Here is a 57671-nt window from a genome sequence, read left to right on the forward strand (position 1 = left end):
GGCATGCTCGGTCCATGTATCATATAAAAGACTTTACCCTGGTCCCCTAAGCCGAAAGATATCGTTCTGAATGCTTTGTCGTCGAAGGAGGAGAGTGAGGAGCAAGTTATACGTACGGGGGGCTATCTCGCATGTGTGAGTGTATTTCTGGCTCTAGGAGCCTTGACTTAGCTCCATGGAGTGCAGCCTAGGACCGCAAGCAATTCCAAAGATGGGAGAGCGGTACTCGTTGCAGAAAACCTTGTCGCTCTGGCTGAGTGATCCGGCTCGTGCCGGCGGATCTATCGGTCAACAAACGCAGGATGGGACGCGACTCCATGAGGTCCATGCATCAATCTAAATATCTAGGTCATCCATTCAATGAAACAGAATCAAATCCATACTTGACCAAAAGCTTCTGTATGCGGGGACTCATTAAGAAATCGGAAAATTGGATTGCGACCGGAAGGGATTCCGCTCGACAAGTCCAGACCACCGCGTGCCCGAACTGGACGGGCATATACGTCCCTGACGGAGCTTCGTCTATGATGCGCACTTGGCCGCCATTGATGGCGTCCACACGAAAGACGAGGCCCACGTCGACCTTGCCTGAATGAATGAGGTTCATGATATCTACGCTATGTGACGCAAGGTAAATGAGGGAACGGCTTTGATATCTTGGATTGAGTTCGGTGAGCATCTGGGCCGTCGTATCTCCCAAGGAGGATGTCCGAGGATCTCCGAGGGCAATGCGTGTGGTTCGATCCGGTAGCGCGTCGCGAAAAGAGATCGGTATTGCGTCGAAGAAGGTTGACATCACGAGCACGAGAGAGGTCTGTGCGTAGATCCGCGGTCCGCCGTTCAGCGTTAGGCCTTTCTTGTGGAGATTTTGGACCTCCTCAGTCCCTGCGGCGAGGAAAACATCGATCGGGGCGCCTTTTTCAATTTGCCGACGAAGCGTTTTCGAGGGGCTGTAGACGACGCGAACTGTCGTTCCATACTCTTTCTCGAACATCGGTACAATTTCCTCGAGGGTGGCCTTCAAGCTGGGTGGGGCTCCAAGCGTCAGCGGCTCAGCCTGCACAGATTCCCAGATTCCAGGGATGACTAGCCCAACTCCCAACAAGACCACGACCTTGAGCGTTCGAATATCCATATGAACCTCCTATTACATGCCCCACCAGCGATTCATGGCTACCAAGAAATTCAATATGCGTCCGGAGATGTGTGTGCGATCGGACATCTAAGATCATCGCAAGATCAATACCAACTGACGCATTCATTCAATGGCCGGGAGCCAGGCACTGTAACTAGCCAATTTATTATGAATTGTCGTCGTGTGTTTTCAGCACTCTGTAAGCCGCATGTCTGGCGAATAGTGAGATTCCGCACATTGCGCGCATTGTTATATTGCACACCTACATTCATGCTGCGTGGCTACCGGACTTGGTCCGATAGATCAGTCAACGGTTATTATCCTAATAAATTATGCACCTTCGTCCAGTTCACGCTCGCGTGTCGGATGAATATGATGAGTGGTAAGGACCTTGCACTATGAGGCCTTGTCTTGATCAGAACCGGTTTTATTCAAGCGGGGCGCATATGACCGTACATCAACCGACTTTTAAGGGGCCTTTCGCATGAATCAGCTTGTCCTCATCGCCCTGAAACGGCCCTATACCTTCGTCGTTATGTCCATCCTGATCGTGCTGATGGGCACCCTGACGGTGCGTCACATGCCGACTGACGTCTTCCCGAATATCACGATTCCCGTCACCTCTGTGGTCTGGATTTATAACGGTATGCTGCCGCAGCAAGTGGAAGGGCGCATCACATATCTATTCGAACGCTTCCTGACCTCGACGGTCGAAGGCATCAAGTACATCCACAGTCATTCCTACTTTGGTAGCAGCATCACCAATATTTATCTTCAGGATGGAGTCGACGTGGGCAGGGCCGAAGCGGATATTGTGGGCATTGCGCAGAATGTCGTCAAGGCGCTGCCGCCGGATATTTCCCCGCCCATGGTTATGCGCCTCGCGCCATCCTCGATACCGGTGGCCATGCTCCAAATTAGCTCCGACAACATGACGCCAGCAGAGCTCTATAATCTCGCCTACATGCGTATCCGCCCCCTGCTGGTGACGGTGCCTGGGATCGTCCTGCCGCACCCATACGGAGGCCAGGACATGCAGGTTATGGTGAACCTTGATCAACAGAAATTGCTTGCTCGTAACCTGACGCCAGCGGATATTCACGATGTGCTCACGCGGCAATATCTCGTGCTGCCGTCCGGGGACGTCAAGATCAAGGAGACCGACTGGATCGTCATGACGAATGCCTCACCTCTGAAAATTGACCATTTCAACGATATTCCGATCAAGCGGGAAGGCAACGCGTTCGTGTACTTGCGCGATGTCGCGACCGTACGTCTCATGGGCCGAGTGCAACAGAACGCGGTGCTGGTGAAGGGCAAACAGACTGTCATCATCGTCGCCATGAAGAGCACAGAGGCCTCGACTCTGGACGTTGTGGCTGGGATCAAGAAGATGATCCCGCGTGCCGAGCAAGTCTCTCCGGAGGGCGTGCAGGTTAAGCTCCTCGACGACGCCTCGACCTTCGTGAAGGATTCGATTTCTGACGTCCTGCATGAAATGCTGATGGCCGGTGCGTTGGTCGGCCTTATCGTGCTGTTGCTGCTCGGCTCATGGCGAGCCACGGTCATCGTCTGGACCTCGATCCCTCTGTCCATTTTGGTCGCCATCATCGGTCTGCATCTGCTCGAAGAGACGATCAACGTCATGACCTTGGGGGGGTTGGCGCTGGCCGTCGGCATCTTGGTCGACGACGCGACCGTGATGATCGAAAATATCGATCGCCATATCGAGATGGGGAAGCCGCTTGAGCAGGCCATCGTCGATGCCGCCAATCAGATCGTCGTCCCGACGCTCGTCGCCACCCTCTGTATCGCGATCGTCTGGCTCCCGCTCTTCCAGCTTGGCGGTGTCGCAGGCTACCTGTTCAAACCCATGGCGGAGGCGGTCATCATCGCGATGCTGGCTTCTTTTATCTTGTCGCGCACCTTGGTGCCGACGATGGCGAAATATATGCTAAAGGGGCACCATGTCGAAGTTGCATGAGCCTCAGAGGCAGCTCGGCGCGGGGCCCTCGCCGAACGTCTTTGTCCTATTTCAGAAGGGGTTCGAACGCGGCTTTAATCGGTTCCGCGAGCGCTACGGTCTGCTGCTCGAAGAGGCGATCGTGCACCGCAACACCTTCGTCATGATCGCTCTGGCCATCGCGGTGGCCTCGCTGTCCCTCTTTTTCTTCCTCGGGCGCGATTACTTTCCCGAGATCAGATCGGGGATCATGACGATGCATATGCGGGCGCCCCTCGGGACACGCATCGAGGTGTCAGGACGCATTGCCACTCTTGTCTCCAACAGCATCGAGGAGTTGCTGGCCGGTCAGGTCGAACATATCGTCAGTAATTGCGGCCTCCCGGTCGGACCGCACAACCTCGCCTTCATTCCGACACCGACAATCGGCTCTCAGGACTGTGACCTGACGATCCTTCTGAAAGACGAAAAGTCTCCGGTGTGGGATTATCGTCGCATTCTCCGCAAGGGCCTGAAGGAGCGCTATCCGGGAACCGTCTTCACATTCCAGCCGTCCGATCTGACGGCGAAAATTCTCAACTTCGGCGCGCCTGCGCCGATCGACGTGCAGATCAGCGGGCCGGACATGTACCCCAATTTCGAGTTCGCCCGCACATTGGTAGGCAAGTTTCGCGAGATCCCCGGCGCTACGGATGTGGTGATCCAGCAGACGATGCGCACGCCGACTCTCATGGTCGAAGGCAACCGCTCGTTCGGACTGGGTGTCAACAGGACGCTGAAGGACATCGCCGACAATCTGATTATGACGACCGCCGGGAGCCAACAGGTTGACCAGGTCTATTGGCTCGATCCCAGTACCGGCATGTCGTACCTGATCAATGTCTATACGCCACAGTCGCAGGTCAACAGCCTGAACAGTCTCAAGACCATCCCGGTCGAGTCCTCGGGCAATTCTTCGAAGGAGGGGGTGCAGCTTCTCGGAAATTTAGCCGATATTTCTGCGGAGGGAACGCCGGGCGTGATCACGCATGGAAACATTATGCCGCTGTTCAATATCTATATCTCCGCCGAAGGGCGCGACCTCGGCGGTGTGCTGGCGGATGTCGAAAAGGTTGCCGAGAGCATGGAAGGCGCGTTGCCCCGCAGCGCCAAGCTCAGCATCCATGGGCAGGCCTCATTGATGCACGATGCCTATTCCCAGCTGATCTTCGGACTGCTTGCCGCAATCGTGCTGGTCTATCTGCTGATTGTCGTCAACTTCCAATCCTGGCTGGATCCCTTCATCATTATTACAGCCCTGCCAGGTGCGTTGGCAGGCATTGCATGGGCGTTGTTTTTGACCCATACGCGTCTGTCGGAGCCCGCACTGACGGGCGCCATTCTGACCATGGGCACAGCGACCGCCAATTCGATCCTCGTCGTCTCCTACGCCAGAGAGCGGCTTGAAGAGCATGGCGATGCGGTGCGGGCCGCGATCGAAGCGGGAACGACCCGCTTCCGTCCGGTGCTCATGACGGCTTCGGCCATGATCTTCGGGATGTTTCCCATGGCGACAGGGTATTCTACGAACGCGCCGCTGGGGCGCGCCGTCATCGGCGGCTTATTCGTTGCCACATTGTTCACTCTGTTCTTTGTGCCCTGTGTCTACGCTATTTTCTATACCAGGCGGTCTTTGCGTCAAAAAGGCATTGAATAAATGGGTACGATCTTGCGTGGAAGACTCTTTATCATCTCAGCAATCCTCATGTGTGTGCTCTACCTTGGCTATCGGGTGTATGAGAGCCAAAGTGACGCCGCGCTGTTGCGCGAGACAACGCTCGAAGACGCCATCCCTACGGTGGCGACCATCCATGCCACGCCGGTGGCGCCGACCGAAACCATTACGCTTCCCGGCAACGTTCAGGCTTGGTTCCAGGCGCCGATCTACGCGCAGGTCTCCGGCTATGTGAAGATGTGGTACAAGGACTACGGTGCGTTGGTGAAGAAGGGCGATATCCTCGCCGAAATCAACGCGCCGGCCCTCGACGCCCAGTATGCGCAGGCCAGAGCGGATCTGGAGTCGGTGCGGGCCATCTATGCCCTCGCCGACCTCACTGCGAAGCGTTGGCTGGCGCTCCGCAAAAACCATGCGGTCTCCGAGCAGTCGATTTCGGTGAAGGTGGCAGAGGCGAAAGCCGAATTGGCGAAGGTCCGGGCAGCAGAGCAGAATGTCAAGAACTTCGAGGCATTAATCCGGTTCAAAACTATTGTCGCGCCCTATGACGGGGTCGTGATCGTACGAAACATCAACGTCGGTGACTACGTCAATAAGGAAGGCACGATCAGTAGCCCCAGTTCGGTGGCCAATCTCTTTACTGTGGCCGACGTTAGCATGTTGCGTCTCTTTGTCTCCGTGCCGGAATCGTTCGGACCCTTTCTCCAACCTGGCCTGACGGCCGAGGTGACGGTGCCGCAGTTGCCCAATCGTCGGTTTACCGCCAAATTCCTGACCGTCGCCCGTGGATTCGACGTGAACACGCGCACCGCGATCACCGTCTTTACGATTGAAAACGAGGACCGGGCTCTCTGGCCAGGCTCCTACGCTCAGGTCTCGCTCACGGCGCCGGTTGACAGGAAGGTGGTCATGATCCCGTCCACCGCGCTGGTGTTTCAGGAGCATGGCACTGAAGTGGCGGTGGTATCGGAGGACGACGGCCGCGTCCACTTTAAACCGATCACCGTGAGCAAACTCCTCGACAGCGCCGTCGAAGTGGAAGAGGGGATTTCCGCGGGCGACCGCATCGTGAATAATCCGAATGCCGCGTTGCTCGAAGGGGACAAGGTACGCATCGTCACACCGGCACCCGGTTATGACCTCCATAAGACAGACATGCCTGCGCTGAAGGGCGCTCCCATGCCGAAGGACGCTCCCGCGCCACACGATGCGGCCGCATCAAAGGAATTACCTTCGCAATGACCGTCTCGATACGCCTAAATGGCAAGCGCTTAGGAACGAGTCCGGGCGGATCCCGCATCGTTCGCGCATGCACATGCATATGGCGCAACGGTCTCTTACTGCTACTGTGCAATTTGTCGGCGTGCAGTGACTGGTTGCCACATGTCGATCTGGCGCCGGACTATTCACCGCCTCAATACGTCGTTCCCGTCTCATGGCGTGGGTCGAGTCCGTTCGTCGAGGCTAAGCCGTCTGATGCCGAATTGCGGCTGGATTGGTGGACGGCGTACAACGATCCGGTCTTGAACCGGCTTGAAGAGCAGGCCATGGCGGCCAATCCGGATTTGCAGGCCGCCGCCGAGCGGTTTGTCCAGGCACGCGATATGATGATGAAGGCCCGCTCGCGCCGTATTCCTCAGGTCGGCCTGGGGTTCGGCCCATCGGACAACCGGCAATCAGACAATGCTCTGTTTCGTCCCCCTGGCATCCCGAACCAAGAATCGAGCGTGTCCGCCGGAGGGCTCGCGTCCTGGGAGCCGGATTTCTGGTCGGCGATTCGTAACGCGACGCGCGTGGAGACCTACCGTGCCGAAGAACGCGCCGCCGACTACGGACTTGCGCGTCTCAGCCTGCAGGCGGAAATCGGGGCGAATTATTTCACGCTCCGCGGCTACGACGCGCAGGCTGAAATTTATGCTCAATCGATCGATCTCTATACGCGGTCGCTCAACCTCGTCAAGGCCCAGTTCGCCGGCGCAATCGCATCGGCCCTCGACGTAGCCCGCGTGGAATCGCTGCTATTCACCACTGAGACGAAACTCGCCCAGATTGAAGGCCAACGCCAAGTGACGGAACAGGCGATTGCTATCCTCGTGAACATGGCGCCGGCCGGTTTTACCATTAAACCGATAGGTGAGCTTCGTGTGGCTAAATTTACGATTCCAGAGATGATTCCGTCAACCTTACTGGAGCGTCGGCCTGATATCGCCGGGATGGAGCGGCGGATGGCCCAGGCAAACCGCGCCATTGGGATTGCACGCGCCGCCTTTTACCCCGATGTGAAGTTCCGGATCGGCGGAGGGTTCGAAGATGCCGGCTTCAACCTGCTCTCGCTCGCCAATAGTTTCTGGTCCTACGGGTCCACTGTTTCGCTGCCGGTCTTCCAGGGCGGCTATCGTCGCGCCCAATTGCAGCAGGCCTGGTCGTCCTATCGCGAGACTGAAGATCAATACCGCTCGACGGTACTCAACGCCTTTCGCGAAGTCGAGAATAACCTGAGCCTCACGAATCGTCTCACCGTCGCGGCTGACCGGCAGGACGCCGCCGTCGGGGCCACGCTCAAGGCACAGAATCTCACGATGGAACTCTATCGGGGCGGACTGGCTTCCAGCCTTGAGCTCATTTATGCGCAGGTCGCCACGCTCACGGCGCGCATCGACTCAGTCCAGATCAAGGCAGAACTGCTGAGAAATTCAGTGGAGCTCATCCGCGCGCTTGGCGGAGGGTGGACTCGTGACCAATTGCCCGCTGACGAGCAGATCCAACCCTTCGATACGTTCCAATACACCGGCCTTGACAAACCACTGCCTGCGGGAGGAATCGATGTCAACGCGGACAATAATGCAAGGCATCATGATTTGACCAAGCCCTCGGTTCCTTGACTGTGGCCACAAAATTCAGTGTGAGTCTGTCGGTATCAGGAAATGATTGGTGTCGCTTCGACGCATCGTGAACGATAACGTTGCAAGGCATCGACAAGGAGACACGGATGACCAATGAGGAAAAAGCCGAGAAGATTCGCCAATGGAACGATCCGGAAGAGCGAGTCACGGTCAACTTCCATGATGAACAGGGCTTGAATGCGGAAGTAACAGGGTGTAGTGCCGAACTTGTGGATCTCTCCATCGAGACGCGCGTGACCCATATGAAGCAAAGAATTTCAGTCCCCCTAAGCCGAACAGAATTGTCAGAAGATTTGTCGCACTATACGCGGGATCCAGAGCGACCGCTGAAACATCGCCGACTGATGTTGGTTATAGATGATACGGGTCTTCCGATCATCTAGTAGCGGAGGAGGGGAGGCTGATGATCATGACGGTGTCGTTGGCACAGCAGTCTCTGGTTTCTCGATTTGATGCTAATAATCTTGTCGTGAGGTTGTTCTGCGTCAGGCAGGACAGATTGCCTTGTACTTGGTTAGCCGGATTGCCGTGAGCAGTCACGGGTGGTTTGAGACGTCTCTTGCGTAGCCCCAAGAGGATCTGCGCACATTCGATCTCGAGCGCAACCACACGATCATTCTCCAGTCGGCTGATGCGGCGCTGATGATCCTCAATCTTCCCTTCGTCCTCATCGGGGGCAGGGTAGCCCTTCGCGCAAGGAATTGTGTCGGGGGCGCAGCGTTCTCTGGCAGTCGTGGTGCTCGGTGGCCTCGTCGGTTCGACATTCCTGCCCCTTGTCGTCCTGCCAGTCTTATACCGGTGGATAGAAACCAGACGGTCAGAATCGTTCGAGTCGATCAGGCTGCTGCCGAAGGGGCGGAACGTCTATCAGGTCATTCGTTCCTGGCAGGAGTTTTTTCTGAATATTATGGTGGCATAAGTCTTTCAAGTGTGGTTCGATCATAAGAAGACAGGGTTTTCTCGAAATCGGTCTCCTCTGCGGGCTGGCGCAAAGGGTATTTTGTCCGGACGATTGGTTCTATTTACAGAGGAGGCAACAATGACAACAGTGATGCAGAGGTGCCTAGTCGTTATCTCTGCGGGGGTCATGAGTCTGGTTCTCGCGCAAGCGGCAAGAGCCTATGAAGAGATGCCTGTTGCCGAGGGCGGCACGCTGACAGGGACAGTCCGCCTCGACGGCAAGGTGCCTGGGCCGAAGGGGTACAACCTCACGACATTGCCGGATGCAATCTACTGCGGACGGATTTCCGATGGGCGAGGCTGGCGCTTGCTTCAGCCGTTTAATGTCGGACCGAACGGCGAGTTTCGACAAGTTGTGGTCCTGTTGGAGGATATTGAGAAAGGCAAGCCGTTCGGCACGTATCAGATGCCGCGAATCGAAGCGGTCGATTGCCGGTTTCAGCCGTTCGTCAATGTGGTGCGCAATCTTCACGATGTCGTCGTCGTCAATATGGACCCGGCCTTTCACGACATTCAAGCGTATGAAACTTCCCGCCTGGGGCCGCGGGTTCTCTTTAATGTTCCGCTGCCGATCAGTAAGCGCTATCCGAACGAGGTTGGCTTGAGCAACCATTTTCATAAGCACTACGAAGGCGTTCCTATGGTTCAGACGATCCGGATGACGAAGGACCGCCGAATTTTCACCATGCAGTGCGGGTTTCACGCCTATATGGAAAGTTGGGCGCTCGTGCTCGATCATCCGTACTATGCCGTGACGGATCAGGAGGGAAGATTTGAGATCGGGGATATCCCTCCCGGAACGTACAAGGCGACGATCTGGCATCCGTATCTGCATGATCCGTATGTGCAGACCGTCACGGTGAAGCCGAAGGAATCGGCGACCGCTGAGTTTACAGTCGCGGCTCCAACGGGACGTCTCTATGCCAATCAAATGGTGGAGGACGCTTTCGTTCGCTACACCATTACCGAAGACGTGCAGTCGCAAATCGTCCCTACGTTAGAGAAGCAATATCTCTCCGAAGACCGGTGATACGTCGAGCTTTTTCCTCATCAACCGATTTCGCACGGTCGCGGCAGCCTCCCCAGCAAATGTGCAGATGGAAACCGGAAGAGCGTCTCCAGATCTTGGAGGCGCTCTTCCGGCATCGTCTGCCCGGAGCATTGGTCCTGGTTGAGCCCGATAGACGACGCTGGCTTGTATCTCGAAATCCGAGGACCAGGCTCCTGTTCCTGGAAAACGACAACCGCCATTCGGAGTCCGCATGTGCCTGGCGCCTTCACGGAGAAAACAGTAGACTCTACGGCACTATGGAAGATGAGCAGCGGTCATGACCAGTGACCTATTGACGTGGATCGGCATCGCGGTGTGCCTGAGTCAATCGGCGCTCTTTTCCGGTTTGAATCTCGCGGTCTTCAGCCTGGGCCGGCTACGATTGGAAGCAGAGGCGGCGAGCGGCAGCTATCAGGCGCGGACCGTCCTGGCCTTGCGCAATCAGCCCAACGACATTCTGGCCACGATTCTCTGGGGCAACGTCGGCATCAACGTGCTGCTGACCCTGCTCTCGAACTCGGTGATGGCCGGGGTCAGCGCCTTCCTCTTTTCGACCATGATCATTACGATCCTCGGAGAAATCGTCCCGCAGGCCTACTGTTCACGCCACGCGGTACGGGTGGCGGCCTTTTTTTCCCCCATTCTCTGGGTCTACCGAATCCTGCTTTTCCCCGTCGTCAAACCCTCCGCAATGGTGTTGGATGCCTGGCTCGGCAAGGAAGCGATTGCCTATTATCGCGAGGCGGAGATCAAGGAACTTTTGCGCCTGCATATGTTGGACGCGAAGACGGAGGTCAGCCGTGTGGAGGCGATCGGCGCCTTGAATTTTTTGACGATCGACGACATTCCGATCGAGGAGGAAGGCGTGCCCGTAGCGCCCAGCAGCATTCTACGGGTGCCCCATCGAAATGGCCTGCCTGACTTTCCGGCGTTTCAAAAAAATCAGGATGATCCGTTTCTCCGTCGGGTGAATGCCGCGGGCAAACCCTGGGTCGTCATTGTGGACGAACAGGACGATCCAAAATTCATCCTGGATGCCGATGGGTTTCTGCGCCATGCGCTCTTGTCCAGTCAGGAGACGGACCCTGCCGTCTATTGCCATCGGCCCGTGATCGTCAGAGATCCCAAAGAGCCGCTGGGGAAAGTCGTGGGTCAACTCAGCTTCGATCGGCTGTCACCGGGAGATCACTTGATTGCCGATGACGCGATTCTGCTCTGGACGAAGGCCCCGCGTCTCGTGACCGGCGCAGACCTATTGGGACGTCTACTCAGAGGTATTGTGAAACGCACACGTACGGAATCAGAATTCTAAATGGCACAGAAGGATGATGCCCTAGGTTGCGTGAACCTGCCGACGATAGGCCATGCCCTTGGCTGGTCTATCCCAGGAGGTGAGAGAAGACCGTGGCCAGGCCGAGGAAGCTGAAGAACCCGACGATATCCGTCACGGTGGTGAGGATAATGGAGGACGATTGCGCAGGGTCCTGGTTGAGGGACTGCAGCACGATAGGAATGACGGCTCCGGAGAGCCCCGCGATACACATGGAGGCGACCATGGAGATCCCGATGACCATCGTGAGTCCAACGGAATGGCTCCACAAAAACACAGCGGCCGAGGTCGTTGTGGCAACGGCGATCCCGTTGAGGAGCGCAACGCCCCCCTCCTTGACGGTCACCCGCAACCACTGAGTCGGTCTGATGTCCCGCAGGGCCAGGCCCCGCATTACGACCGCCAGGGATTGCGCCCCGGTGTTACCGGATTGTCCGGCTACGACCGGCAGCAGGATGGCCAGGGCGGTAAATCTGGCAATCGTGTCTTCGAAAATGCCGACCACTAGTGCCGCCAAGAACGCCGTAACCAGATTGACTTGTAACCAGCCCAGCCGTTTGCGCACCGAAAATAACACCGGCGACAGTGCCCGTTCGTCTCGGCTCGCGCCGACCATGGTCTGGAGATCCGCGGTCGCGTCTTCTTGATTCGCTTTGATGATATCTTCGTTCTTGATCACGCCGAGCAGCCGTTCGTCGAGGTCGATGACTGGAATCGTCATGAACCGATGGGCAGCGAAGAGCTCGACGATTTGTTCGCGATCCTCCATCGGATGAATGCTGGGGATATCTCGCCGCATGACCGATTGCAGCCGTTCGTCGGGGTCGAGCAATAGCAGGTCTCGCACGGAGAGCATGCCGACGAGATGTCGGTGGCGATCGATGACATAAATGTCGTGCAGGTCTTTGGGCGCGCGCGTGCGCACATGGCGCACCGCCTCTTCCACCGTCAGGTCTTCGGGCAATGCGAATGCCCTGACGTCCATGAGGTTTCCGACCGAGTTGGCCGGATAGTCCATGAATACGCGAACCTCTTCAGCCAGCGGACTCGGGAGGCGTTGCAGGAGCGCCTTTCTCCGCCTTTTGTCCAGCCGCAATAGTAAATTGGCGATGTCGCCTGGGGAGAACGCCTGCAAGACCTCCATGCCGATCGCATCAGGCAGTCCCCTCAGGGCATCGGCGGTTACCGCGGGATTCATGGTGGATAACAGCTCTGCGATGGTTGCGGGTTTGGTATGGGCAAGCAAACGGACGATCTCTTCGGTGTCGAACGACTCTAGAAGTTGGCCGGCCTCTTGAGGATGATCGATGAAAAAGGCGTCATGGAGTTTGTGATGGAGTGCCATCGGTGGTCTCGCTTTCCTGTGGCAACAAGGGGGCTGCGTCTATCACGGTCGTTTCGACCGCCTGAGCCAAATCCGTCATGACACGAAGACCGGTCAAGGCATAGGCCTCCCACATCTGTAATAACGCATCGGGGAGCGACCCTGCCGTCTGCTGGACGGTGGATCGTCCCTCAATTTGGCGGAGGGTCCGGTACCGGAGCGCTCCGAGGAAGTGCTGTTCGCGGTCAACGACCGGGAGGGTGTGATAGAGCCGCCACTGAGGGTTTTGGAGCAATTCATCCTCTGTGGCCTCGGCCGAGACGGTTTCCAGTTGATCTTTCATAATGGTCGCGACGAGTTCGGTTGGATCAGCGACGACCAGTTCCTTTGTGGTGACCAGGCCGACGAGCACCCCATCCCGCTCGACCACGTACTGGTAGTAGGTGGCGCGTCGGGGATCGTGCTTGACTCGTTCCAGTGCGGCCGACACAGGAATATCCGGTGGCAACGTCACGACTCGGGGGTCAGCCAGGCTGGCAGCCGTGCTTTCAGGATAGGCGGCGCTCAATCTGAGACTTGGACCGACAGTCTGGTCCACAAGGGCGAGCAGGTCCCCCTGCACGGCCGGTTCAAATTGACGGAGGATGCCGATGGCGGCATGGGTCGGCAGCGCAGCAAGAATTGCAACGGCCTGATCCTGCGGCAGCAGGAGCAGCACGGAGGCAGCCTGGTCCGACGAAAATTGCTCTAGCACGGGTGCCGCGTCTTCCGCGGTGAAGCCACCCATCACGTCGGCGATGTCTTCAGTGGGCCACGTTTCCAACTGTTTGGCGGCGTCGAGGGGGTAGGCGTTGAAATAGGCCAGTGTCACACAAAGTTCTGCATCCATAGATCAACCGGATTTCTCGATAATGGCACTGGATTCCTGAAAGCGGCCGGCGGGGACGATGACACGGCCTCCCGGTGTATCGACGACGATGGCGACTGGCGTTAAGGCGACGATCTGTCCATGTACCTCATCGATGCGAATCGTCTGTCCAACACGGAAAACCGGTTGGAGATAATGTGCCGCGATCAGATTGGATACGGCGCCGCGCGCCCCCAGTCCGAACGACAGGGCAGCCCCCGCGATCAATCCGCCGAAGGCGATCATGATTGTGCTGTTCAGGAGCGTCGTATCGATTCCCAGTTCGTTGATGGCGGTCACGAAGACGACCAAGATCGCGGCAACGTAAAATGTTTGAGACACGACCGCGCCCTGGGAGACGCCAGCCGATGTGCAGGCCAGGCTGATCACGTCTTTGATGTAGCTGGCCGCCAGCATGCCCAATACGATAATCAGGATCGAGATGCCGATTTTCGGCAGATAGAAGGCGAACGCGGTCAGGGCCCCCGAGACCGCCGAGAGGCCGATCGCTTCCGTTGCCGAGATACCGAAGAGCAGGAAGATCAGCCAGAACATGAGAAATCCCAGGATGTCGGCGCTGGTTTTGTTGGATGCGGCTTTGTCCAAGAGACTCTGGATCGGCGTTCTGGCGAGCAACCGATTGAAGCCGAGCACTTTCAAGAGCGCCGCGGTGGCCGCTCCGACCATGCGTGCCAGCAGATATCCAGCCACCAGCAACAGCAGGGCCCCGAGCAGCTTGGGAAAGAAGGCCACGATGATGGCTACGCTGTGTTCTGCGGACTCTCGGAACGTGTCAAACCAGTCGGACGGATTCACAGGTGTTCCCTTTCACGCGTCGAAGGATTTTCCCCACACGTATTGTCGATACAGTGGGCATTATGCCTGAGTGATGCGTCTTACGCAGTAGCTTATTCTAACAAGATGATGGATTCCTCAAGACGCAGATGGGCACTGGTCGCTCAGCGTCGCTGAGAAACCCTCATTAGATTCCATACCGTAAGGCCTGGCGTCAATGCACGGATGAGACGTGCAGCATGATGCCCGATGTGCACGAACTATCTGTCAATTGCTCCTGGCCCTGGACTGAAGATGTAAGAGGTGTTCGAGCGTCAAGATTTTCACTGGGATAAGCCTGTGGAAGCTGTCATGCTTGCGATGAGGATTACGCGGTCCATAAGAAAGAATATGATGCATGTGATCGTCATTCTTATCGTCTGTGCGGTGCTGGGGTTCGGCTGCACACCGGCGGAGGATCGACTTGATCATGCGAGAGTCGTGCTCGTGTTCAAGCACGGAAAACTCTCCAGCGACGGGGCGACTCTCTCCGCACTCCTCCGCGAGTTTGAGCGGCGCCATCCCGGTGTGGCCGTGCGGGAGGAACTGCTCCCGTCCTCGTCCGACCGACAACATCAATACTATGCCATGAATCTCGACGGAGGCCAGGCCCCGTTCGACCTGCTCGGCGTCGACACGATCTGGGTGCAGGAATTTGCACGGGCCGGGTGGATTGCTTCTCTCGACAGGCTCCTCCCTCCAGCGGAGCGAGAGCAGTTCTTCCCAGGGCCGATCCAGGCGGCCACGTTCGGAGGACAGCTCTACGCCGTGCCCTGGTATATCGATGCAGGGGTGCTCTATTACCGGCGTGATCTACTGGAACGTCATGGACTGGCTCCGCCGACAACTTGGCCGGACCTTGTCCGATCCGCCGAGCTGGTTCTTGATGCCGAACAGGAGGCCGGGCTCGTGGGGTTCCTTTGGCAAGGGAAACAATATGAGGGACTGATCTGCCTCGCGCTGGAAGTGCTTCGTAGCAACGGTTCAGATCTGTGGGACGGGGATCGAGCGCGGGCGGAAGCAGGCCTGCAGTTTTTGCGCGACACAGTCGCAGGACATCGGATCACGCCACTCTCCGTCAGCATGGCCGATGAAGAATCGACGCGTCTGGTATTCGGGTCCGGGCGCGCGCTGTTCATGCGCAACTGGCCCTATGCCTGGCCCCTATTCCAACGTGAAGGCTCGCCGGTTCGAGGGAAGGTGGGGATCGTGCCGCTTCCGTCCTTTCCGGGCTATGCCAGCGCACCAGTGCTGGGCGGGTGGTTACTCGCCATGCCGCAAGGATCCGCCCATCCACAGGAAGCAGGTGAGCTGATTCGCTTCTTGACCTCGCCCGACGCGCAGCGCATGGCCGCTTTGGAATGGGGATATAACCCTACACGCCTGGCCCTCTATCGCGACGCAACGTTGGTCGGGGCTCGGCCTCTGCTGAAAGATTTGTATCCTATCTTTCTGGAGGCACGGCCTCGCCCGGTCTCGCCCTACTATCTGATGTTGTCCCAAGCGGTGCAACCGGAAGTCAGTGCCGTCGTGGTCGGACGGAAAACCCCGCGCGAGGCGCTCGAAGCCGCGCGTCGTCAGGTGAGAAGGATCGTGGGGAGTCGCGACCTGTCGGTCGCAACGGAAGGCCTATGACCGGACAGCCTGTTACTGGAACGAGTCACGCGAAGGGCCGAGTTCGGTTATCCGAACGGGCATGGGGATATCTGCTGGCGAGCCCCGCATTCCTCTTGGTCGGTCTGATCGCCGTCGCTCCCATCGCGGCGGCGCTCTGGCTGAGCCTGCACCGTCGCTTGCCGACCTTCGGGGTGGATGAGTTTGTGGGGGCCTGGAACTATCTCCAACTCTGGAGCGACGACCGTTTCTGGGCCGCCTGCCGGACGACGCTGTATTTCACCGCTCTGTCGGTATCGGCTGAACTGCTGCTAGGTTTCGGGCTGGCGCTGCTGTTGGATAGCCTGACTAGCGGCTCAGGCAGGTCGCCGCGTTGGGCCCAGGTAATGATCGTCGTGCCCTGGGCGATTCCGACCGTCGTGTCGGCCCAGATCTGGGCCTGGATGTATCAGCCGGATTACGGGCTGCTGAATTATCTGCTCCATCAAGTGCACCTGATTACCCAGCCCATCGACTGGCTGGCGGACCCTGACTGGGCGATTCATGCGGCGGTCGTGATGGACGTCTGGAAAACTGCGCCGTTTGCCGCGCTGTTACTCTTGGCCGGATTGAAAACGGTTCCACGGGATCTCTACGCGGCCGCACGGGTCGATGGGGCGGGGGCCTGGCAACAGTTTCGCCACATCACGTTGCCGCTCCTGATGCCAGTCGTCGTGATCGTGCTCGTATTCCGCACGATGGATGCGGTTCGGGTGTTCGACGCGGTCTATGTGTTGACCGGCGGCGGCCCCGGCAACAGTACCGAAACCCTATCGATCTACGCGTACAAGACTCTGTTTCAAACGCTACAGTTCGGGTACGGGTCGACGCTGGCCACGGCGATGTTTCTGATCGTCGCGGCCCTTTCGTCCCTCTACCTCCTGTTGTTGCGTCGGCATTTGCAGGAGGCGACCTAATGGGTCTTGCCTGGGAGAAGGGGCGGCACGGCCTGTTTCACTGGTTTCGCACCCGTGGACTGGCGCTCTGCGTCGTCGCGTTGGCCGCCTTGTTCTGTCTGGGGCCGGTGCTCTGGCAGGCAGTGACGTCCATTAAGCCGGATCAGGATATCGTGCGACTCCCGCCGCTGTTTCCTGAGCGGGCAACCGCGGACCATTATGAACGAGTCCTGCTCCAGTCGTCGCTGGCGCAGTCTCTGGTCAATAGCGCGGTGGTGGCGAGCAGCGCGACGGCGGTGGCCCTTGTGGTCGGAGGATTGTGCGCCTTCACGTTAGCGCGTTTGCCGATTGCCGGTAAGCCGTTGATTCTCGGCCTCGTCCTTGCGACGTCGATGTTCCCTCCCATCGCCGTCATCAGTCCGTTGTATCTCTTGATGCGCGGTCTCGGCTTGAGGGACACGTTGATTGCGGTGGGGTTGACCCATGCGGTCTATGCGCTGCCTCTGGCCATTTGGATCCTGACAAGTTTTTTCCGACAACTGCCGGGGGAACTCTATTACGCCGCGCGCGTCGACGGGTGTACGCCTTTGCGGGCCCTCTGGTCGGTGTTCTTACCGCTGGCGCGTCCGGGGCTGGCTGTGGCAGGGCTGTTGGTGTTCATCTTCTCGTGGAACGAGTTCATGTTCGCCTTGACCCTCACGGCGAGCGATGCCACGCGCACGGCGCCGGTAGCGGTGGCGTTGTTTCCCGGTCTGTACGAAATTCCATGGGGCGATATCGCCGCCGCGTCTCTCATTGTGACTCTGCCGGTAGCAGGACTGGCGGCTCTGTTTCAACGTCACATTGTAGCGGGGTTGACGGCCGGCAGCGTGAAGGGATAGGAGCTAATGGCGGAAGTACGAGTCGAGCATCTATGCAAACAGTTTGGGACGACGACCGTCCTGCCTGATGTGACCCTGACCATTCGGGACGGCGAGTTTTTTACGATCGTCGGACCATCTGGCTGCGGGAAATCCACACTCCTTCAGCTCCTCGCTGGACTGGACCGCCCGACATCAGGACGCATCCTGTTCGATGGCGTGGACGTGACGAGCTTGGAACCGCGTGAACGGGACGTGGCCCTGGTGTTTCAAAGCTATGCCCTCTATCCGCACATGACCGTGCGTGGCAATCTCGCATTTCCGCTTCGCGTGACGAGACGCAAGACCGGTCTCGATCGGCCGCGCATCGAAGCCGAAGTGCAACGGGTGGCCGGATTGCTGGGCCTGGAGTCGTTGCTCGATCGATGGCCGCGGGAACTCTCCGGCGGCCAACGTCAACGGGTGGCGTTGGGCCGTGCGTTGATCAGACAGCCACGGTTGTTTTTGTTGGATGAGCCGCTCTCCAACCTCGATGCGCAATTGCGGGCTGTCATGCGCGCGGAACTGCGCCGTCTCCATGACCGACTCGGAACGACGATGATCTATGTGACGCATGATCAGACCGAGGCCATGACGCTGGCAGATCGAGTCGCGGTGCTGGATCGGGGCGTCGTGCAACAGATCGGGCCGCCGCAAGCGCTCTACGATCATCCCAGCAATCTGTTCGTTGCTCGATTCCTCGGCCATCCGGCGATCAATATTCTTGAGGGTAAGGCTTGTGCCGGTCGACTGCACGTGGGGACGACAGAATTGCCATTGTCTGCTGTGGAGGGTGGAGACAGGCTTCGCGATGGCATGCGGATGACCGTGGGTATTCGTCCCGAGCATGTACGGGTCATGTCAGGAAACCGTTCTGATACGGTGCCACATGAAGTAGGGCCACAGATCGCTGGCGTGGTGCGGCTTCTCGAATATACCGGAAGCCAGACCTGGGGGATCGTCGAGGTCGATCAACCCGGCAAAGCCACGATCATGATCGGCGCCGTTCCGGCCGGAGAATTATTGCGGCCCGGTCAACCGGTTTCAGTCCATCTCACAGGAGGCCCGCATCATCTCTTCGACCGCGACACCGGTATGCGTCTGGGAGACGCATAATTCGCGAAGACTGTCACTGCGTGTCGTCGAGCTTCAGGACGGCGATCGATCGGGATTCAAGCTCATACTGCTCGCCTCCCTTGAGCATAATGACCGTTTTTTCATTATCGGCGGTGATGCTGGTATCCAGGAGGGGTTGCCACCGGATCCCGCGTTTGTGGGCCGGTAGGGTAAAGGTGATCGAGGTATGGTCGGCATTGAGTAAGATGAGCAAGGTGTCGTCGATGATGGCCCGCCCTTTCTCGTCCGTTTCGCCGATCGCGTCGCCTGCCAGCCGGAACGCTAATGATTTTGCGTAGCCGGCGTTCCAATCGTCGTCGGTCATTTCTTTTCCATCTGGCTTGAGCCACGAAAGGTCCTTCACTTCCGATCCGCGGATGTGGCGGCCCTGGAAAAAACGGCGTCGGCGAAGGACCGGATGTTTATTGCGAAAGGCAATGAGGCTTCGCGTGAACTCCAGCAGTTGGCGACGCTCGTGATCCAGATTCCAGTCAAACCAACTGATATTGCTGTCCTGGCAATAGGCGTTATTGTTGCCCCTCTGGGTGCGGCCGATTTCGTCGCCGCCGCAGAGCATGGGGACGCCCTGCGACAGGAAGAGTAGGGTCAGGAAGTTCCGCTGCTGGCGCCCACGTAATTGGTTGATGGCAACATCCTGCGTCGGCCCTTCGATCCCGCAATTCCAGCTGGCATTATCGTCGGTTCCGTCCCGGTTCTGTTCTCCGTTTGCGTCGTTGTGTTTCTGGTCGTAGGAGACGAGATCGCGGAGGGTAAATCCGTCGTGCGCGGTAATGAAATTGACGCTGGCAAAAGGGCGGCGACCGCTCATGCTATAGAGGTCGCTGCTGCCTGTCAGTCGATAGGCCCATTCGGCGACTTGGCCGCCGTCGCCTTTGACGTACCGGCGGATCGTGTCCCGATACTTGCCGTTCCATTCAGCCCAGCCCACCGGAAAGTTTCCGACTTGATAGCCCCCTTCCCCGACGTCCCACGGTTCCGCGATCAGCTTGACCTGCGACAGAATGGGATCTTGATGGAGAATATCGAAGAAGGCGCTCAGGCGATCCACGGCATGGAGCTCACGCGCGAGGGCAGAGGCCAGGTCGAAGCGAAAGCCATCCACATGCATCTCCGTGACCCAGTAGCGCAGGCTGTCCATAATCAGTTGAAGGGTGCGTGGATGTGTGGCGTTGAGTGTGTTGCCGCAGCCGGTGTAGTCCATGTAATGCCGCTTGTCCTGTTGGACCAGCCGGTAGTACGACGCGTTGTCGATGCCCCTGAAGCAGAGGGTGGGCCCCAGTTGATTGCCTTCCGCCGTATGGTTGTACACCACGTCGAGGATGACCTCGATGCCTGCGCTATGCAGTGTCTTGACCATCGTTTTGAATTCCCGCACATGCCGGCCGCGGACGGGAGAGATGGCATAACGAATGTCGGGGGCAAAGAATCCGATCGTGTTGTACCCCCAATAATTGATGAGTCCGCTATCGGCCAGGTGCTTGTCGCGCACGAAGTGATGGATCGGGAGCAACTCGACCGCGGTGACCCCCAGCCCGACCAAATGGTCGATGACGGCGGGAGTCGTGAGGCCCGCGTAGGTCCCTCGCATTTGTTCGGGGACGTCGGGATGGCTCGCGGTGAAGCTCTTGACGTGCATTTCGTAAATGACGGTTTTATCCCATGGGGTCTTGAGCAGGCGGTCGCCGCCCCACGTGAAGGCTTGATCTACGACGACACACTTGGGAATATTGCCGGCGTTGTTTCTAGTGTCGAAGGAGAGGTCGGCCGTGGGATCGCCGATACGATAGCCGAACATGGCGTCGGACCATTCGATAGTTCCTGCAATGGATTTCGCGTAGGGGTCGATCAGCAGTTTATGCGGATTGAACCGATGTCCCTCATGTGGCGCATAGGGGCCGTGGACCCGGTATCCGTAATGTTGCCCAGGCCAGAGGCCAGGGATATACACGTGCCAGACCTGATCGGTGCGTTCTTCGACGCGGACACGATGTGATTCTTTGACGTGTTCAGGCCCGTCGAAGAGGCAGAGCTCCACGCCTGTGGCATTTTCGGAAAAGAGGGCGAAGTTGACGCCTTCACCGTCCCACGTCGCGCCGAGCGGGTAGGGGGTGCCTGGCCAGACTCTCATGCTCATGACTCTTCCTTCCATGTTCGCGCTGCCGGATAGCGCACCAGGGTCAGCGCCGGGGACGCGATCTCGATTCCGGCTGCTGCCAAGGCCTTGAGCGCCTTGACCTGTAATTGGTGTTTCACCGTGCGTCTCGACCGGGCATGGACCACGTAGCGTAATGTGCACGCGACCCAATGTTCTGTGAGGGAGATATAGGCTTGCGCCTGCGTCTCCGGCGATCCGATGAGTGACATGCCGGGCAATTGCTGGAGTGCGGCCTTCGCGGGAGCCGCGACCTCGTTCATATAGTCGGCCACTGATGCAAGGATTGTGGGCTGTGCCTCTTCCCAGCGGGGCCCGTACGAGATCGGTACGGTGAACTCATCCCAGATGTACGGAGCCCCTTGGGTGTAATTGAAGACAGGATCTTTGAAGACGGCGGCGTTCGATACTGCGACCACCCGGCCCGTGAGTTGATCGGCCTGGACCCAGTTTCCGATTTCCAAGAGCGAGGTGCGAAGGATTCCCACATCCGTGACGTCACCGATGACTCCACCAAGTTGTACGCGATCACCTACCTTGTAGAGATTCGACGACACGATTAATGCCCAGCCCGCCATGCTGACGATGACCGGAGACAGCGCAATGGCCAATCCCGCCCCCGTCGCTCCAAGGACGAGCAGCAACCCTTGAAGGCGTTGGGCCCAGATGCCCAGTACGGTTAGCAGGAAGATACTGATCGCCGTGTACCGGATGACTTTCCGAATCGTATAGCGCCAATGTTCGTCCGTGACGGCGCGCTCTGCCGCCCATTCCCCCAAGCGGATGGCCGTGACAATGGCAATGATCAGGACTGCGGTGTAGATGAGCCGCTCATCCACCTCTTTCACCCAATCAAGCCAAGGCAGCGTGCGCGTGACATCCATGACATATCAATCCCTTCTGCTGAACTCATACGGCTCTTTCCTGCCTTATGCAAGGGGGAATTTCCCATTCACCTCCGTCTTGTGTAAGGAGTACGCCTCCCCTAATGTGGGAGGAAGAACAATAAGGAGAGGTGGCGATGGATGAACATTGGCAATTAGAGCTCGGTGCCAGAATGATCGGGGCCGATCGGGTGCATTTTAAGGTCTGGGCGCCATTCGCCAAAATCGTGGCGGTGGAGTTGGTAGATCAGGATCGGATGGCCATCCCGATGCACCCCTCAGCGCAGGGGTATTTCGAAGTCACGGCTGAGGGCGTCGGGCCTCGTGCGCGATACCGCTATCTCCTGGACGGGAAGAATGCCAGGCCGGACCCGGCCTCCCGCTTTCAGCCTGATGGTGTCCATGGTCCCTCGGTCGTCGTCGATCCCGGCTCCTTCTGCTGGACCGATACGGCATGGCAGGGGATGCCGCTGAAAGACTTCATCATCTATGAGTTGCATGTGGGAACGTTCACGGTCGAAGGGACGTTCGAGGCGATCATTCCGCAGTTGTCCTATCTCAAGGAAACGGTGGGCATCACGGCCATTGAACTCATGCCGGTGGCCCAGTTTCCCGGAGGGAGAAACTGGGGCTATGACGGAGTCTATCCCTATGCGGTTCAATCCAGCTACGGAGGCCCTGACGGATTGAAACGGCTGATAAATGCCTGTCATGCGATGGAGCTCGCCGTGATCCTGGACGTGGTCTACAACCATCTTGGCCCGGAAGGAAATTATTTAGGTGAGTTCGGCCCCTACTTCACAGATCGCTATCGGACACCCTGGGGAGCCGCGATCAATTACGACGGCCCGGACAGCGATCATGTCCGGCAGTACGTTGTCGGCAACGCACTCTACTGGGTGACCGAGTATCATATCGATGCGCTGCGCTTGGACGCGATTCACGGCATCTACGATTTCAGCACGCCGCACATTTTGAAAGAGCTTGCGTCTTCGGTGCAGGCCCAGGCGTCCAGGCTCAATCGCCAGATTTCCGTCATCGCCGAGAGCGATTTAAACGACACGCGTGTGATTGACCCGCCGCTGCAGGGCGGGTTTGGGCTCGACGGCCAATGGAGCGACGATTTCCATCATGCCCTGCGTGTGGTGCTGACGGGCGACCAGCGGGGCTATTATGAGGACTTTCACGGATTACAAGATTTGGGCACGGCCGTTCGTGACGGGTTTGTCTACAGCGGACGGTACTCCGGTCACCGTCGCCGTCGGCATGGGAATTCGTCGCAGCATTGTCGACCGTCCCAACTGGTTGTGTTCTCCCAAAACCACGACCAGATCGGCAATCGCGCGGTCGGGGATCGGTTGAGCACACAGCTCCCGTTCGAGGCCATCAAAGTAGCCCGGGCGCTGGTGCTACTCTCTCCCAACATTCCGCTCTTGTTCATGGGCGAGGAATATGGGGAGACCGCGCCGTTTCAGTATTTCATCGAACATAGTGATCCTGCATTGATCGAGGCCGTGAGGCAGGGACGAAGGAGTGAGTTTGCGCACTTCGGCTGGAAGGCGGAGGAGGTGCCCGATCCTCAAGACTGCGCTACATTCGAACGCTCCAGAGTAAACCGTGAAGGACTCAATGAGCGCCAGGCGGGTTTCCTGCGATGGACGAACAGACTCATTCAGCTCAGAAAGACGCTTCCGGCATTGGGTGCCGGGGATGCCAAGGCAAACGGCCACAAGGTCTGGGTCTTTGAAGAGGAACAGGTGTTGGTGATGCATCGCTGGGTGACGGGAGGAGCCGCGGCGCTGCTGGTCTTGGGATTCAACAGGTCCCCAGTCACCGTGACCTTGCGCGAACCGATTGGCACGTGGCAGCTGAGTCTAGACTCCATGGCCATGGAATATGGCGGAGCCGGGGAGGATGCGATGCCGGCCCACCTGGTAGTGCTCTCTCAAGGGGGTTCGCTGGTGGTTCCGGCATATACGGCTGCCGTATTCACTTCTTCGTAGCGAAGGATTATCCTCATACGGCAATAGGGCGTTGCCGCCTTTAACGTATACGGGAAAATTGATATTAGAGGAGATGTGTATGTCGGAATCGTATCTCTTGCAGCTCGTTAATCGGTTGAGTGAGTGGCTCGTCACATCGGGGTTACGGGTGATGCTGGTTGCGGTGGGCATGGTTATCATGATGACTCTGTTGAAACGCGGAGTGGAGAGACTCCGCGTGATGTATGAAGGCACGCTTCCCGATCCGGCTCAAATCATGAGAGCGCATACATTGACCCACATCGTCAGGGATGTCGCGAGGATCGTCATCTTTTTCGTCGGAGTCATGATGATCCTCTCTGAGGTCGGTATCGACTTGAAGCCTTTGTTGGCGGCCGCCGGGCTGGGCGGCTTAGCCATTGGTTTTGGGGCACAAAGTCTCGTGAAGGACTTAATCTCAGGATTTTTCATCCTGCTGGAAAACTCCATTCTGGTGGGGGATGTCGTTGAAGTCGCCGGAGTGGCAGGGGTTGTAGAGAAAATCGAACTGCGGACGATTCGGCTCCGTGATTTGTCAGGCAACGTCCACGTCGTGCCGAACGGGGTGATCGACAAGGTCAAGAACATGACAAGAGATTTCTCGTACTATCTGTTTGAAATCGGCGTCGCCTACCGAGAGAATGTGGATGAGGTGATGACGGTCCTGCAGGACATTGCCGAAGAACTGCGTCGAGATCCCCTCTTCGCGGACGATATTCTGGCCCCGTTGGACATGTTGGGCGTTGATAAGTTTGCCGACTCCGCCGTCATCATTAAGTCCCGCATCAAGACCGTGCCATTGAAACAATGGCGGGTCGGCCGTGAGATGAACCGGCGGATCAAGCAGACCTTCGATGCCAAGGGAATTGAGATTCCGTTCCCGCACCAGACGGTCTATTGGGGTGAACCGAAGCAGGGGAAACCGGCGCCGTTATATGTGGCCGGTTTGTAGCCGCCGCCGGCCAACTGAGGCAGAAGCCGATGGCGCAGGGGATAGGAGCGGGCATGGATCTCGAAGAACCGGTCGACAGCACAAGCGGGCAGCCCCCGTCCCTTCAGCCGGAATGGGCCGATTGGCCGGATGACAAGCTTCTTGAGCTACGGCTCTGCGATCTCCATCTGACGGTCAAGGGGAGTCAGATCGAAGGGCCGATTCGCCAACTGAACGATGAATTGGCGGCGCGCGGCCTGCTCTTTCGTCCCCACTTCTGGCTGTCGAACGAATGGTTTTCCCCGGATGGAGTGCCCGGCATCGCCGTGCCGTTTTATCTGGCCCATCCACGTCTAGCCCGGCTGGAACTGGCTCAGATGTTGGAAGTTGAAGGAGGGACATCGGAGTCCTGCATGCGAATTCTCCGGCATGAAGCCGGCCATGCCCTGGAGAATGCCTATCGCCTGCGTCGTCGACGGGATCGTCAGGCGGTCTTCGGCCGATCGACCCAGCCCTACCCGAAGTATTACACGCCGAGAGCCTACAGCAAGAGCTACGTGCTGCACCTTGACATGTGGTACGCGCAAAGCCATCCCGACGAGGATTTTGCCGAAACTTTCGCCGTCTGGCTGACTCCGCAATCCCAATGGCAGCAACGCTATGTGGATTGGCCTGCGCTGAAGAAGCTCGAATACGTGGACACCTTGATGCAGAGTCTGGTCGGCGCTCGTCCAGCGGTGAATACGAAAGAGCAGGTCGATCCGATCTCCCGCCTCCGCAAAACACTGAAGGCGCATTATGACGAGAAGCGCAAGCATTTCGGCGTCGACCATCCGACATTCTACGATCGTGATCTCCGCCGCCTCTTTTCCGACCAGGCCGCTTTTAAAACGCATCCCACTGCCGCGAGTTTTATTAATCGTTTGCGCAAGCAGATCCGGCGACACGTGGCGAAGTGGACCGGCGAATATCAATACACGATCGATCGACTCCTGGAAGACATGATGCGGCGCTGCCGGGAACTCGATCTCCATGTGGCGGGACCGGAAGATCAGGTGAGGTTGGAATTTACGGTGCTGTTGACGTTGCAGACGATGAATTATCTCCACAGCGGACGGCATCGGGTGGCGCTATGAAGCGGAAACGCCGCGTCATGGTGCTGGTGCATGCCGACCTGGTCCCGCCTGATTCGGTGGAAGGCGTCGATCTCGCGGCGGCGGTCTGGAAGACGGAATACGATGTCGTGGCAGGGCTCCGTGAGTTGGGACATGACGTGCTTGTGGTCGGCGTGCGCGACGATCTACTGGTGATTCGGACGGCCGTCGACGACTGGAAACCGCATATCGCCTTCAACCTGTTGGAGGAGTTCAGCGGCGTGGCGATCTATGATCAAAACGTGGTGTCGTTTCTCGAGTTATTGGGGGTGCCCTACACCGGCTGTAATCCCCGCGGCTTGATGCTGGCGCGCGATAAGGCGTTGGCGAAGAAGATCCTGCATTATCATCGGATCGCCATTCCTGAATTTATCACGGTCCCGGTGGGACGTTCCGTGAAGCGGCCCAAGGAGCTGCCCTTCCCGCTGTTCGTGAAATCGGTGTCGGAAGAAGCCTCGTTGGGGATCTCGCAAGCCTCGATCGTCGACGACGACGTCAAGCTGCAGGAGCGGGTTGCCTTCATCCACCAGAGCGTCGGCACCGGTGCGTTAATCGAACGGTATATCGATGGCCGTGAGATGTACTGTGGAATTCTCGGCCATCACCGCCTGCAAGTCCTGCCTGTCTGGGAGCTGGATTTGAGCAAGCTGCCGGCCGAGGCCAAACGGATCGCGACCGGACGCGTCAAATGGAGCCGAAAATATCAGAGTAAATATGGCATCACGTCCGGCGAGGCCAAGGACCTCCCTGAAGGAATGGCCAAGAGCATTCAAGATCTTGCGCGGCGGGTCTATCGCGCACTGGGTCTCAGTGGCTATGCGAGAATCGATTTCCGGCTGGATCAGGCCGGGGGCATCTATGTGCTGGAGGCGAATCCGAACCCGCAGATCGCGCAAGGTGAAGACTTCGCCGAGTCTGCCAGACTGGCAGGTCTGCCGTATGCCCCGTTGTTGCAGCGCATCATCGACTTGGCGTTACGCTGGCATCCACACGTCATCCAGTCGGACTGTACCACGACTATGCCCAACCGGGGAGGCGAGTGACCGGTGCTACCCCGTCTGGTCTGCTTTGAGATAGACCACCGATAGCGGGGGTAGGGTCAACGAAATCGAGTTGGCAAATCCATGGCATGCCATGGGCTCCGCCATCACCCCTCCGCCGTTTCCCTGGTTACTGCCGCCGTAGGCGGCAGCATCACTGTTCAGGAGCTCGCGGTATCGACCGAGTGTCGGAACGCCGATTCTGTAGTCATACCGTGGAACCGGCGTGAAATTACAGACGCAGACGATCGCTTGAGTCTGGTCTTGGGCTTTTCGCAAAAACGCGATGACCGAATTTTCATTGTCGCTGAAGTCGATCCATTGAAAGCCGGTCCAATCGAAATCTACCTCATAGAGTGCCGGTTCGTTTCGATAGAGCCAGTTCAGATCTCGGACATAGCGTTGCAGGCCGAGATGCGGCTCGTTCTGGCAGAGATGCCACTGTAGACTGTCGTCATGGTTCCATTCCCACCATTGGCCAAACTCGCCGCCCATAAAGAGCATCTTTTTGCCCGGGTGGCCGTACATGTACCCGTACAAGGCGCGTAGATTCGCAAATTGCTGCCATGGGTCACCCGGCATCTTGTCGAGTAGGGCCTTCTTGCCATGCACCACTTCGTCATGAGAGAGGACGAGTACGAAGTTTTCGTGAAAGGCATAGACTAACCCGAAGGTGATCTGGTTCTGGTGGTGTTTACGATGAACGGGATCGGTCTTGAAGTAATCCAGGGTGTCGTGCATCCATCCCATGTTCCACTTGAAGGTGAAACCCAATCCGCCTGTGTAGGTCGGCTTGGACACGCCAGGCCACGACGTGGACTCTTCGGCGAGGGTGACTGCGCCAGGATGTTCCTGATGGACCAGGACATTGAGTTCCTTGATGAAGGTGACCGCCGCCAGGTTTTCATTTCCGCCGAACTGATTGGGTATCCACTCGCCGGATTTTCTCCCGTAGTCGAGATAGAGCATCGAGGCCACCGCATCCACGCGCAGTCCGTCGATATGATACTTGTCCAACCAGAAGAGGGCGCTGTTCACGAGGAAGTTTTTCACCTCCACGCGCCCGTAGTTGAAGATTCGGCTCTTCCACTCGGGGTGATAGCCCAGCCGCGGGTCCTCATGGTCGTAGAGGTTCGTCCCGTCGAACCAGGCCAACCCATGGGGATCGTCAGGAAAATGGGCCGGCGCCCAGTCCATGATGACGCTGATCCCGGCTTGATGGGCGGCATCCACGAAGGCCATGAAGTCCTCCAACGGGCCGAATCGACAGGTAGCCGCAAAGTAGCCGGTGGCCTGGTAGCCCCAGGATCCGTCGAACGGATGTTCGGTAATCGGCATCAGCTCGAGATGGGTGTAGCCCATGTCCTTCACATAATGGAGGAGCTTGTCGGCCAGTTCACGATAGGTCAGCCACCGACCGCCTTCTTCAGGCGCCCGCATCCACGAACCGAGGTGGACTTCGTATATCGATATCGGCGCAGTCAAGGGATTGATGCGTGAGCGAGCTTCCATCCAGTCCTGGTCCTTCCATTGATAGGTCGAAAGGTCTCGGACGGTGGACGCGGTTCGGGGACGTAACTCTCCGGCGAAGGCATAGGGGTCTGCTTTCGTGAAGGGCGCATCGGTCTGCTGGGAACGGATTTCATATTTATACAGCGTGCCCTCAGGGATATCCGGGACGAATAATTCCCAGAGGCCGGTCGCGCCACGGCGCTCCATCGGATGGCACCGTCCATCCCAACGATTGAATCCGCCGACGACGCTGACACGTGCCGCGTTGGGCGCCCAGACGACGAAGTGGACACCGCTGACTCCGTTGATAGTTCTGAGATGGGATCCCAGTGTGTCATAGGCCTTGAACAGTTTCCCCTCTGAAAAGAGGTGCAGGTCGTGATCGCTGATTAACGGCGCAAAGGCATAGGGGTCGTGGCGCTCGGTGACGATGCCCTCGGAATCCGTGACCTGAAGGCGATACCGTGATGGTCCATTCGGCTTAGGCAAGATAGCTTCGAACAGTCCTGCGTCATGGATCCGGTGCATCTGAACGGGATGACTGCCGGGGACATCCAGGATGACTCGTGCCTCCTGTGCATCCGGGGCGAAGGCCCGGACCGAGTAGGCGCGGGCACCCTCAATGGAAGCCTGATGGGGCCCGAGCAATTCATACGGGTTCACATATTCGGCGTTGACGAGACGTTCGATCTGTTTAATCGTGACCATGGTCGTGTTCTCCCTTCACTGCTTCCATTAATCTCTATCCTAATCGTGCCGGACAAGTTAAGTAAGGGGCGGGTGAGAAATAAAATGACCGTAGGCCAGTCTCGGCGCGGAGCCTCCTCAGACGAAGGCGCCTCACCTGTGCAGCGGCGGATGGGCGAAGACCGGTCGTATCAACAGGCCGTTCTTCCAGGTGACTGATTGTGGTCATGCTGTGCAATTTAGACCAGTTTCTAATTAGCGAGAAGCCTACAAATATACCGAGCATACTTATGGATAAGCGGTTATAGACTCGATTACTGGGGGATGCTCTTGATTCATGACCCTGCGACCATTTCCTGAGGAGGGAGGTCCCGTCCTTTCTTCGCCAGCAAGGAGGTTCGTCGAGGATACCGAAGTCGTGATTGACCGCGTCACGGCCAGCGCAGGCCTATCTTGTGACGGTGAGTTGTGTATACTGTGCGATGTGCCGTTGTGATGTGTCTCAATGTAATTGTGTGCGCTGCCGCGCTAATGCCCGATGATTTTGGAGCACTCCGGTATCAATCCTGGAGGCAGCGCGATCTTATTTATAAGGAGAGCACCATGCAGATCCAAGTCAATTCTGGCCACAACATCAAAGGCGGTGAAGGGCTGACGACCTATGTGAACGGTGCCGTCGAGAAGGCGCTGACCCTCTGCCGTGATCACATCACGCGCGTGGAAGTTCACGTGAGTGATGAAAACAGCAACAAAAAATCCGGCGTGGACGACATACGTTGCGTGATGGAGGCCCGCCTCGAAGGCCGTCAGCCCATTGCAGCTACTCACCAGGGCGCCACCGTGAATCAGGCTGTCGACGGTGCTGCAGAAAAGTTGACCAGAATGATCGAGAGTATCCTCGGGCGCCTGCATGATCAAAAGATTCGCAGGACTGATCCTCCTGCTGATCCGAAACTCTCCGAGGCGTAGTAGGCGGTATGGCGGCGAAGCCGCGCCGGACGAGCTTCAGGCCCGGGATTTCTTATACGCCGAGCATAGAAAACGACCGCTGCAGCCATAGACCCTGCTGAAGGTTAGGCAGTGTATCTATTGCGGGAATGACGGATGAGAGCGGTCGAACGCGCCTCGGTGATCTGAAGATGATGGGACTGGTGAAGGTGAGCGTGGCGGAAAAACTCGTCTCGTTGCGACTCCTCGCTGGAAGGGGCCTGCGCAAGTTCTTTGCGGACGGCGGATTGTTCCTCGCCAGTGCGTTGGCCTTCAATCTCCTGCTCTACTTCATTCCCTTGGCATTCTTGATGATCTCGCTGCTCGGGTATACGGTGCTGGATTCCGAGCGGGCGATGAATGAAGTGCAGTCTGTGCTGAAGGCCTTCCTGCCACGCTCACAGCAAGCCTTGGCTGAGAATCTATCGGCGATCGTCGCCAATCGTGGGCTCCTTGGGTTCTTCGGGTTTACCTCCTTCTTCATCTTCAGTACCTTTCTCTTCGGCTCAGTCCGAACTGTGCTGAACCAGGTATTTCAGGTGAAACAGGTGCGCACGCTTGTCAGAGGGATGGGGGTCGATCTGCTCATGATGGGTCTCACCGCACTGCTTGTCCTTCTTGCCGTCGGGACGACTTGGTTTCTGACGGTAGTCGGGGCATTCACCGAGCGGTATCCCTCATGGAGCGGCCTTCTGCAGCCTGGATTGGTTGCGCTGAGCAAGGTGATGAGTGTGGGCGCCACGGGCCTGTTGTTCTACGTTCTCTACCGGTTTCCACCTGTCGCCACGCTGACTGCTCGGGCGTTGGTGATCGCCTCCGTGACAGGGACCGTCCTCTTCCAATGCGCCAAGTGGGGCTTTGCCTGGTACGTGGCCGCCTCACAGGATAATCTCGATCTCTACGGAGCGCTCGGAGGACTGATGTTTCTGTTCGCCTGGCTCTATTATGCGTCCGTGGTCTTCATCGTCGGGGCCGAAGTTGGCTGGGCTTATGACCAGCAACGAGTCGGCCTCAGGGACTGAACAAGATTTCAAAGTCGGTGCGGTTCCCGTGGGTTTGGGATGGCCAGAGTAGGGTGCAGGCTATTTGGCAGACTTGATCGCCACGGCATGTTCCACGGGTGATGTGAAGACCTCGATCTGATCTCCCGGCCTGAATTCGCCTGCCAATTCCGTGTTCTGATTGACCAGGAGGCGGATCTCCTTCCCATCAGCTCCGACCACGACATAGTACTTGCCTTCGATGCCGATCAGTTTTCCCTTGAAGCTATGGGTGGCCATTTCTATCCGATCTTCTATCCGGTCCGACTCCTGCACAAGAGAAGTGGATCGAATCGCGATGGCATGCTCAATCGGTGACGTCCAGACGTCAATGCGGTCTCCAGGCTTGAAGGGCCCGGCGAGTTCGGTGTCCGGGCCGACCAGGAGATACATTTCCTTCCCCTGGGTGTTTTTTATGACGTAGTATCGGCCTTCCACTCTGATCAATTCGCCTTCGACCTTCATCGACGAAATGGCTGAGGCGGGCGTCTGATGCGTCGATCGGTCTTGAGACAGGGCCGGAGCAGGTCCTCCCATTCGCACAACCGTCAGTGCGAGTAGGAGCAGCAGAGTTTTTGAAGTGATCCCTGATTGCATAGGCGTTGTACTTTCATGGTCGATGCCGATGCATCTCGTCGGGGCTGGAATGCCCTTGTTCATTTGGCGATGGTAATTGACGGCGTCGGTACATTGGAGACCTGGGTGACGGTCATCTGGTACAGCTGGCTGAGAACCCGAAAGGCCACTTGATTCCAGGGTTGTATCGTTCCGGTGGCCCTGGGCGCCTTCCTGATCGAGTACCAGCGGTCCTCATACCCCACAGCAAAAGCGGCTTCGGGTGGCTGGCTGTCCGACTCTTCAATCGAGATAGTCCAGGGTGGATTCCGACCGATCGCACCAGTTCGCACGTCCTTCTCGACATGGTACTCGGGATTCGCAGTGATCCCATCGGCCAAAAACTGCAGAATCGAGTGAAAGCTTCGAAAGATGAACATGCCGCGCATGGGATAGTCGCCGCCGGGATGGCCCGGTTGGATGTCGACAAGGATCGCATTACGGGGAGCCTGCTCGGCTTCCAATGCCAATTGTTGGCGTTCCTGATTGGTGAGCAATGCGGGATTGTAATTGGTGATGACGATCCGGCCAATAACACGACGGCTCAGGGCGACCTCGCCTTTCGGGTTTTGAATCCAGTGGTAGCCTTTTTCCAACGCCCGGAGGATTTTGTCCAAGCTCTCCACCGTCTCCTCTGTCGAGAGTCCACGCGTGAGGCCGAACGGAAAGGTTTCTTCGTACACGACCGGTCCCACAAAGAGGTCTCGTGACTTATAGATGGATGAGAGGTGAAGCGCCCGCCGTCGGAACTCGGGATACTCCTTCAGATGGCTCGGATCGTTCTGGAGTATCACCGACTCGCCATATCCGCTCAATACCAGTTCCCTGCTCATGAGTCTGAGAATAAGGGCAGGTTCGAGTCGTTGCTGAAAGAGAAAGGCGACTTTGTTCTCATCAAACGGAGTCAGGATACGGGAGGTAAACTCCTCGCCTTGAATCGGGATGATGGTCATGGTGGGTTTTTCGGCCGCGGTCGCGCCAAAGATAGGGGCGACCAGAGCCGTGGTACTGGATCCTGCCGGAGCAAGACCGACATGCGTCTGGAATTCGAACGTCGCGGCCACGCTGGAGAGTGCCGTGAAATGCGTGGGATGGAAATGACGCGTTCGAGCAACGTTCAACAGCAACATTTCCGCCTCTACACGGCTCACCGTTCTGTCGTATTCCAACACCGCTTGGTGCATGGCGAGCGGTGACAGACAGCCGGAAAGCAGGAGCAGGCTGATGATCAATCCACCAAGCAACCCCTGTCTTGGTATTCCTGGTCTCAACGCGTCCTGCATAACCCTCATTTCCGTGCTTCGTTGATATCGGCCGGTGTGACTCAGTCCGCTCGCTCGTTCGTTCGTTCGGAAAAGATATGTCGTGAACACGTGCGCGCCGCGCAGGTTATACCATGTTCGAGCCTCACCGCGACAGATCGTTAAGCCTCGCTCGAGCCCGTGCGATCTCGCCGCGATTGTCCGGAGTTTCCGGTGTCAACCGCAGAAATTCCTGGAAGGCCTGCTCGGCCTCCTGCCGTCTCCCCGCGACGACGCTCGAATTGCCTAAATTGTAATGAACGGCAGCCAGATCCGCTTGCAGCTGGATGGCTCGGCGGTATGCGCCAATGGCCCCATCCAGGTCACCTGATTGCTGCAGCGCGATCCCCAGATTGGCATAAACGATCGCGTCATCGGGCTTCAGGCGAAGCGTCTCCTGGTACGACACGATGGCGCCTGGCAGATCATCCTTGGCCTGCAATGCGATCGCAAGTCGCAGATGCGCTTCTGCATGGTCCGGTTGGAGTCGGATCGTCATGTGATACAGCGCGATGGCCGCGGTTGCGTCTCCCTTTGCCATGAGCGCATTGCCGAGGTTGAGTCCATACCTGGCTGCCAGTGGACCGGATTGGAGACGCAATGCGGTTCGGTAGGCGGTGATCGAACCATCCAGATCGCCTTTCGCCTGCAGGGAGATGCCCAGATTATTATGTGGCACCGGATTGTTTGGTTTGAGACGAATAGCCTCTTGGTAGGCGGCGATCGCTCCGTCAGAGTCGCCCTTGTTCTTTAGGGCGACGCCCAGGTTGTTCTGCACCATCCAAAGATCAGGCTCCAGGCGGATCGCCTCGCGATATTCTCGAATGGCGCCGTCGGGGTCGTCGGTGGCGTCGAGCGCCCTCCCGAGACTGCCGTGCGCCATGGCATGGTCCGGCTGAAGAGCAAGGGTCGCGCGATATTCCACCATCGCCGCCTCGACATCATCTTGTGAGGCAAGCGCCAATCCGAGCCCATGATGAGCTTCGGCAAAGTCGGGGTGGCGCCGAAGGGCCTCTTTGTACTCCAGGATCGCAGCAGTCTGTTCGCCCTTTGCATAGAGCGCGACGGCAAGATTGTGGTGCGAAGCCGCCTCCACCGGCGCTAACTCTCCTGCCAAGGCAGGGGTGGTTCCTTGGACCCGTTGGTTCGTATTTTGTGAAAGGGGTTCGAGAGGAGCAGGAGCCTCAGTTGCCGTGGCGTCGACAACTGCCAGGCAGCTGAGGAGTGCCGTCGCAGCAAGAGCGGGTCGAAGTGCGGCTATAGAGACGTTGAACATGTAGTCTTTAGTCGCATGTTGCATCCCTGCGTTTCGGCTCTGAGCGCGGCGGGAATCCGTTTCATTCTACAGAGGTTTCCCGGCTCGCGCAATTAGGATATGCCGGTACAGCCTGACTCGAGTGAGCGACCGGACTCTCGAAATCCTTGCAGACGTGCTGAGGAACGCTCCAGGCATCGTCCAATCCTGATGATGATTGTGCAGGTGAAGTCGGTCGGGAATACGTTGAAGTGCACCGACCATTATTGGGGCCTGCCCCTGGTCTTTCATAGACGCCTATGGGCAATAGTTTCATGGCGTAGCAGGGGAGTAAAAAACCGTCTGGAAAGTCGTTTTTCGTGTGGAATGTACTTGACTCAGAGCCCGCAAGGCAATAAAGTGACTCATAGGTCACTAATGACTGATTGTGATGCAAGAGGGACTGTCCGGGCGGGAGGGGAGATTGCAAGATGCAGACTATTGCTGGGGTGGAAAGCGAGGGGACGTTCGCAGGGCGGACGACGGAGCTGATAAGTGCGTCCAATGCCAGCACTGCCAGAGTTATCGCCCCAGGTGGCGAGCCAAGGAGCGGATTGCACGATCGATCAGCTTCTCCTGTGAGCGGGTCAGCACACATTCCGGTCACCTTCTGGGTGCCGGACGGCAGTTGCTACGAAGGGGTTACTCCCCATCTTGCCGATGAGATCCTCTTCGTTGAATCGAAACAGGTCCTACCTATAGACACAGCCGTTACCATTCGCATCGCGTCATCGAATGATGGTTCGGTCAACTGGGCTCTCGCCAAGGGAACGGTCGTGTGGAATTGTCCTGACGGAGATCAATTCAAGAATCGGCAGGGGTTTGGGGTCTGCCTTCAAGGTCGCTGGCCTCAGCCGCTTGGACAGACGAAGCCGGATGGCTCAAAGGAGGACGCATGAATACGCTTCGCGGACTCATCAAGCAGGTCACTCGTCGAGAGGGCCGTGTCGGGCGGGTTTGGTTGATGAATAATGAGCATACGCGATGGGTCAATCGATTGTCGTCGTCCATTGCTTCGAAAATACAGCACCCTGCGGGAACGGTCTGCGGCCACCGGCTGCAGGAACATGGAATTGATGGAAATTGTGCGCAATTTTGACCAGTTTGTTCTTGATCAAAGGAACAGTGTGAGGCGTGCCAAACGTCCAATAACTGTAGCTATACCGTGAAAATTACGAAAGGAAGGTGAGTCATGATGGATGAACGTAATGTATTAGTGCCAATGGGATTTTCATTGCTGGCAGGGATTTTGATCGGCGGGGTGGCCGGGCTGCTGTATGCCCCTCAGTCTGGAGCCAGATCCCGCCGTCAGCTCGCGAACTTAGCTGATGACGTGCGGGAGCGGGCCGGAGAGATAGCGGAAGATGCAACCACGGCGATAGAGAAAACGGTCGAACGAGGGCGCCGGTTGGCCAATTTGTAATCGACGGGGCGATCCGATGGGGATCGCCAGGGCACGAGTAAGAAGGAGGGTGCTATGTGTTGTCACCGTTGCAATGGCTTGATGCTTCGAGATTCGTTTGTCGATCTTCGAGACGATACGGGGCGGTTGACGTTCGAGGGATGGCGTTGTCTCAATTGCGGTGAAGTGGTCGATCCGGTGGTCCTCACACACCGGATCGATGCACCGGCAGGACCGTATCAAGGGCGAACGCGCGATCGCCGCATGTGGGAACGTCTCGTCGCCGTGTGAGCTACCAGGCTGTACGCCTTCGTCCACATCGGACACAGTATCTCCTCAGTCCGGAACCCCACGGCTCGCCGCCTCGGCAGGTCTGATAATTTTTATGTGCAAAGTAGGTGTCTGTATTGATTCACGCCATCTTGTCTGTTGAGGCTGATTCTTTCGTTTTTGGAGGGCCTGTGGGGACCCCGGATGTTACGAAGATCCAACGGTATCCCAGACGTATTAACGGTAGGACGCTTCATCGAGAAGCCTGACGCCCAGATGGCGCAGACCCTGGGCGCGGGCCTGTTATTGAACACGATGATCATCATGGCAAAAGTGAAGACACGTTGGAGTCTGGGGGTTGCATAAGGATCGGCGGTACAGAACAATGGCGCAGGTATCCTGACGATCGATCCCTCTAGGGCGAGATGAAAGGAGCCGAAATTTAGGTGAATTGTTCACGAAACATGCAGCTTCGCCGGCGGCTGGGCTGGCCGCCTGACCCGCCATTCAGACATTATGTCTGGGGAGTGCTGATTGCGGCTTGTGGGGGGCTGGCCATTCTGGGGATGGCGTATTTGTTGGGTCAGTGAGTTGCGTTTTGCATACAAGGAGATTGTCGAATGAAACAGCCTGCTCGTAAAAAGGTGGAGTCTCCCCGTTCTCCGCGACGGCCCTCGACCAAGCAATTGGTGTCGTTCGAATACTTCGATCCCTCGGCAACCGTGGTGACACTCGTGGGGGATTTCAATCGATGGGACATGAAGGTCCGGCCGCTCAAGCGCGATGCGGGGGGCCTCTGGAAGGTCCGCGTGCAATTAGAGCCCGGTACGTATCAGTATAAGTTTGTCGTCGATGGAGTGCGCTGGGAAGAAGATCCGCTGAATCTGCATCGTGCCTATAATGAGCATGGCACGTTCAACTCGATCAGGAAGGTCGCACAACCACCTGTCAAGACGGGCGATAGGGGAGCTGGTACGGCGAAAGGAGATCATGGGCACAACAACGCAGGTTGAGGCGCCTCTGTCTCGGGTCGCGAGACGGAAGGCGAAAACGAATCAACGGTTGTTAGAGGTTGCGCGGAAACTCTTCTCCGAGAAAGGTATTTACTGGGGCAAGGTTGAAGATATTACGGAGATGGCCGACCTCGGGAAAGGAACGTTCTACAAGTATTTCGATTCGAAAGAGGCGATCATCCGTGCCCTGCTTGAGGAGGGGCTGAGCGAGTTGTTGGGACAAACGGAGCATGCCGTTGAACAGGCGTCTTCCAACTCAAAGATTTTATCGGCGATGATCGCGGCGAGGGTCGACTTTTTCCTGACGCAACCGGACTACTTGCTGTTCCTTCACCAGATTCGTGGGCTGATGCAGCTTCGGGTCGATTCCGCCCATGAGTTATGTGAAGTCTACGATATCCATCTTCGCCGCCTCGCACAATTGGTGAAGCCGGCCATCGGGACCAGCGGATCTATCAAAGCTCGTGATCTTGCGACGGCCATTGCTTCATACACGTCCGGGCTGCTGACGTACCACGCATTGTTTGAAGGATCGGACGCGATGACTCACCGGCGCGATCACTTTGTGGACATGCTCGAACGGAGTCTCCAGGCCCTGCTGAAAACCGGTAACGGATCATCCAAACCGGCTCGGAGCCGTCGGGGCTGAAGGTACAGAATAGCGGGAATGACCGAATAATAAAGGGGGGTACTCGATGGAGCGATATAGAGCAGAGGCAACCTTGATGAACAAGCATATGGCCATCATCGGAATCGTGGCCATTCTCGGCCTAGGGCTGAGCGGATGTGTCTCCAACGGAACACATGAGCAGACGTTGGCTGAGCTCGACAAGGCTCGGAAAGCGGCGGCTCAACAAGCCGAGGTCGACAAGAGCAGTCTGGCCGAGCAAGTGGCTCGCGTTGCCGATTTAGAGAAAGCCAAGGCGCTGGTCGGGAATGAATTACTGGCCGCCCAGACGGAGCTTTCGAGGACTCAGGCCGAGTTGGTCCGAGCGAGAGATGTGGCTGAACGGGAACAGGAGAGCAGCCGCCGGTTGCGGGATCAGGTGATCAAGGCTCAAGAGGAGAGCCGACAGGTCCAGAACTTGTCAGGAGAAGTCCGTCGCGAGCGCGATCAGCTCAAGACGAAAGCGGATGATCTAAATCGTCAACTTGAAACAGGTCGGCAGGACCTCGCCAACCGTGAGAATGCGTTGAGCGGGACAAAGGCTCGCGTGGCAGTCCTGGAGAAGCAGGAGCAGGATTTGACCGATGCCCTGAGTGCGGCGCGCGGAGATATCCGCAACCTGACGACCAAGCTTGAAGCCGAACATACTCAGGTGGCTACATTGCAGGAGGACAAGAAACGGTTGTTGGGAGGCACGACCACGGCACAAAGCGAAATTGCACGTTTGCAGAAACGGGCCGGTGAGTTGGAGACCGAGGCGATGCGGGCCAAAGATTTGGACAAGCAGGTGACGGAACGGAATCAGGAAATCGGCCTATTGCGACATTCCCTCGCCGATCGCGATGCCGTCGCTGCCGCCTTGGCCTCCCAAGGGGGTGAGCTCAAGAATACGAGACAGCGAGTGGATCAGCTCACCGCTGAATTGGCAACAATGAGCGGGGAGTCTGCCGCCTTCAAGCATGAACGAGACAATCTCGCCGGACAAGTCGCCAAGCTCGACGAGACGACTGCCTCCCTCAAAAAGAGTAAGGAGGAAGCCCTCGCCTCGCTCGAGACCCAGCAAGCAGCGCTGAAGCGCTTAGAGCAGGAAAAGGCAGCGAAGGATGCGGAGATCAAGCGTCTCGCGGGAACCTATGAGGATCTCGCAGCGTCGTTGCGGTCCGAGATTGCCCAAGGCGATATCAAAATCAAGCAGGTGCAGGATCGTTTGACGATCAACGTGGTGGATCGCATTCTCTTCGACTCCGGCAGCGCCAAGATCAAACCGGCAGGGCTCAAGGTGATGAAAACTGTCGGCGATGTCTTGAAGAAGATCACGGACAAGCAGATTCGCATCGAAGGCCATACCGACAACGTGCCGATCGGAGTGGGACTGAAAGACAGATTTGCTTCGAATTGGGAGCTGTCGACGGCGCGGGCCACTAGCGTGGTTCGCTACCTGATCGATGAAGGCGGCGTGGCTCCTGAATTCTTGACGGCGGCCGGACATGCAGACACGCAACCCGTTGTCGCCAACACCTCCGACGAGGGGCGCGCTCAAAATCGGCGGATCGAAATCGCCTTGTACCCGAAGGATCTGAGGAGTATTGCCGAGGGTATTCGCTAGATCGCAGTAACGGCGGGCAATGTGTCTGAAGGACCAGCCTGTGGATGTGGGCGAGAGCTTGGCGGCGAGCGGTAACATGCTCGCAAGAGAAATCGGAAGGAGCGGAGGATGAGGACCGTCATACAAGGGAAGCGCGTATTAGCCATTATCATGGCCGGTGGAAAAGGCTCACGGCTGATGCCGTTGACCGAGCTACGGAGCAAGCCGGCCGTGCCGTTTGGCGGGAAATACCGTATCGCGGACTTCGTCCTGAGCAACTTTTTGAATTCCGGGATCATGGCCATGTATGTGCTCGTACAGTATCGGTCGCAATCGCTGATCGAACATCTTCGGCGAGCCTGGCGGATCGGGGGACGGATCAAGCAGCATTTCATCACCGTCGTGCCCCCGCAAATGAAGGCCGGGGGCGGGTGGTATGAAGGGACGGCCGACGCGGTCTATCACAACCTCAATCTCATTCGGGACTTTGCGCCGGATTTGGTCGCAGTCTTCGGGGCGGACCACATCTATCGCATGGACATTAACCAGATGATCCAGTTCCACCAGGCGAAGAAGTCCGAGGTGACGGTGGCGGCGTTGCCGGTACCGCTGCATGCCGCTACGGGATTTGGGATTATTGAAACGGACCGTGACGGACGGGTTACCGGTTTTGAAGAGAAGCCCAAGCATCCGAAACCGATGGTCCAGGATCCTGAGCACGCCTATTCGTCGATGGGCAATTACCTCTTTGACGCCGAGCTGCTCATCAACGTGTTGGAGGAGGATGCCTCGAAGCCTGGATCGCATGATTTCGGCCGGGATATTATTCCTCACTTGATCAAGAGGAATCGTGTGATGGCCTACAACTTCCGCGATAACCTCGTGCCGGGAATCAAGCCCTATGAGGAGCCAGGCTATTGGCGGGACGTCGGGACGTTGGAGGCCTATTGGCAGGCGCATATGGACATGTTGGGCTCTGCGCCATTGTTTGATCTTCGTAACGAGGAATGGCCGATTCTGACCGATACCTTCGACGGCCCGACGGTGAGTTTCGCTCGCGCGACGATCGAGGATTCGTTGGTGGGACAAGGCAGTCTGGTGATCGATGCCAAGATCCGCCGTTCGGTCATCGGCAGGAATGTCCACATCGAGCACGGAGCCGAAATCGATGAATGTATCATCCTGGACGGATCCAGGATCGGCTCCAAGGCGCGTCTTCGCCGGGTCATCGCCGATCGCTATAACTTGATTCCACAGTCAGCAGAAATCGGATTCGTGCCCGACGAGGACCGGAAATCGTATCAGACGACGAAATCGGGGTTGGTCATTCTTCCGCGAGGCCAGTCTGACGGCAAGGGTGGCTTCCGCACACCAGTTTCTTCATAGAGGCGCGCATGCAACAGACCACCCATCCTCGCATTCCCGTTTCGACCTATCGGATTCAACTGAACAAGACCTTCACGTTTCGCGATGTGGCGAAGATCGTGCCGTACCTGCACGATCTCGGGATTACGGATCTCTATTGCTCGCCCTATTTCACGGCGGTGCCCGGTAGCATGCATGGCTACGACATCGTCGATCCGACCACCCTGAATCCTGAAATCGGGACCGAAGAAGATTATCGCGCGATGGTCAGTGAGTTGCACCTGCGTGGAATGGGTCAGCTCTTGGATGTGGTTCCGAATCACATGGGGATCACGCAGCAGCTCAATGGCTGGTGGCAGGATGTGCTTGAAAACGGGCCGAGCTCTCCCTATGCGTCGTTTTTCGATATCGATTGGGATCCGCTGAAGCTGGAGTTGCGGGAAAAGGTCCTGCTCCCGATTCTCGGAGATCAGTATGGCGTCGTGCTGGAAAATCAAGAACTGCAATTGGTCTATCAGGATGGGCGGTTTATCGTGCAGTACTACGACCATTGCCTGCCGGTCGCCCCAAAGCCGTCCGCGTTGATTCTGGCGCATCGGCTGCCAGCGCTGACTCAGGAGCTGGGCGTCAACGATTCGCATGTGATGGAACTGGAGAGCCTCATCACGGCATTGAAACACTTACCGTCTCGACAGGATCGGGCTCCCGATGCGGTCGCCGAACGTTATCGCGAAAAAGAAATCATCAAGCGCCGCTTGAGTGCGCTGGTTTCCGGCAGCGAGCCGATTCGGGTATTTCTCCATGAAAACGTGCGCGTGATCAATGGCACGAAGGGGGATCCTCGAAGTTTCGACCTGCTGGATCAGATGCTGAACGACCAGGCGTATCGGCTCGCGTACTGGCGGGTTGCGGCGGAAGAAATCAACTATCGACGATTTTTTGATATCAACGAGTTGGCCGCAATCCGCATGGAGATCCCGGCGGTCTTCGAAGAGACGCATAAGCTCATTTTGCGATTGGTCAAGGATGGCGCGGTCACGGGGCTTCGCATCGATCATGTCGATGGGCTGTACGATCCGGCCGATTATTTACAGAAACTACAACATTGGGCTCGAAAAGAATTGCCACTCACGTCCGAGTCCACCAACAGGCCGTTGTACGTGCTGGTCGAAAAGATTCTCGGCGTCAATGAACAAATCCCGGATAATTGGCCGGTCTTCGGCACGACCGGCTATGATTTTCTTGGCTGGCTGAATGCGCTGTTCGTGGATCGTACTTACGAACGAGCATTCGATGCCATCTATACCCGGTTTATCGGGAGAGACAAACCCTTTGACGAACTCACGTATCGATGTAAGCAGCTGATCATGCAGGCCTCCATGGCCAGTGAGCTCAGTGTGCTGGGCCATCAATTGGATCGATTGTCCGAACGGGACCGCCGGTCGCGGGATTTCACGCTGAATAGCTTGACCCACGCGATTCAGGAGATTATTGCCTGTTTCCCCGTGTATCGCACCTATATAACGGGAGCCCCGGACGGGATCCTCGACCGGGACCGGATATTCGTGTGGCAGGCGGTGACCCAGGCGAAACGACGGAATCCAGCCGTGAGCGGCTTGGTCTTCGACTTCGTGAGGGATCTCCTGTTGAAACCATCGGACCAGACTGAGTCGGACCGGGAAGGCCGGTTGAAGTTCGTGACGAAATTCCAGCAGATGACCAGCCCCGTCACGGCCAAGGGCATTGAGGACACGGCGTTCTATCGCTACCACCGGTTCATTTCGCTGAACGAAGTCGGATCCAATCCCCAGCAATTCGGCATCACGCCTTCGCTCGTGCATCATCAATGGATCGCACGGCAGGAGCACCGGTCCACTTCGCTCTCGACAACCTCGACACACGATACCAAACGTAGCGAAGACGTTCGGGCACGGCTCAACGTGCTCTCAGAGATTCCGAAGCGCTGGAAGCATCATGTGATGCGCTGGCAGAAACTGAACCGGCGCTTCAAGAAGCCAGCCAGCGGCCACGAATCGGTGCCAGGCCGCAACGAAGAATATCTCCTATACCAGACCGTACTCGGAGTGTGGCCACTCGAACCCATGAATGAACAGGCGTATGCTCGATTCGTGGATCGCATCCAGGTCTACATGAATAAAGCGGTCAAGGAGGCGAAGGAGCATACCAGTTGGGTCAGTCCGGATGGCGAGTACGAAGAGGCGCTCAAGCAGTTTATTGCCAAGGTGTTGGACCGTTCGTCGTCGAATGCCTTTCTGGACGACTTTCTTCCCTTTCAAGAAGACGTCGCCCAATACGGTCTCTATAACTCTTTGTCGCAAGTACTCGCGAAGATCGCCGCGCCTGGTGTGCCAGATCTCTACCAGGGTTCGGAGTTGTGGGACTTCAGCCTGGTCGATCCAGATAACCGGAAGCCGGTCGATTTTGCGGAGCGAGCAAGGCTATTGGCTGAACTGAACAAGGCCTCGGCAACCGCATCAGGCCGTATGGCGGTCATTGAGGATCTGTTTGCCCAACGCGCCGACGGTCGGATCAAGCTGTTTTTTGCCGCAGAGGCGCTGCGCTATCGGCGGGACCACCGCGCGCTGTTTCTGTCAGGTGAGTATGTCCCGCTGGAGGCATCGGGAGATAAGAGCGAGCATCTGTTCGCGTTTGCCCGTATTCACGGCGAGGAGTCGATCGTGACCGTCATCCCTCGCTTGTTGACCAGGGTGATCCCGGATGTCTCTGTCCCTCCTCTCGGAGCAGCGGTATGGGGAGAGACGTGGTTGCCGGTGCCGGCTGTGCGGGAGGGTACGAACTTTCACGATATTTTTACCGGAGCGGTGCTGAGTACGATCACACGCGACGAGCGCCAGGTATTGCCGGTGAGCGAGATTCTTTTACGCAGTCCTGTGGCCTGGCTGGAAAGGATGTCATGACACAGTGGCTCGGCGATGATCGGGAGAAGATGCTGTGGCTAGGTGGAGAGGCCCATGTTCGTTCTTATGACGTCAGACCGACACTCTCATTTCTGCGTCGGTGGCTGACGTTGGAGGCCCTGCCTCTGTTGGCAGGAACTGCGGCAGCCGGAATCGCTCTCGGAAGTCTCGGCACGGTCGGCATGATGAAGGCGAAGCAAGAGCCCTCGCGAAAGCGAATCGGCGAACGGATCCATACGGGATCTTACGAAAGGAAGGAATCTATGGAACAGGGACGAGCAGATGATCGGCAGATGCGGGACGTTGAGTCTGATGCAATGGGTGCCTTGACGATCCTGGCAGCATTCGGATTCGGGCTGTTGGCCGGCGCAGCGGTGACGCTGTTGACGACGCCGGAACCCGGCTCGTCGGTCCGCAGGCGCGTGAAGCGAGGAGTGGACACGGCCAGAGAGGAACTCGATGAGATCGTAAAAGAGAGCAAAGAGTCCTGGGGGCAGGTTCGTGACGATGCGCGTGAAGCGGTCAAGCGAACGGCGGTCAAGATGAAGGACGCCGCTCAAGCCACGAAAGACGCGCTGGCTGAAGATCCTTCTTCGGTACGGAAGATGCCATGAGCGTTCGTTCGTTCGTTCGAATCGAAGCTGCGGAAGGCACGTCACATCAACGGAGGTGTACGCGAGGTGGGTAAGACAACGAAATTTGAACCGGCGATCTCGCCGGCCATCGTGATCGAGCGGGTGCAACCGGAAATCGACGGCGGCCGCTGGCCGATCAAACGCGAGATGGGAGACCGGCTGGAAGTGTCGGCCGACATTTTCAAGGAGGGGCACGATGTCCTGGCTTGCGTGCTGCGGTATCGTCTCCTCAAAGAAGAGGTCTGGCAGGAAGTGCCGATGGAGCCACTGTCCAACGATCGATGGGTGGGGCACATCGACCTGACCCAGAATATGCGGTATCGCTATTCGATCGGGGCCTTTGTCAATCTGTTCGAGTCCTGGCTGATCGAAGTGACGAAAAAGCATGAAGCCGGTGAACGGATCGAGAGCGAACTGCTCGAAGGGAGAACGCTGGTGGAGGCCACGGCGATCCGAGCCACAGGAGAAGACAAGACTCGGTTGCAGGAGTGGCTGAGTCGTTGGCGAACCGGCGATCCGGCGGAGGCGCAATTGGATGTCGCCTTGAATGCCGACGTGAAGGCGCTCGTGGAGCGGCATCAGGAACGACGGGCCTGGACCCTCTACGATCGTGAATTGGAAGTCGTCGTGGACCGCGGGCTGGCCCGCTACGGGGCCTGGTACGAATTCTTTCCGCGGTCGCAGGGCACGACGCCGGGCCGGAGCGCGACCTTTAAGGAATGTGAAGCGAGACTGCCAGCCATCAAAGCCATGGGATTCGACGTCGTCTACCTCACGCCGATCCACCCGATCGGCCACACGAATCGCAAAGGGAAAAATAATTCGCTCACGCCCCTGCCGACCGATCCCGGCAGTCCCTATGCGATCGGGAATGAATTGGGTGGACACGATGCGGTCGAGCCGAGCCTCGGCACGATCAAGGATTTCGATCACTTTCAGGAAGCCGTCCGCGGACAGGGCATGGAAGTCGCCATGGATTTTGCGATCAACTGTTCGCCGGACCATCCCTATGTGAAAGAACATCCGGAATGGTTCGCCCATCGGCCGGACGGCACGATCAAGTATGCAGAGAATCCGCCTAAGAAATATCAGGACATCTACAACGTCGACTTTTATTGCGAGGACTGGCGCGGTCTGTGGAATGAGATGAAACGCGTGATCCTCTTCTGGGCCGGCCACGGCGTGAAGATCTTCCGCGTGGATAACCCGCATACCAAGCCGGTGGCCTTTTGGGGCTGGCTGATCCGAGAGGTACAGGACTGCCATCCGGACGTGATCTTTTTATCCGAAGCCTTCACCAGGCCGAAGATGATGAAGGCCCTCGCCAAGGCTGGATTTACGCAATCCTATACCTATTTCACCTGGCGGAACTTCAAGCAGGAGCTGACGGATTACATGCGGGAATTGTCCGGCAGCGAGATGAAGGAATACTTTCGTCCAAACTTTTTCACGAATACGCCGGATATCCTGCCTGACATTCTTCAGCACGGCGGCAGACCGGCTTTTAAATTCCGGCTGGTGCTCGCGGCGACATTGTCGCCGTCGTACGGCATCTATAGCGGGTACGAACTCTGCGAAAATCGCGCGTTGCCGGGGAAGGAAGAGTATCTTGATTCGGAAAAATACGAGATCACGTTGCGGGACTGGGCCCTGCCTGGCCACCTGACCGACTATGTGACGACGGTCAATCGCATCAGACGTGAAAATTCGGCCTTGCACGAATTGGAAAATCTTGAATTTTACGAATCTGACAACGAACATCTGCTCTTTTACGGAAAGCGCACGGTCGACGGGCGCAACATGGTGCTCGTCGCGGTAAATCTGAACCCGTTTCAGGCGCAGGAGGCGCGGTTGCAGATTCCGATTGCCGCACTCGGCATCACGCCCGACGAAATATACCAATTGCACAATTTGATCACGGATCAACGGGACCTGGTGCAGGGTGAGACCTATTCCATTCGACTGGATCCGCAGGTCGAGCCGGCCGCGATTTACGCCGTGCGGCGTTGGACACGTCGCGAACAGGAGTTCGATTACTTCTTTTGAGGAAGCGTCGATGACGAAGATTGCTGCATCAGGATGGGTTGAGTCAGTCGTGGCTGCGCTGGATGGACAGGGCCGGCGCCCACTCATTGAGTTCATCCAAGGTCAGCGCTGGTTCGGCGGCAAGGGGAAGCCCCTGGCCGATGTGCGTGTTGTGGATGCGGTGCAGCTGACTCATGGAACAGGCCGTCGACTGCTCGCATTGATGCGTGTGGAATATCGAGGCGGGGCACAGGAGCGCTATGTGATGCCCTTGACGATCAGACCGAGGACTGATCAATCCGATATCCTGGCGCTCGTCGAGCTGCCAGACTCTTCCACCCATGAATGGGTCTGCGATGGGACCCAGGATGCGGATATCTGGAAGGGTCTCTATGATGGCATGGCGAAGAGTCGGGAGCTGGCCGGACTGTCCGGATGCCTGATGGGCCGGTCCATGCCGCAGGGACAGGAGGAGCTGGGGAAGCCGGTGCGGGAGGCGAAGGTTCTCTCCGCGGAGCAGAGCAACACCTCGGTGATCTTCGACCGGCGAGTGATCATGAAATTGATTCGAAAACAAGATGCGGGGATCAATCCCGACAGCGAGGTCTTGGAATTCTTGACGACGCAGACAACCTGTCGGGACGTGCCGGCGCTGTTGGGTGTGGTGACGTATGACGACGGTCTCTCGGACGAAGCGCAGCCTGCCACGGTCGCGGTGCTCCAGCGATTTGTGCCGAATGTCGGCGACGGCTGGAGCTATACGCTGGCCCATCTCAAGACCTTGCTGGATGAGGGCTGCAAGGCGGTCACGGGGAGTGGCGACAATCTCTCGAAGGCGGTCGCGGCGATCTCAGGACCGTTCCTCGTGCAGCTTCGACGTCTCGGCGAGATTACAGGAGGCCTGCATGTGGCGTTGGCTTCCCGGCAGGAACCGGAGGCGTTTCGTCCCGAATCCATTACCCCTCACGATGTCGATCTCTGGCAGGCCGGTATGAAAAAGCATTGCTCCGACGTCTGTCACGATCTGCGTGCGCTTCAGCTGGAACAAGAATCGGCGGTTGGGTTGACGGGCGATGGCGTGACCGGGCTGGAAACAGCCTGCCGCGATCGGTTCGGGGACCTCCAGTTGTTGTCTCGAGCAAAGACGTCGAAGATTCGTCATCACGGAGACTATCATCTTGGGCAGGTCCTCAAAACGGACGAGGGGTTTGTCGTCATCGATTTCGAAGGAGAGCCGGCCAGGCCACTGGAGGAGCGGCGGACCAAGGTCTGTCCGTTAAAAGATGTCGGCGGCATGTTGCGTTCTTTCAACTATGCGGCCCAGGCCGCGCTCAAACAGCGAGCGACCCCCTCTGCGACGGAGGTTGGTTTGATGACGGAATGGGAAGGCGCCGCTCGCACATCGTTCCTCGATGGCTACCGTTCGGTCGCCAAGCCGGGGCAGGCGGTGTTTCTGCCTGCCACGTGGGAAGAGGCCTTGCGGGTTATTCAAGTCTACGAACTCGACAAGGCCCTCTACGAATTGCGGTACGAAATGCGGAATCGACCGGATTGGCTGTCGATCCCGCTCCAGGGCATTTTGGGATTGGTCGGGAACGCTGTCGAGTGAGATTGGGAGCCTATGGCGTATAAGTCGATCGGGGACTACGGCGTGATCGGGGACCTCCATACGGTGGCCCTGGTGGGGAAGGATGGATCGATCGATTGGTGCTGTTTCCCGCACTTCGATTCACCCAGCCTGTTCGGCGCCCTGCTGGACGACCAACGAGGGGGACGGTTTCGTATCGCGCCTCTGGACGACGGGAAACGCCAGCAGTTGTATCTGCCTGAAACGAACGTGTTGCTGACCCGCTTTCTGCATAAGGATGGCGTCGCAGAGCTCACGGATTTCATGCCGGTTGAATGCGACGAGCCGGGAGTCCGTCCGAAGCGGCATGAGATCATCCGGATGTTGTCGGTTGTGCGAGGCGAGATCCGCTTTCGGCTGGAATGTCGTCCGGCGTTCAACTTCGGCCGTGATGCACATCGTGTCACCTTGCATCCGCAGGGTGCGCGATTTCATTCCCCCTCGATGGCGGTCGGGTTGGTGAGTCCGGTGCCGTTGACGACAGTCGATGGGGGAGTCGAGGCGGAATTTACCTTGGCCGCCGGTCAGCGGATGTCGTTTTACCTGGAGCACATGGAGGCCGATGGTGCGGAGGATCTTATGGTTTCTCCTCACGCAGCCGAGACGGCCTTTCACGACACGGTTCAGTTTTGGCGTGGGTGGCTTGCGCAGTGCTGCTATGTCGGACGATGGCGTGAAATGGTGCAGCGCTCGGCCCTCACGCTCAAGTTGCTCACGTATGCACCGAGCGGGGCCATCGTGGCGGCTCCGACCACCAGTTTGCCGGAAACCATAGGCGGTGAACGCAATTGGGACTATCGATACACCTGGATTCGCGATGCGGCCTTTACTCTCTATGCCTTACTGCGCCTCGGATTTTCGAAGGAAGCAGGCCGATTCATGCAGTGGCTTGAGGCTCGTTGCCATGATCTGAATGAGGATGGCTCGCTCCAAGTGCTGTATGGAATCGACGGACGCCGCATCACCGCTGACGAGGTCCTGCTGGATTGGGATGGCTATCGAGGGTCGAAGCCGGTTCGCGTCGGCAATGGCGCCGCCAACCAGCGGCAATTGGATATGTATGGCGCGTTGATGGACGCGGCCTATCTCTACAACAAGCACGGATCTCCCATCAGTTACGATAGTTGGGTCGGACTCTCCCGGTTGCTGGAATATGTCTGCGCCAACTGGGATCAGCCGGATGAAGGCATCTGGGAGGTGCGGGGCGGAGCGCGACAGTTCGTGTATTCGAAGGTCATGTGCTGGGTCGCGTTGGATCGCGGCATTCGTCTGGCGGACAAGCGAGGATTTCCGGCAGATCGGGCCAAGTGGACGGAGGTGCGGGATCGCATCTATCGGGAAGTGATGAGTCGCGGGTGGAATCGCGAGCTCGCGTCGTTTGTGCAAGAGTATGAAGGGACGGCGCTGGATGCGAGCGCGCTGGTCATGCCCCTGGTGTTCTTTCTGTCGCCGACGGACCCGCGGATGATCACGACGTTGGACCAGATCCAATCCCGATTGGTGTCCGACGTGCTGGTGTTTCGCTACCGTGCTGAGGAGGCGGCTCCGGATGGTCTCTCGGGCGAGGAGGGGACGTTCACGCTCTGCTCCTTTTGGCTGGTGGAGGCGTTGACAAGGGCTGGCCGGTTGGAAGAGGCTCGGCTGATGTTTGAAAAGATCTTGAGCTATGCCAATCACCTGGGGCTCTATGCGGAAGAATTGTCGGTGACGGGAGAACATCTGGGGAACTTCCCCCAGGCCTTTGCCCATATCGGACTGATCAGCGCCGCATACAATCTTGATCGGGCTCTGGGCTCGCGTCGAACGTCGATGGGGGAGAATCGTTTTTAGAGAAAGGTGGGTGCCGTGGCCATGAGTGACGCCAATACGACATTTTCATTTATCGGCTGCAGTGAAATTCAGGAGATCCTCGGGAAGCAAGCCGAGGATGAACGCCAGCTTGCAGAAATGTTGGAAGAAGTCCCGCTCGATTCGGTGTACTTCCACACGCATAGCTATTTCCTGCGGACCAGATTTATCGAACGCATCTACCCCAACGACTTTGCCGAGTGGGTAGGTGAGCAGGTGCGGGATCACGTGCTGGCAGAACGCCTGTCCGTCTTGGATCCGTTCGATTTTCAGAGCCTGGAGGCCCTGCGGGAGGAGCTGATCTCCATTATCGACGACCATCTGTCCGGCCTGGCGACGGTGCCTCGGGTGGGATTCGGGACGTCCTTTTTCTTCAACCGATCGCGGATTTTAGAGGTGCCGACCGGCGTGGAAGTCAGAACGCTGCGGGAGTTCCGCGATGCGATCTCCGAGGTCGATATCAGTGCGATTTATTTCCATGTGTTCGAGGCTCATTTGCGGTTGCAGCGGGAGGAGAACGATTTCTCCGCCTGGATCAGAGGCAGTCTCAATCTGCCGGAGTTGGCTGACCGCATGCGATCGTTGAACCCGTATCTCGGCAGTCTCGAACGACTGCGGTCGAGCCTGTTGACCATGTGCGATGACCATCTGGCGAAGTCGGGTGGGCCGAAAGGGTAGGGAGTTGAGCGATGTTGAGTGCAGATCCACTGTGGTACAAAGACGCCGTGTTTTACGAGATCCACGTCAAGGCCTTTGCCGACGGCAACGGGGATGGAGTCGGTGATTTTCAGGGCCTGACCGGCAAACTGGACTATCTCCAGTGGCTCGGCGTGGATTGTCTCTGGCTGCTGCCGTTTTATCCGTCTCCGTTACGGGACGACGGCTACGATGTTGCCGATTTTATGAGCGTGGCTGAAAAATACGGCACGACCGAGGAGGTGCGACGTTTTCTGGACGAGGCGCACCGGCGAGGCATGCGGGTCATCGTGGACCTGGTCTTGAACCACACGTCCGATCAACATCCGTGGTTTCAGGAAGCGCGCAGCTCTCCCGATTCTCCCAAGCGCGATTACTACGTCTGGAGCGACAGCGACACCAAGTATGCGAAGGCGCGGATCATCTTTATCGATACGGAAAAGTCCAATTGGACCTGGGATCCGGAAGCCAAGGCCTTCTATTGGCACCGGTTTTTCAGTCATCAGCCCGATTTGAATTATGACAATCCGGAAGTCCAGAAGGCCATGCTGGACACGATGGAGTTTTGGCTCGAGCAGGGGCTAGACGGGTTCCGTTGCGATGCGGTGCCCTATCTGCTCGAACGCGAGGGCACCATCTGCGAGAACCTGCCAGAGACGCACGAGTACTTGAAGGCAATCCGACGTCGTATCGACGAGACTTACAAGGGGCGCGTCCTCTTGGCAGAGGCGAACCAATGGCCGTCTGACGTGCGGCCCTATTTCGGCGATGGCGACGAATTTCACATGGCGTTCCACTTCCCGCTGATGCCACGGCTCTATATGGGCGTGCGCAGCGAAACGCGCGATCCGATCATCGACATGTTTACCCATACGCCCGAGATTCCACCGAATTGCCAATGGTGCCTGTTCCTCCGTAATCACGACGAGCTGACGCTTGAGATGTGTTCCGGCGAAGAGCGGGACTACATGTACTATACCTATGCGCGCGATCCGAAGATGCGGCGCAACATCGGCATTGCACGTCGGTTGGCGCCCTTGCTGGACAACGACCGTCGAAAAATCGAGCTGCTGAACAGCCTGGTCTTTACCATGCCGGGCAGCCCGATCATCTACTACGGCGACGAGATCGGCATGGGGGACAACGTGCAGTTGAAGGATCGCGACGGGGTGCGCACGCCGATGCAGTGGACGATGGACCGGAATGCGGGATTTTCGACCTGCGACCCCTCTCAACTCTATTTGCCTGTCGTCTCGGATCCGGTGTTCGGCTACCAATCGATCAATGTCGAATCGCAACGGGAGATGCCCCATTCGCTGTTGCATTGGATGAAACGAATGATTGCGGTGCGCAAGCGATACCCTGCCTTCGGGCGGGGCACGATCACATTTTTGCGGCCGGCGAACGGCAAGGTGCTCGCCTATTTGCGACAGCACGAGGGGATCGTCCTGCTGCTCGTCCATAATCTGGCCGGGTCAGCGCAGTCAGTGGAGTTGGACCTGAAGGAATTTTCCGGTTCGACGCCGGTCGAATTATTGGCCGAATCGCGATTTGCCAGGGTGACGGAACAGGCCTATGTGCTGACGATGGCCCCGTACGGATTGTACTGGCTCAATCTGGTGCCGGAGCGGACGGGAGTGGAACTCTATGGGATCGAACAGACGGCACTGTAGGCAGTCACGCGGTGTGATGAGTGGGACGAATCTGTTGAGGGTAGAGGAGCAACGGCAATGATCAGGGAACTGGAACAATATCGGGAGGTGGCTCCGAAGGGAACCATCGACTTTTTGCAGCGCTTAAGCGAGCAGGTGCAGGGGAAGCGGTTTCTTCACATCAACACCGTCCGCTACGGGGGCGGGATGGTGGAGATCTTGCGACGACTCGTGCCGGTGATGAAGGCGATGGGTATCGAGGCGCGCTGGGAAGTCATTGCCGGCACGCAGGAGTTTACCGACGTCACGCGCCGGATCGCCGACGGATTGCAGGGCCGGCCTGAAGTCATTACCGACGAGATGTACCAGATCTATCTGGACGTCACCGCCAGGAACGCCAAGGCCTTGGATCTCGACGCGGACCTCGTGTTCGTCCACGACCCGCAGCCGGCCGCGCTGATCGAACATCGGACGGGCGGGAAATGGGTATGGCGCTGCCACCTCGACGCCGGCCAACCCCATCGGCCGGTGTGGAGTCTGTTTCGCCGGCATGTATTGAAATATGATGCAGCCGTCTTTTCGTTGCCGGGGTTTGCGCAACGGCTGCCTATTCCGAAGTTTATGATTCACCCCTCAATCGACCCCCTGACCGAGAAGAACCGGGAGCTGTCGCGCAGCGAGATCGGCGAGGTGCTCGATCGATTCGGGATTGCCAAGGGAAAACCGATGCTCTTGCAGGTGGCCCGATTCGATCGATTCAAGGACCAGCTCGGCACGATTCGCGCCTATCGGATGGCCAAGAAGCATCATAATTGTCAGCTCGTGTTCGCGGGGAGCGGCGTGGTGCACGACCCGGAGGGAGAAGCCGTGCTGGCAGAGGTGCAGGAGGCGGCGGGGAACGATCCGGACATTCATATTCTCCAGTTGCCACCGGAGGCCGACCGTGAAATCAACGCGCTGCAGCGGGGCGCCTCGATCGTAATTCAAAAGGCGCTCAAGGAAGGGTTTGGCGTGGCCGTCTCAGAATCGATGTGGAAGGGGAAGCCGGTGATCGGTGGAACCGCCGGAGGGGTGTCCGCGCAGATCGTGAACGAGGCGACCGGATTCATCGTTCATTCCGTCGAGGGCGCCGCCTTTCGTATTCGTTATCTCCTGAGCAATCCCAGCGTGATGACCAGGATGGGCGCCATGGCGAAGGAACATGTCAGGAGAAACTTTCTCATCACGCGGCATCTCAGCGACTATCTCACGATGCTGAAGCTGCTGTGTCCAGAATAGTTCCACTCGCCGGAACACCGAACCTTTAATGAGCTGGGAGGGATCCCCAAGTGGGAGAGTTTATTGTCCCGGAGTCGGTCCGCACGTTGCTGCACGGAGCGACGCCGGTTGATCTCGTGGTCGGTGTGCTCACGTTCAACGACAAGGCGACTGCGCCTGGGGTTGCCCGTGCGCTGGCTGATGGATGTGCCAAGGCGTTCCCGCAACGGCGGACGCTGATGGTCAACTGTGATGCGGGTTCGCAGGACGACACGCCCCAGCACATTCAGAAGGGCCTCGGGGTGGACGCGCATCTCTGGACGATCTGCCACCCTGTGCAGGGCGCGTCGCGCAACGTGCTGTCCGAATCCGGCGTGCCGGGACGGGAGACAGCCGTACGCATCCTTGCCGCCGTGGCGGACCAGCTCGGCGCGACCGCCTGTCTGGTCGTCGACGGTAACTTGAAGTCGGTGGATGCGACGTGGACCGAGCTTCTTGCCGCCCCGATCCTCGATAAGGGAGTCGATTGTGTGCTGCCCTGGTTTCAGCGTAATCGGTACGAGGGGACATTGACGAACACCCTATTGGCACCGCTCACCAGGGCCTTGTACGGCAAGCAGATTCCCTATCACTTGGGCGGCGCCTACGCATTTTCCGGCAGTATGATCCGTTCGACCTTGCTTCAGCAGCCCTGGGACGAAGAAATTATGCCGTACGGCATTGACGGATGGGTGACCACACTTGCGGTTGCGGAGCCGCTCCAGATCTGCCTGGCTTCGCTCGGACCCCGCCTGCAGCAGGCCAAGCCGATGGGCGACTTGGCCTCTGTCGTGGCCCAGGCCGTCGGTTGTCTGTTCCATTTGATGGAGCGGTATCCGGAGAAATGGGAATCCGTCGCGGGGTCGGTGGCGGTCCAGGCAGTTGGCACCACGAGGGGGTTGGGAGCTGAGACCGGTGCCATCAATGTGGAGCGGATGGTCAACGGATTTCGCCAGGGGCTCCGCGATTTGGTGCCGGTGTGGCATCTCATCCTTTCGGAAGAGACATTTCAGCAGGTCTTGGAACTCGGTGTCGAAGAGACAGACCGCTTTCGTTTTTCCTCCGCCTTGTGGGTACAGGTCGTCTACGACTTCGCGCTGGCGTATCATGACCGCCTGTTGCACCGCGAGCATCTGCTCAAGGCCTTGACGCCACTGTATCTCGGATACACGGCATCATTCATCATCGGGACACGCGCGCAGGGCGTCGACCGCGTCGAACAGGAATTGACTCGTCTGAGTGAGCAGTTCGAGACCATGAAACCGTATTTCGTTCAGCGATGGAGGTGGCACAATGAATGATGTCTGGGGCGAAGCCATGGTCGAAGCGTTTCGCGACATGATGAAGCGGGTCGCGCTCTTTCTGCCCAAGTTGCTGGCCCTGTTCAGCTTTATCCTGCTCGGGATCATCGTCGGGTGGGCGATCAAAGCCGTCCTCCAACGTCTGCTGAAGGCGGTTCAACTCGATGCACTCAGCGAGCGGTGGGGGATCCAGGCTGCGCTCACGAAAGCGGGGTTTAAGCAGCCGCTCTCCCAAGTCGTGGGGCGTCTGGCATTCTGGGTAGTCTTTGTCCTGTTCGTGTTTATGGGCGTCGACTCGCTGGATCTTCCAGCGACTGCCGGACTGATGGGCCAGATTTTGGGATTCGTGCCGAGCGTCGTTGCGGCCGGGTTGTTGCTCCTGGTCGGAGTCCTGATGGGAAACTTCTTTGGCGAAGCGACGTTAATCGCGACGGTTAATGCGCAGATCCAAGAGGCCAGGCTCATTGCTAATTTTGTACGATGGGGCATTTTCCTGTTCACTGCGGCGATGGTGCTGACGCATCTCGGAATCGCCAAAGAAATTGTCGTGGCCGCATTCTCCATCCTTTTTGGTGGCGTCGTGCTGGCGTTGGCGATTGCCATTGGTCTCGGCGGGCGAAATATTGCACGGGATATGCTGGAACAGCGATGGCGAAAGGCCAAAGAGGAGCGAGACGAGATGTCGCATTTGTAGCGACCATGAGGAACGAATACAGTTGGAATGCAATCGCCGGTGGATTCCGATCTTGGTTCCTGCATGATCGGTATGCGCGCTCAGCCCACAACGAGTGAGAGGTCATGTGATTCGGGTGATACTGCAGTGGATGCATCGGTTAGACAACAGGGCGTTGACGCGTACGATCTGTTTTGGGATTTGCATTGTCCTCCTCTCTGGTTGTGCCGCGACTCGGCAGGCCGGCAGCGCCCCGTTAAGACCTGCCATAGAACAGTTGCTGCTATCGCAGGCGTTACAGCGTTCCTTGCAGGAGGTGAGCCTGCCGATCCCGGCTGAGGCGACAGTGTTTCTGGAAGCAGTGGGACTTACTCGCGACAACCCCCCGGATCAGGAATATGTCCGTCAGGCCATCGCGGTTCAGTTCGCGCGCCAGGGATTTCGTCCGGTTCAGAAAGAAGAGGAGGCGAGGTACCGCGTCAAAGTTCTGCTCCAGACGTTCGGCATCGAGCAGGGGGTCGTATTTTTCGGAATGCCGCCGGTGCAAAGCGTGCTACTGCCATTTTCACTTCCTGAGATCGCGCTCTATAAGGATTTTCATCAAATGGGGCTTGTCCGCTGGGCCCTTACGGTCTCGGAACGAGCGACCGGACGCTGGATTAACTCGAGTCCCTGGTATGCCGCTTCCACCTACTATAACCACTACACTCTCTTTATCGCGGTGACGTTCCGCATGACTGATCTGGAGTTGCCGGAATGATGCGTCTTGCTCTGACCACGGATCAGCGAGCACCTCGCATGTTGAAGAGCGAGGAACGGTTGAGGGCTGTGCCGTCGGTCATCTGTTGGATCCTGTTGCTGACCCTCCTGGGCTGTACGTCCTCTCGCGAGATCATTCCGTTGGAGGTCCGCCAGGGTCGACCGATGCTGAAGAAGTCTCTTTCCGATGGGCAACGATTCAATGTGGCAGTTATGCCCTTCGAGGATCAACGTGCCGATTCCAGTCGCATCGGCATCCGGCGGGATTGGCGGGGTGATGAGACGACGTTCACGATCGAGGGGGGCCGCCTGGGTGACATACTCGCCGAGATGTTCGTCGACTATCTGAAACAGCGCGAGGGCTGGAACGTGTGGATCGTCAAGCCCGGGATCGTTCCGCCGGATGGGGGGCCTGACGTCACGCTGTCCGGTATGGTCGTGGCATTTTCGGCGGACGCTGAACCTGGGTTTGGCGTGACAGATATGACCGTAACGGCACGGTTTCTTATCACCGGACAGCATCCCGTCGATCAACGCTCGGCGGTTGTGATGGTTGATGCGATAGAATCCTCATGGGCGTTTGGGTTTGAACCACGCGATCTGGAAGCTCTTCTCAACGCGACGCTTCGGAAGGACCTGGAGCAGTTCATGTCACAAGTCGTGGTCGAGGGGCGACGTCTGCGGCTGAAATAGCGGGCGAGTAATCCTCCATGGCTGCTGCCGGGATTGTCCCACCGCTGCGGCGATTTCTTGCACAGTCCGCTAGGCCAGCAAAACGATAACAGCTTCATCCGGTTGTAAGTCGAGCCGGCCTGATCTCCAAGGTTGGCGATCGGCGGTCGTCTCATGCGTGGAGAGCAGCAGCGTCCCCTCACGTATCGCGCCAGGAGCTGAACAGGTGGAGCGTTCGGAGGAGAAGTTGACGGCGATGAGGACGGCTTGTCCCGATGAGCCTGTTCGTTCGTCTTTTCTGACGAACAGTAGGCAGTGAGGGTTGGAGGTGTCGAGGGAACAATAGGTCCCGTGTAGGAGGGCCGGAGTCATGCTCCGCAAGCGGAGCAGACGCCGATAGAGGTGCAGCAGCGACGATGGGTCCTTCGATTCCCCTTCCACATTGAGGGTGGCTGCGTCTCGGGAGACCGGGAGCCAGGGCCGCCCCTTCGTAAATCCTGCCTGGAACGATCCGTCCCACTGCATCGGTGTACGGGCTGGATCACGACCGGTGCGGAAGGGCCAGTACCGCTTCGTGTAGGGATCATGTAAGTCGCGGTAGCGCAACCGACCGTCCCGCATGCCGATCTCCTCTGCATAATAGAGGAACGGGGTGCCTCTCAACGTAAAAAGGATGACCGCGGCTGCTCTGGCTCGCCGCGCGGCATCGCCACCCTGGCCGTACCGGTCGATGTGTCGGGACTGATCGTGGTTGCTCAAAACGATCGAGGGCCAGCCGCCCGGTGGCACCGCCCGCTCTGCATCCGCAATCACCTCGCGAAAGCGGTCTGCGAGCCAGGGGGACTTTAACAGACGAAAATCGAACACCATATGCAGTTCGTCCGAACCGTTGCCGTAGAAGGCTGCCGGCCCCCCGGGGGTG

49 protein-coding genes and 2 pseudogenes (2 of these 51 running past the window's edge) are annotated in these 57671 nt (G+C 57.8%); 40 read left to right on the forward strand and 11 right to left on the reverse strand.

Going from position 1 to position 57671, the window contains the following annotated elements:
- On the forward strand, nucleotides 1-50 hold the 3' end of the coding sequence (locus tag Q8N00_01400) for a hypothetical protein (protein ID MDP2381439.1). It extends 238 nt beyond the left edge of the window; 50 of the gene's 288 nt are visible here — the last part of the coding sequence; its start codon lies beyond the left edge, outside the window; its stop codon occupies nucleotides 48-50.
- Between the two features lie 299 nt (nucleotides 51-349).
- Here Q8N00_01400 and modA read toward each other — a convergent pair whose 3' ends face one another.
- Entirely contained in the window at nucleotides 350-1135 is a 786-nt protein-coding gene (gene modA / locus Q8N00_01405) for a molybdate ABC transporter substrate-binding protein (protein ID MDP2381440.1), read from the reverse strand.
- Between the two features lie 484 nt (nucleotides 1136-1619).
- Here modA and Q8N00_01410 point away from each other — a divergent pair.
- The 7 genes and pseudogenes from Q8N00_01410 to Q8N00_01440 all read left to right on the forward strand — a co-directional run bounded on the left by Q8N00_01410 (nucleotide 1620) and on the right by Q8N00_01440 (nucleotide 11038).
- Nucleotides 1620-4794, forward strand: a pseudogene (locus tag Q8N00_01410) (efflux RND transporter permease subunit).
- Nucleotides 4795-6054, forward strand: a complete 1260-nt coding sequence (locus Q8N00_01415; protein ID MDP2381441.1) for an efflux RND transporter periplasmic adaptor subunit — start codon at nucleotides 4795-4797, stop codon at nucleotides 6052-6054. It abuts the pseudogene before it with no gap.
- Complete coding sequence (locus tag Q8N00_01420; protein MDP2381442.1) at nucleotides 6051-7694, forward strand: efflux transporter outer membrane subunit; 1644 nt, start codon at nucleotides 6051-6053, stop codon at nucleotides 7692-7694. Before Q8N00_01415 ends, Q8N00_01420 begins: the two co-directional genes overlap by 4 nt.
- A 107-nt stretch (nucleotides 7695-7801) precedes the next feature.
- Nucleotides 7802-8098 (forward strand): hypothetical protein, encoded by a 297-nt coding sequence (locus Q8N00_01425; protein MDP2381443.1) that lies wholly within the window; start codon nucleotides 7802-7804, stop codon nucleotides 8096-8098.
- A gap of 317 nt (nucleotides 8099-8415) precedes the next feature.
- Nucleotides 8416-8634, forward strand: a pseudogene (locus Q8N00_01430) (hypothetical protein).
- 168 nt (nucleotides 8635-8802) lie between these two features.
- Entirely contained in the window at nucleotides 8803-9705 is a 903-nt protein-coding gene (locus Q8N00_01435) for a carboxypeptidase-like regulatory domain-containing protein (protein MDP2381444.1), read from the forward strand.
- Between the two features lie 298 nt (nucleotides 9706-10003).
- Nucleotides 10004-11038, forward strand: a complete 1035-nt coding sequence (locus Q8N00_01440) for a DUF21 domain-containing protein (GenBank protein ID MDP2381445.1) — start codon at nucleotides 10004-10006, stop codon at nucleotides 11036-11038.
- Nucleotides 11039-11105: 67 nt separating this feature from the next.
- Here Q8N00_01440 and mgtE read toward each other — a convergent pair whose 3' ends face one another.
- The 3 genes from mgtE to Q8N00_01455 are packed head-to-tail and all read right to left on the reverse strand — an operon-like array spanning nucleotide 11106 to nucleotide 14103.
- Complete coding sequence (gene mgtE / locus Q8N00_01445) at nucleotides 11106-12401, reverse strand: magnesium transporter (GenBank protein MDP2381446.1); 1296 nt, start codon at nucleotides 12399-12401, stop codon at nucleotides 11106-11108.
- Nucleotides 12376-13269 carry a CBS domain-containing protein gene (locus Q8N00_01450; GenBank protein MDP2381447.1) on the reverse strand — a complete coding sequence of 298 codons (894 nt, stop codon included), beginning with the start codon at nucleotides 13267-13269 and terminating at the stop codon, nucleotides 12376-12378. Before Q8N00_01450 ends, mgtE begins: the two co-directional genes overlap by 26 nt.
- Nucleotides 13270-13272: 3 nt before the next feature.
- A complete protein-coding gene (locus tag Q8N00_01455) occupies nucleotides 13273-14103 on the reverse strand; it encodes a mechanosensitive ion channel (protein MDP2381448.1) in 831 nt (276 codons plus the stop codon).
- Nucleotides 14104-14472: 369 nt separating this feature from the next.
- Between Q8N00_01455 and Q8N00_01460 the strand changes: the two genes are divergently transcribed.
- From Q8N00_01460 to Q8N00_01475, 4 genes are read left to right on the forward strand one after another with little or no spacing between them, the layout of a single operon-like run.
- The gene (locus Q8N00_01460) at nucleotides 14473-15756 is read left to right on the forward strand and encodes an ABC transporter substrate-binding protein (GenBank protein MDP2381449.1); all 1284 of its coding nucleotides are present in this window, start codon (nucleotides 14473-14475) and stop codon (nucleotides 15754-15756) included.
- Complete coding sequence (locus tag Q8N00_01465; GenBank protein MDP2381450.1) at nucleotides 15753-16691, forward strand: sugar ABC transporter permease; 939 nt, start codon at nucleotides 15753-15755, stop codon at nucleotides 16689-16691. Before Q8N00_01460 ends, Q8N00_01465 begins: the two co-directional genes overlap by 4 nt.
- Nucleotides 16691-17551, forward strand: a complete 861-nt coding sequence (locus Q8N00_01470; GenBank protein MDP2381451.1) for a carbohydrate ABC transporter permease — start codon at nucleotides 16691-16693, stop codon at nucleotides 17549-17551. Before Q8N00_01465 ends, Q8N00_01470 begins: the two co-directional genes overlap by 1 nt.
- Nucleotides 17552-17557: 6 nt before the next feature.
- Nucleotides 17558-18685 (forward strand): ABC transporter ATP-binding protein, encoded by a 1128-nt coding sequence (locus tag Q8N00_01475; GenBank protein MDP2381452.1) that lies wholly within the window; start codon nucleotides 17558-17560, stop codon nucleotides 18683-18685.
- Between the two features lie 13 nt (nucleotides 18686-18698).
- On the opposite strand, the gene glgX is transcribed toward Q8N00_01475, so the two are convergent.
- Entirely contained in the window at nucleotides 18699-20840 is a 2142-nt protein-coding gene (glgX, locus tag Q8N00_01480; GenBank protein MDP2381453.1) for a glycogen debranching protein GlgX, read from the reverse strand.
- Nucleotides 20837-21742 carry a mechanosensitive ion channel gene (locus Q8N00_01485; protein MDP2381454.1) on the reverse strand — a complete coding sequence of 302 codons (906 nt, stop codon included), beginning with the start codon at nucleotides 21740-21742 and terminating at the stop codon, nucleotides 20837-20839. Before Q8N00_01485 ends, glgX begins: the two co-directional genes overlap by 4 nt.
- A gap of 137 nt (nucleotides 21743-21879) precedes the next feature.
- Here Q8N00_01485 and treZ point away from each other — a divergent pair, with 137 nt between their 5' ends.
- The 4 genes from treZ to Q8N00_01505 all read left to right on the forward strand — a co-directional run bounded on the left by treZ (nucleotide 21880) and on the right by Q8N00_01505 (nucleotide 26891).
- Complete coding sequence (treZ, locus tag Q8N00_01490; GenBank protein ID MDP2381455.1) at nucleotides 21880-23745, forward strand: malto-oligosyltrehalose trehalohydrolase; 1866 nt, start codon at nucleotides 21880-21882, stop codon at nucleotides 23743-23745.
- A gap of 79 nt (nucleotides 23746-23824) precedes the next feature.
- Nucleotides 23825-24715, forward strand: coding sequence for a mechanosensitive ion channel family protein (locus tag Q8N00_01495; protein ID MDP2381456.1), 891 nt, complete (start codon nucleotides 23825-23827; stop codon nucleotides 24713-24715).
- Between the two features lie 53 nt (nucleotides 24716-24768).
- On the forward strand, nucleotides 24769-25830 hold the full coding sequence (locus tag Q8N00_01500) for a hypothetical protein (GenBank protein ID MDP2381457.1): 1062 nt from the start codon (nucleotides 24769-24771) through the stop codon (nucleotides 25828-25830).
- Complete coding sequence (locus Q8N00_01505; protein MDP2381458.1) at nucleotides 25827-26891, forward strand: D-alanine--D-alanine ligase; 1065 nt, start codon at nucleotides 25827-25829, stop codon at nucleotides 26889-26891. The genes Q8N00_01500 and Q8N00_01505 overlap by 4 nt, the downstream gene beginning before the upstream one ends.
- 6 nt (nucleotides 26892-26897) lie before the next feature.
- On the opposite strand, the gene glgB is transcribed toward Q8N00_01505, so the two are convergent.
- Complete coding sequence (gene glgB / locus Q8N00_01510; protein ID MDP2381459.1) at nucleotides 26898-29108, reverse strand: 1,4-alpha-glucan branching protein GlgB; 2211 nt, start codon at nucleotides 29106-29108, stop codon at nucleotides 26898-26900.
- 582 nt (nucleotides 29109-29690) lie between these two features.
- On the opposite strand from glgB, the gene Q8N00_01515 reads away from it, so the two are divergent.
- Together Q8N00_01515 and Q8N00_01520 are read left to right on the forward strand one after the other, a co-directional pair.
- Complete coding sequence (locus Q8N00_01515; protein MDP2381460.1) at nucleotides 29691-30056, forward strand: HPF/RaiA family ribosome-associated protein; 366 nt, start codon at nucleotides 29691-29693, stop codon at nucleotides 30054-30056.
- Between the two features lie 128 nt (nucleotides 30057-30184).
- Complete coding sequence (locus tag Q8N00_01520) at nucleotides 30185-31096, forward strand: YihY/virulence factor BrkB family protein (GenBank protein MDP2381461.1); 912 nt, start codon at nucleotides 30185-30187, stop codon at nucleotides 31094-31096.
- A 60-nt stretch (nucleotides 31097-31156) separates the two neighbouring features.
- Here the strand turns inward: Q8N00_01520 and Q8N00_01525 are convergent, their stop codons facing one another.
- The 3 genes from Q8N00_01525 to Q8N00_01535 all read right to left on the reverse strand — a co-directional run bounded on the left by Q8N00_01525 (nucleotide 31157) and on the right by Q8N00_01535 (nucleotide 34147).
- Nucleotides 31157-31711 carry a hypothetical protein gene (locus Q8N00_01525; protein ID MDP2381462.1) on the reverse strand — a complete coding sequence of 185 codons (555 nt, stop codon included), beginning with the start codon at nucleotides 31709-31711 and terminating at the stop codon, nucleotides 31157-31159.
- A gap of 59 nt (nucleotides 31712-31770) precedes the next feature.
- A complete protein-coding gene (locus tag Q8N00_01530) occupies nucleotides 31771-33012 on the reverse strand; it encodes a hypothetical protein (protein ID MDP2381463.1) in 1242 nt (413 codons plus the stop codon).
- A 124-nt stretch (nucleotides 33013-33136) separates the two neighbouring features.
- The gene (locus Q8N00_01535; GenBank protein ID MDP2381464.1) at nucleotides 33137-34147 is read right to left on the reverse strand and encodes a tetratricopeptide repeat protein; all 1011 of its coding nucleotides are present in this window, start codon (nucleotides 34145-34147) and stop codon (nucleotides 33137-33139) included.
- 608 nt (nucleotides 34148-34755) lie between these two features.
- Between Q8N00_01535 and Q8N00_01540 the strand changes: the two genes are divergently transcribed.
- The 22 genes from Q8N00_01540 (at nucleotide 34756) to Q8N00_01645 (ending at nucleotide 56770) form a co-directional block, all read left to right on the forward strand.
- On the forward strand, nucleotides 34756-35223 hold the full coding sequence (locus Q8N00_01540) for a hypothetical protein (GenBank protein MDP2381465.1): 468 nt from the start codon (nucleotides 34756-34758) through the stop codon (nucleotides 35221-35223).
- Nucleotides 35220-35423 carry a hypothetical protein gene (locus Q8N00_01545; protein MDP2381466.1) on the forward strand — a complete coding sequence of 68 codons (204 nt, stop codon included), beginning with the start codon at nucleotides 35220-35222 and terminating at the stop codon, nucleotides 35421-35423. Before Q8N00_01540 ends, Q8N00_01545 begins: the two co-directional genes overlap by 4 nt.
- Nucleotides 35424-35516: 93 nt before the next feature.
- Nucleotides 35517-35747, forward strand: coding sequence for a YtxH domain-containing protein (locus tag Q8N00_01550; protein MDP2381467.1), 231 nt, complete (start codon nucleotides 35517-35519; stop codon nucleotides 35745-35747).
- Between the two features lie 54 nt (nucleotides 35748-35801).
- On the forward strand, nucleotides 35802-36017 hold the full coding sequence (locus Q8N00_01555; GenBank protein ID MDP2381468.1) for a hypothetical protein: 216 nt from the start codon (nucleotides 35802-35804) through the stop codon (nucleotides 36015-36017).
- Between the two features lie 183 nt (nucleotides 36018-36200).
- On the forward strand, nucleotides 36201-36362 hold the full coding sequence (locus Q8N00_01560; GenBank protein MDP2381469.1) for a hypothetical protein: 162 nt from the start codon (nucleotides 36201-36203) through the stop codon (nucleotides 36360-36362).
- 80 nt (nucleotides 36363-36442) lie between these two features.
- The gene (locus Q8N00_01565; protein ID MDP2381470.1) at nucleotides 36443-36586 is read left to right on the forward strand and encodes a hypothetical protein; all 144 of its coding nucleotides are present in this window, start codon (nucleotides 36443-36445) and stop codon (nucleotides 36584-36586) included.
- A gap of 30 nt (nucleotides 36587-36616) precedes the next feature.
- On the forward strand, nucleotides 36617-37009 hold the full coding sequence (locus Q8N00_01570) for an isoamylase early set domain-containing protein (protein ID MDP2381471.1): 393 nt from the start codon (nucleotides 36617-36619) through the stop codon (nucleotides 37007-37009).
- Entirely contained in the window at nucleotides 36987-37658 is a 672-nt protein-coding gene (locus Q8N00_01575; protein MDP2381472.1) for a TetR/AcrR family transcriptional regulator, read from the forward strand. Before Q8N00_01570 ends, Q8N00_01575 begins: the two co-directional genes overlap by 23 nt.
- A gap of 46 nt (nucleotides 37659-37704) precedes the next feature.
- A complete protein-coding gene (locus Q8N00_01580; GenBank protein ID MDP2381473.1) occupies nucleotides 37705-39282 on the forward strand; it encodes an OmpA family protein in 1578 nt (525 codons plus the stop codon).
- 108 nt (nucleotides 39283-39390) lie between these two features.
- Complete coding sequence (gene glgC / locus Q8N00_01585) at nucleotides 39391-40647, forward strand: glucose-1-phosphate adenylyltransferase (protein MDP2381474.1); 1257 nt, start codon at nucleotides 39391-39393, stop codon at nucleotides 40645-40647.
- A gap of 8 nt (nucleotides 40648-40655) precedes the next feature.
- Nucleotides 40656-43565 (forward strand): malto-oligosyltrehalose synthase, encoded by a 2910-nt coding sequence (gene treY / locus Q8N00_01590; GenBank protein MDP2381475.1) that lies wholly within the window; start codon nucleotides 40656-40658, stop codon nucleotides 43563-43565.
- Nucleotides 43562-44179 (forward strand): YtxH domain-containing protein, encoded by a 618-nt coding sequence (locus Q8N00_01595; GenBank protein MDP2381476.1) that lies wholly within the window; start codon nucleotides 43562-43564, stop codon nucleotides 44177-44179. The genes treY and Q8N00_01595 overlap by 4 nt, the downstream gene beginning before the upstream one ends.
- Before the next feature lie 66 nt (nucleotides 44180-44245).
- On the forward strand, nucleotides 44246-46246 hold the full coding sequence (locus Q8N00_01600; protein MDP2381477.1) for an alpha-1,4-glucan--maltose-1-phosphate maltosyltransferase: 2001 nt from the start codon (nucleotides 44246-44248) through the stop codon (nucleotides 46244-46246).
- A gap of 10 nt (nucleotides 46247-46256) precedes the next feature.
- On the forward strand, nucleotides 46257-47834 hold the full coding sequence (locus tag Q8N00_01605) for a hypothetical protein (protein MDP2381478.1): 1578 nt from the start codon (nucleotides 46257-46259) through the stop codon (nucleotides 47832-47834).
- Nucleotides 47835-47846: 12 nt separating this feature from the next.
- Nucleotides 47847-49682, forward strand: coding sequence for a glycoside hydrolase family 15 protein (locus tag Q8N00_01610; GenBank protein ID MDP2381479.1), 1836 nt, complete (start codon nucleotides 47847-47849; stop codon nucleotides 49680-49682).
- Between the two features lie 21 nt (nucleotides 49683-49703).
- Nucleotides 49704-50378, forward strand: a complete 675-nt coding sequence (locus Q8N00_01615) for a DUF5752 family protein (GenBank protein MDP2381480.1) — start codon at nucleotides 49704-49706, stop codon at nucleotides 50376-50378.
- An 11-nt stretch (nucleotides 50379-50389) separates the two neighbouring features.
- On the forward strand, nucleotides 50390-52069 hold the full coding sequence (gene treS, locus Q8N00_01620; protein ID MDP2381481.1) for a maltose alpha-D-glucosyltransferase: 1680 nt from the start codon (nucleotides 50390-50392) through the stop codon (nucleotides 52067-52069).
- 57 nt (nucleotides 52070-52126) lie between these two features.
- The gene (locus tag Q8N00_01625) at nucleotides 52127-53326 is read left to right on the forward strand and encodes a glycosyltransferase (GenBank protein ID MDP2381482.1); all 1200 of its coding nucleotides are present in this window, start codon (nucleotides 52127-52129) and stop codon (nucleotides 53324-53326) included.
- Nucleotides 53327-53376: 50 nt separating this feature from the next.
- Nucleotides 53377-54645 carry a glycosyl transferase family 2 gene (locus Q8N00_01630; GenBank protein ID MDP2381483.1) on the forward strand — a complete coding sequence of 423 codons (1269 nt, stop codon included), beginning with the start codon at nucleotides 53377-53379 and terminating at the stop codon, nucleotides 54643-54645.
- Nucleotides 54638-55339: a hypothetical protein gene (locus tag Q8N00_01635; protein ID MDP2381484.1), complete on the forward strand. Its 702-nt coding sequence runs from the start codon at nucleotides 54638-54640 to the stop codon at nucleotides 55337-55339. Before Q8N00_01630 ends, Q8N00_01635 begins: the two co-directional genes overlap by 8 nt.
- Nucleotides 55340-55445: 106 nt before the next feature.
- Complete coding sequence (locus Q8N00_01640) at nucleotides 55446-56078, forward strand: hypothetical protein (GenBank protein ID MDP2381485.1); 633 nt, start codon at nucleotides 55446-55448, stop codon at nucleotides 56076-56078.
- Nucleotides 56075-56770 (forward strand): hypothetical protein, encoded by a 696-nt coding sequence (locus Q8N00_01645; GenBank protein MDP2381486.1) that lies wholly within the window; start codon nucleotides 56075-56077, stop codon nucleotides 56768-56770. Before Q8N00_01640 ends, Q8N00_01645 begins: the two co-directional genes overlap by 4 nt.
- A gap of 69 nt (nucleotides 56771-56839) precedes the next feature.
- Here Q8N00_01645 and Q8N00_01650 read toward each other — a convergent pair whose 3' ends face one another.
- Nucleotides 56840-57671 carry the 3' portion of an alpha-glucosidase gene (locus tag Q8N00_01650; protein ID MDP2381487.1) on the reverse strand. The gene runs 809 nt beyond the window's last position, so 832 of the gene's 1641 nt are visible here — the last part of the coding sequence; the start codon falls outside the window, past its right edge; the stop codon is at nucleotides 56840-56842.

The sequence above is a fragment of the Nitrospirota bacterium genome (assembly GCA_030684575.1).
Taxonomy (GTDB): domain Bacteria; phylum Nitrospirota; class Nitrospiria; order Nitrospirales; family Nitrospiraceae; genus Palsa-1315.

Excerpts from the sequence above, each read along its gene's own strand:
- modA (MDP2381440.1), bottom strand. The coding sequence starts at position 1,135 with ATGGATATTCGAACGCTCAAGGTCGTGGTCTTGTTGGGAGTTGGGCTA.
- Q8N00_01415 (MDP2381441.1), top strand. The coding sequence starts at position 4,795 with ATGGGTACGATCTTGCGTGGAAGACTCTTTATCATCTCAGCAATCCTC.
- Q8N00_01420 (MDP2381442.1), top strand. The coding sequence starts at position 6,051 with ATGACCGTCTCGATACGCCTAAATGGCAAGCGCTTAGGAACGAGTCCG.
- Q8N00_01425 (MDP2381443.1), top strand. The coding sequence starts at position 7,802 with ATGACCAATGAGGAAAAAGCCGAGAAGATTCGCCAATGGAACGATCCG.
- Q8N00_01435 (MDP2381444.1), top strand. The coding sequence starts at position 8,803 with ATGAGTCTGGTTCTCGCGCAAGCGGCAAGAGCCTATGAAGAGATGCCT.
- Q8N00_01440 (MDP2381445.1), top strand. The coding sequence starts at position 10,004 with ATGACCAGTGACCTATTGACGTGGATCGGCATCGCGGTGTGCCTGAGT.
- mgtE (MDP2381446.1), bottom strand. The coding sequence starts at position 12,401 with ATGGCACTCCATCACAAACTCCATGACGCCTTTTTCATCGATCATCCT.
- Q8N00_01450 (MDP2381447.1), bottom strand. The coding sequence starts at position 13,269 with ATGGATGCAGAACTTTGTGTGACACTGGCCTATTTCAACGCCTACCCC.
- Q8N00_01460 (MDP2381449.1), top strand. The coding sequence starts at position 14,473 with ATGATGCATGTGATCGTCATTCTTATCGTCTGTGCGGTGCTGGGGTTC.
- Q8N00_01465 (MDP2381450.1), top strand. The coding sequence starts at position 15,753 with ATGACCGGACAGCCTGTTACTGGAACGAGTCACGCGAAGGGCCGAGTT.
- Q8N00_01470 (MDP2381451.1), top strand. The coding sequence starts at position 16,691 with ATGGGTCTTGCCTGGGAGAAGGGGCGGCACGGCCTGTTTCACTGGTTT.
- Q8N00_01475 (MDP2381452.1), top strand. The coding sequence starts at position 17,558 with ATGGCGGAAGTACGAGTCGAGCATCTATGCAAACAGTTTGGGACGACG.
- glgX (MDP2381453.1), bottom strand. The coding sequence starts at position 20,840 with ATGAGCATGAGAGTCTGGCCAGGCACCCCCTACCCGCTCGGCGCGACG.
- Q8N00_01485 (MDP2381454.1), bottom strand. The coding sequence starts at position 21,742 with ATGGATGTCACGCGCACGCTGCCTTGGCTTGATTGGGTGAAAGAGGTG.
- treZ (MDP2381455.1), top strand. The coding sequence starts at position 21,880 with ATGGATGAACATTGGCAATTAGAGCTCGGTGCCAGAATGATCGGGGCC.
- Q8N00_01495 (MDP2381456.1), top strand. The coding sequence starts at position 23,825 with ATGTCGGAATCGTATCTCTTGCAGCTCGTTAATCGGTTGAGTGAGTGG.
- Q8N00_01500 (MDP2381457.1), top strand. The coding sequence starts at position 24,769 with ATGGATCTCGAAGAACCGGTCGACAGCACAAGCGGGCAGCCCCCGTCC.
- Q8N00_01505 (MDP2381458.1), top strand. The coding sequence starts at position 25,827 with ATGAAGCGGAAACGCCGCGTCATGGTGCTGGTGCATGCCGACCTGGTC.
- glgB (MDP2381459.1), bottom strand. The coding sequence starts at position 29,108 with ATGGTCACGATTAAACAGATCGAACGTCTCGTCAACGCCGAATATGTG.
- Q8N00_01515 (MDP2381460.1), top strand. The coding sequence starts at position 29,691 with ATGCAGATCCAAGTCAATTCTGGCCACAACATCAAAGGCGGTGAAGGG.
- Q8N00_01520 (MDP2381461.1), top strand. The coding sequence starts at position 30,185 with ATGACGGATGAGAGCGGTCGAACGCGCCTCGGTGATCTGAAGATGATG.
- Q8N00_01525 (MDP2381462.1), bottom strand. The coding sequence starts at position 31,711 with ATGCAATCAGGGATCACTTCAAAAACTCTGCTGCTCCTACTCGCACTG.
- Q8N00_01530 (MDP2381463.1), bottom strand. The coding sequence starts at position 33,012 with ATGCAGGACGCGTTGAGACCAGGAATACCAAGACAGGGGTTGCTTGGT.
- Q8N00_01540 (MDP2381465.1), top strand. The coding sequence starts at position 34,756 with ATGCAGACTATTGCTGGGGTGGAAAGCGAGGGGACGTTCGCAGGGCGG.
- Q8N00_01545 (MDP2381466.1), top strand. The coding sequence starts at position 35,220 with ATGAATACGCTTCGCGGACTCATCAAGCAGGTCACTCGTCGAGAGGGC.
- Q8N00_01550 (MDP2381467.1), top strand. The coding sequence starts at position 35,517 with ATGATGGATGAACGTAATGTATTAGTGCCAATGGGATTTTCATTGCTG.
- Q8N00_01555 (MDP2381468.1), top strand. The coding sequence starts at position 35,802 with ATGTGTTGTCACCGTTGCAATGGCTTGATGCTTCGAGATTCGTTTGTC.
- Q8N00_01560 (MDP2381469.1), top strand. The coding sequence starts at position 36,201 with ATGTTACGAAGATCCAACGGTATCCCAGACGTATTAACGGTAGGACGC.
- Q8N00_01570 (MDP2381471.1), top strand. The coding sequence starts at position 36,617 with ATGAAACAGCCTGCTCGTAAAAAGGTGGAGTCTCCCCGTTCTCCGCGA.
- Q8N00_01575 (MDP2381472.1), top strand. The coding sequence starts at position 36,987 with ATGGGCACAACAACGCAGGTTGAGGCGCCTCTGTCTCGGGTCGCGAGA.
- Q8N00_01580 (MDP2381473.1), top strand. The coding sequence starts at position 37,705 with ATGGAGCGATATAGAGCAGAGGCAACCTTGATGAACAAGCATATGGCC.
- glgC (MDP2381474.1), top strand. The coding sequence starts at position 39,391 with ATGAGGACCGTCATACAAGGGAAGCGCGTATTAGCCATTATCATGGCC.
- treY (MDP2381475.1), top strand. The coding sequence starts at position 40,656 with ATGCAACAGACCACCCATCCTCGCATTCCCGTTTCGACCTATCGGATT.
- Q8N00_01595 (MDP2381476.1), top strand. The coding sequence starts at position 43,562 with ATGACACAGTGGCTCGGCGATGATCGGGAGAAGATGCTGTGGCTAGGT.
- Q8N00_01605 (MDP2381478.1), top strand. The coding sequence starts at position 46,257 with ATGACGAAGATTGCTGCATCAGGATGGGTTGAGTCAGTCGTGGCTGCG.
- Q8N00_01610 (MDP2381479.1), top strand. The coding sequence starts at position 47,847 with ATGGCGTATAAGTCGATCGGGGACTACGGCGTGATCGGGGACCTCCAT.
- Q8N00_01615 (MDP2381480.1), top strand. The coding sequence starts at position 49,704 with ATGAGTGACGCCAATACGACATTTTCATTTATCGGCTGCAGTGAAATT.
- treS (MDP2381481.1), top strand. The coding sequence starts at position 50,390 with ATGTTGAGTGCAGATCCACTGTGGTACAAAGACGCCGTGTTTTACGAG.
- Q8N00_01625 (MDP2381482.1), top strand. The coding sequence starts at position 52,127 with ATGATCAGGGAACTGGAACAATATCGGGAGGTGGCTCCGAAGGGAACC.
- Q8N00_01635 (MDP2381484.1), top strand. The coding sequence starts at position 54,638 with ATGAATGATGTCTGGGGCGAAGCCATGGTCGAAGCGTTTCGCGACATG.
- Q8N00_01645 (MDP2381486.1), top strand. The coding sequence starts at position 56,075 with ATGATGCGTCTTGCTCTGACCACGGATCAGCGAGCACCTCGCATGTTG.